At 61.5% G+C, this 42,749-nt stretch carries 36 protein-coding genes and 1 pseudogene (1 of these 37 cut by a window edge); 16 read left to right on the top strand and 21 right to left on the bottom strand.

Annotation, left to right across the window (positions count from 1 at the left end):
• Together ACLIRY_RS14355 and ACLIRY_RS14350 are read left to right on the top strand one after the other, a co-directional pair.
• Window positions 1–218: pseudogene (locus tag ACLIRY_RS14355) on the top strand (1-deoxy-D-xylulose-5-phosphate synthase); the annotation flags it as partial.
• 3 nt (window positions 219–221) lie between these two features.
• Window positions 222–983 carry a TlyA family RNA methyltransferase gene (locus ACLIRY_RS14350; RefSeq protein ID WP_413206091.1) on the top strand — a complete coding sequence of 254 codons (762 nt, stop codon included), beginning with the start codon at window positions 222–224 and terminating at the stop codon, window positions 981–983.
• Window positions 984–1,135: 152 nt separating this feature from the next.
• Here the strand turns inward: ACLIRY_RS14350 and ACLIRY_RS14345 are convergent, their stop codons facing one another.
• The 7 genes from ACLIRY_RS14345 to ACLIRY_RS14315 all read right to left on the bottom strand — a co-directional run bounded on the left by ACLIRY_RS14345 (window position 1,136) and on the right by ACLIRY_RS14315 (window position 8,189).
• Window positions 1,136–2,431, bottom strand: a complete 1,296-nt coding sequence (locus ACLIRY_RS14345; protein WP_413206090.1) for a TolC family protein — start codon at window positions 2,429–2,431, stop codon at window positions 1,136–1,138.
• Window positions 2,432–2,711: 280 nt separating this feature from the next.
• Window positions 2,712–3,092, bottom strand: a complete 381-nt coding sequence (locus tag ACLIRY_RS14340) for a hypothetical protein (protein ID WP_413206089.1) — start codon at window positions 3,090–3,092, stop codon at window positions 2,712–2,714.
• A complete protein-coding gene (locus tag ACLIRY_RS14335) occupies window positions 3,089–3,694 on the bottom strand; it encodes a hypothetical protein (protein WP_413206088.1) in 606 nt (201 codons plus the stop codon). The genes ACLIRY_RS14340 and ACLIRY_RS14335 overlap by 4 nt, the downstream gene beginning before the upstream one ends.
• A 56-nt stretch (window positions 3,695–3,750) precedes the next feature.
• The gene (locus tag ACLIRY_RS14330) at window positions 3,751–4,308 is read right to left on the bottom strand and encodes a DUF1499 domain-containing protein (protein ID WP_413206087.1); all 558 of its coding nucleotides are present in this window, start codon (window positions 4,306–4,308) and stop codon (window positions 3,751–3,753) included.
• A gap of 397 nt (window positions 4,309–4,705) precedes the next feature.
• Complete coding sequence (locus tag ACLIRY_RS14325) at window positions 4,706–6,025, bottom strand: acetyl-CoA hydrolase/transferase family protein (protein ID WP_413206086.1); 1,320 nt, start codon at window positions 6,023–6,025, stop codon at window positions 4,706–4,708.
• 214 nt (window positions 6,026–6,239) lie between these two features.
• The gene (locus ACLIRY_RS14320; RefSeq protein WP_413206085.1) at window positions 6,240–6,773 is read right to left on the bottom strand and encodes a DUF882 domain-containing protein; all 534 of its coding nucleotides are present in this window, start codon (window positions 6,771–6,773) and stop codon (window positions 6,240–6,242) included.
• Between the two features lie 546 nt (window positions 6,774–7,319).
• Window positions 7,320–8,189, bottom strand: coding sequence for a penicillin-insensitive murein endopeptidase (locus ACLIRY_RS14315; protein WP_413206084.1), 870 nt, complete (start codon window positions 8,187–8,189; stop codon window positions 7,320–7,322).
• Window positions 8,190–8,895: 706 nt separating this feature from the next.
• Between ACLIRY_RS14315 and ACLIRY_RS14310 the strand changes: the two genes are divergently transcribed.
• A complete protein-coding gene (locus ACLIRY_RS14310) occupies window positions 8,896–11,382 on the top strand; it encodes an ATP-binding protein (RefSeq protein WP_413206083.1) in 2,487 nt (828 codons plus the stop codon).
• Window positions 11,379–11,723 carry a cupin domain-containing protein gene (locus tag ACLIRY_RS14305; RefSeq protein ID WP_413206082.1) on the top strand — a complete coding sequence of 115 codons (345 nt, stop codon included), beginning with the start codon at window positions 11,379–11,381 and terminating at the stop codon, window positions 11,721–11,723. Before ACLIRY_RS14310 ends, ACLIRY_RS14305 begins: the two co-directional genes overlap by 4 nt.
• A gap of 27 nt (window positions 11,724–11,750) precedes the next feature.
• On the opposite strand, the gene rpe is transcribed toward ACLIRY_RS14305, so the two are convergent.
• The 3 genes from rpe to ACLIRY_RS14290 form a co-directional block, all read right to left on the bottom strand.
• Window positions 11,751–12,407 carry a ribulose-phosphate 3-epimerase gene (gene rpe / locus ACLIRY_RS14300; protein WP_413206081.1) on the bottom strand — a complete coding sequence of 219 codons (657 nt, stop codon included), beginning with the start codon at window positions 12,405–12,407 and terminating at the stop codon, window positions 11,751–11,753.
• A gap of 527 nt (window positions 12,408–12,934) precedes the next feature.
• Complete coding sequence (locus ACLIRY_RS14295) at window positions 12,935–13,570, bottom strand: LysE family translocator (RefSeq protein WP_413206080.1); 636 nt, start codon at window positions 13,568–13,570, stop codon at window positions 12,935–12,937.
• Between the two features lie 253 nt (window positions 13,571–13,823).
• The gene (locus ACLIRY_RS14290; protein WP_413206079.1) at window positions 13,824–15,188 is read right to left on the bottom strand and encodes an AMP-binding protein; all 1,365 of its coding nucleotides are present in this window, start codon (window positions 15,186–15,188) and stop codon (window positions 13,824–13,826) included.
• Between the two features lie 295 nt (window positions 15,189–15,483).
• Here ACLIRY_RS14290 and ACLIRY_RS14285 point away from each other — a divergent pair, with 295 nt between their 5' ends.
• From ACLIRY_RS14285 to folP, 7 genes are all read left to right on the top strand, one after another.
• Window positions 15,484–16,119: a MarC family protein gene (locus ACLIRY_RS14285; RefSeq protein WP_413206078.1), complete on the top strand. Its 636-nt coding sequence runs from the start codon at window positions 15,484–15,486 to the stop codon at window positions 16,117–16,119.
• Window positions 16,120–16,323: 204 nt separating this feature from the next.
• The gene (gene tolB / locus ACLIRY_RS14280; protein ID WP_413206077.1) at window positions 16,324–17,697 is read left to right on the top strand and encodes a Tol-Pal system beta propeller repeat protein TolB; all 1,374 of its coding nucleotides are present in this window, start codon (window positions 16,324–16,326) and stop codon (window positions 17,695–17,697) included.
• Between the two features lie 160 nt (window positions 17,698–17,857).
• Window positions 17,858–18,340, top strand: a complete 483-nt coding sequence (gene pal, locus ACLIRY_RS14275; RefSeq protein WP_413206076.1) for a peptidoglycan-associated lipoprotein Pal — start codon at window positions 17,858–17,860, stop codon at window positions 18,338–18,340.
• A gap of 370 nt (window positions 18,341–18,710) precedes the next feature.
• Window positions 18,711–19,532, top strand: coding sequence for a tol-pal system protein YbgF (gene ybgF, locus ACLIRY_RS14270; RefSeq protein ID WP_413206075.1), 822 nt, complete (start codon window positions 18,711–18,713; stop codon window positions 19,530–19,532).
• 2 nt (window positions 19,533–19,534) lie between these two features.
• Window positions 19,535–20,974, top strand: a complete 1,440-nt coding sequence (tilS, locus tag ACLIRY_RS14265) for a tRNA lysidine(34) synthetase TilS (RefSeq protein ID WP_413206074.1) — start codon at window positions 19,535–19,537, stop codon at window positions 20,972–20,974.
• Between the two features lie 138 nt (window positions 20,975–21,112).
• Entirely contained in the window at window positions 21,113–23,044 is a 1,932-nt protein-coding gene (gene ftsH / locus ACLIRY_RS14260) for an ATP-dependent zinc metalloprotease FtsH (protein ID WP_413206073.1), read from the top strand.
• 4 nt (window positions 23,045–23,048) lie between these two features.
• Window positions 23,049–24,221 carry a dihydropteroate synthase gene (gene folP, locus ACLIRY_RS14255; protein ID WP_413206072.1) on the top strand — a complete coding sequence of 391 codons (1,173 nt, stop codon included), beginning with the start codon at window positions 23,049–23,051 and terminating at the stop codon, window positions 24,219–24,221.
• A gap of 390 nt (window positions 24,222–24,611) precedes the next feature.
• Here folP and sppA read toward each other — a convergent pair whose 3' ends face one another.
• Both sppA and ACLIRY_RS14245 read right to left on the bottom strand, forming a co-directional pair.
• Window positions 24,612–26,396, bottom strand: coding sequence for a signal peptide peptidase SppA (sppA, locus tag ACLIRY_RS14250; protein ID WP_413206071.1), 1,785 nt, complete (start codon window positions 26,394–26,396; stop codon window positions 24,612–24,614).
• Window positions 26,397–26,568: 172 nt separating this feature from the next.
• Window positions 26,569–27,141, bottom strand: coding sequence for a peroxidase-related enzyme (locus tag ACLIRY_RS14245; protein WP_413206070.1), 573 nt, complete (start codon window positions 27,139–27,141; stop codon window positions 26,569–26,571).
• 409 nt (window positions 27,142–27,550) lie between these two features.
• Here ACLIRY_RS14245 and ACLIRY_RS14240 point away from each other — a divergent pair, with 409 nt between their 5' ends.
• Window positions 27,551–27,874: a hypothetical protein gene (locus tag ACLIRY_RS14240; protein ID WP_413206069.1), complete on the top strand. Its 324-nt coding sequence runs from the start codon at window positions 27,551–27,553 to the stop codon at window positions 27,872–27,874.
• 195 nt (window positions 27,875–28,069) lie between these two features.
• On the opposite strand, the gene aroC is transcribed toward ACLIRY_RS14240, so the two are convergent.
• Together aroC and fabI are read right to left on the bottom strand one after the other, a co-directional pair.
• On the bottom strand, window positions 28,070–29,173 hold the full coding sequence (gene aroC, locus ACLIRY_RS14235) for a chorismate synthase (protein WP_413206068.1): 1,104 nt from the start codon (window positions 29,171–29,173) through the stop codon (window positions 28,070–28,072).
• A 6-nt stretch (window positions 29,174–29,179) separates the two neighbouring features.
• On the bottom strand, window positions 29,180–30,019 hold the full coding sequence (gene fabI / locus ACLIRY_RS14230; RefSeq protein WP_413206067.1) for an enoyl-ACP reductase FabI: 840 nt from the start codon (window positions 30,017–30,019) through the stop codon (window positions 29,180–29,182).
• Window positions 30,020–30,158: 139 nt separating this feature from the next.
• Here fabI and ACLIRY_RS14225 point away from each other — a divergent pair, with 139 nt between their 5' ends.
• Together ACLIRY_RS14225 and ACLIRY_RS14220 are read left to right on the top strand one after the other, a co-directional pair.
• Window positions 30,159–31,499 (top strand): YihY family inner membrane protein, encoded by a 1,341-nt coding sequence (locus ACLIRY_RS14225; RefSeq protein WP_413206066.1) that lies wholly within the window; start codon window positions 30,159–30,161, stop codon window positions 31,497–31,499.
• The gene (locus ACLIRY_RS14220; RefSeq protein WP_413206065.1) at window positions 31,496–32,350 is read left to right on the top strand and encodes an FkbM family methyltransferase; all 855 of its coding nucleotides are present in this window, start codon (window positions 31,496–31,498) and stop codon (window positions 32,348–32,350) included. The genes ACLIRY_RS14225 and ACLIRY_RS14220 overlap by 4 nt, the downstream gene beginning before the upstream one ends.
• Window positions 32,351–32,386: 36 nt before the next feature.
• On the opposite strand, the gene ACLIRY_RS14215 is transcribed toward ACLIRY_RS14220, so the two are convergent.
• Window positions 32,387–33,352, bottom strand: a complete 966-nt coding sequence (locus tag ACLIRY_RS14215; RefSeq protein WP_413206064.1) for a DnaJ C-terminal domain-containing protein — start codon at window positions 33,350–33,352, stop codon at window positions 32,387–32,389.
• Between the two features lie 213 nt (window positions 33,353–33,565).
• On the opposite strand from ACLIRY_RS14215, the gene pdxH reads away from it, so the two are divergent.
• Window positions 33,566–34,171: a pyridoxamine 5'-phosphate oxidase gene (pdxH, locus tag ACLIRY_RS14210; protein ID WP_413206063.1), complete on the top strand. Its 606-nt coding sequence runs from the start codon at window positions 33,566–33,568 to the stop codon at window positions 34,169–34,171.
• Window positions 34,172–34,197: 26 nt separating this feature from the next.
• Window positions 34,198–35,202 (top strand): cation diffusion facilitator family transporter, encoded by a 1,005-nt coding sequence (locus ACLIRY_RS14205; protein WP_413206062.1) that lies wholly within the window; start codon window positions 34,198–34,200, stop codon window positions 35,200–35,202.
• 263 nt (window positions 35,203–35,465) lie between these two features.
• Here the strand turns inward: ACLIRY_RS14205 and ACLIRY_RS14200 are convergent, their stop codons facing one another.
• The 6 genes from ACLIRY_RS14200 to ACLIRY_RS14175 form a co-directional block, all read right to left on the bottom strand.
• A complete protein-coding gene (locus ACLIRY_RS14200; RefSeq protein ID WP_413206061.1) occupies window positions 35,466–37,217 on the bottom strand; it encodes an acyl-CoA dehydrogenase in 1,752 nt (583 codons plus the stop codon).
• Window positions 37,214–38,002 carry an ABC transporter ATP-binding protein gene (locus tag ACLIRY_RS14195; RefSeq protein WP_413206060.1) on the bottom strand — a complete coding sequence of 263 codons (789 nt, stop codon included), beginning with the start codon at window positions 38,000–38,002 and terminating at the stop codon, window positions 37,214–37,216. The genes ACLIRY_RS14200 and ACLIRY_RS14195 overlap by 4 nt, the downstream gene beginning before the upstream one ends.
• Entirely contained in the window at window positions 37,999–39,822 is a 1,824-nt protein-coding gene (locus ACLIRY_RS14190) for an ABC transporter permease subunit (protein ID WP_413206059.1), read from the bottom strand. The genes ACLIRY_RS14195 and ACLIRY_RS14190 overlap by 4 nt, the downstream gene beginning before the upstream one ends.
• Before the next feature lie 3 nt (window positions 39,823–39,825).
• Window positions 39,826–40,866 carry a branched-chain amino acid ABC transporter permease gene (locus ACLIRY_RS14185; protein ID WP_413206058.1) on the bottom strand — a complete coding sequence of 347 codons (1,041 nt, stop codon included), beginning with the start codon at window positions 40,864–40,866 and terminating at the stop codon, window positions 39,826–39,828.
• 91 nt (window positions 40,867–40,957) lie between these two features.
• Window positions 40,958–42,151 (bottom strand): ABC transporter substrate-binding protein, encoded by a 1,194-nt coding sequence (locus ACLIRY_RS14180; protein WP_413206057.1) that lies wholly within the window; start codon window positions 42,149–42,151, stop codon window positions 40,958–40,960.
• A gap of 125 nt (window positions 42,152–42,276) precedes the next feature.
• Window positions 42,277–42,749, bottom strand: partial view of an SDR family NAD(P)-dependent oxidoreductase gene (locus ACLIRY_RS14175; RefSeq protein WP_413206056.1) — the 3' portion only. Its footprint extends 286 nt past the window's final position; the window shows 473 of its 759 coding nt (coding positions 287–759); its start codon lies off the right edge, out of view; the stop codon is at window positions 42,277–42,279.

Here is a 42,749-nt window from a genome sequence, read left to right as displayed (position 1 = left end):
ACGGGGGGTTTGGCGCCCATGTGACCACCTTCCTGGCCAACGCGGGTCTGCTGGACGATGGCTTGAAGGTGCGGGCGGTACATGTGCCCGACCAGTTCTACGAACACAACAAACCCGATGTGCAATGTGCCGAGGCAGGGATCGACGCCCGGGGCATCGCCGAGCGCGTGCTTGGGGCGCTGCATATGGACAGCTTGGAGACGGAAGCCAGGGCCTAGGAGATGGCCTCCGCTTCCAAGAAAATGCGTCTGGATCAACTTCTGGTCGACCGGGGGTTGGTGGAAAGCCGAGCCAAGGCCCAGGCGGTTATTCTGGCCGGTTTGGTCTTTTCCGAGGAACGGCGTCTGGACAAGGCGGGGCAACAGGTCTCTCCGGATCTGACCATCGACTTGCGGGGGCAACCCTATCCCTGGGTGTCCAGGGGAGGGCTTAAGCTGGAAAAGGGTCTGGAGGCCTTCGGCCTTGATGTGGCCGGACAGGTTGGTCTGGACGTGGGCGCCTCAACGGGCGGTTTTACCGATGTGCTTTTAACCCGGGGTGCGACCAAGGTTTACGCCGTGGATGTGGGGTATGGGCAACTGGCCCATAAACTGCGGATAGACGAAAGGGTTTTGGTCTTGGAGCGGACCAACGCCCGCCACCTGACCGCCGAGGTCATTCCCGAGCCGGTAGATATCATCGTTTGCGATGCCAGCTTTATTGGCCTGCGAACAGTCTTGCCTGCGGCCCTCGGGTTGGCGGCTCCGGGTGCCCATGTGGTGGCTTTGATTAAGCCCCAGTTCGAAGTGGGCAAGGACCGGGTGGGTAAGGGTGGTGTGGTCCGCGACCCGGCCCTGCACGAAGAGGTCTGTGAGACCATTCGGGATTGGCTCGGAGCCTTGCCGGGTTGGAGGGTTCTGGGACTCACCGAAAGCCCGATCAAGGGACCCGAGGGCAACGTGGAATTTCTGATCGGTGCCCAATTCACCCAATTCAATGGATGAAGCTGGGTAGAGAACGGCACAGGCCCCAAAGAAAGGACCACGGCCGATGCCCGACGCAAACCGCTTCTCCCTTTTTCGGCTCAAAACGCGAAAAGGGACCCCAAGGGGTCCCCTTTTTCATCCGGCAATTCAGGGAAATTGGACTATGGGCCCTATTTCACCTGATCCATTTCCAGGGTGCCGATGTTGGCCATCAGGTTATAGGAGGCGATGATCACGTCGGCCTGGGCTGAATAGGCGTCTGCCTGGGCGTTGTAGAGGGCCGTTTCACCGGCTAGCAGGTCGATCAGGGATCGCTGACCCAATTGGCGTTCCCGTCTGGCCAGATTCAGGAACTCACTGGCGATATTTGCCTGATTGGCCAGGATCCGCGAGTTGGCTCTGAACGTTTGCAGGTTCTGCCATGCGTTGCGAATTTTCTCCTCCACCTGATTGCGGCTGTCGGCGAAGGTTCGGTCGGCGGAAACCGCGTCGGATTGGGCGGCACGTAGGGTATTGATGGCGGTCAGGCCCAGGTTGATATCCCAACTTGCCTTGACCTTGATGGTGTTCTCAATCTTATGGCCCCTAACGGAGTCTACGTTATTTTTATGGATATTCTCTCCAACCAGTTGAATGGTTGGGAATAGGGAATTGCCTCGGGTTGCTCGCACCACCTGACGTTGGACAGCGGCGGCTAATTTTGCGGCTCTGAGGGACGGGTTATCGTCCTGCGCCATGGCCAGGGCATCATCCAGAGTGGCGGGAAGAGAGGAGGGGTCAGGACCTGCAACGGGAACCAAGTCGGTCAGAGCGCCCGGAAGAATACCGTAAACGGCCTTGAACCGATTCTTGGAAATCTCCAATGCTCCTTCTGCCTGGATTCGACGGGCTTCCGCGCCGGCGAGTTGGGTCTTGGCCTGCAGCACGTCGGTCGATAAACCTGACCCCCGATCTACCCGGGTCTGCTCCAAACCCGTTTGGCGCCGGACGTTGGCTTCGGATTGGCGGGCTATTTCCAGGATTCGGGCGCTGCGCAGCAGGTTTATATAAGCTTGGGTGGCTTCCAGAATCAGCCCTTGGCGTTCCGCGTCGTACATCGCTTTGCTTTGACCCATGGCCAGGCGTGCGGCTTCAATCTGGCCGTTGGACGCCCCAAAATCCCAGAGCAATTGGGTGAGGGCGATGTCAAATTCCCAGGTATCAAGCTGAGTATTCTTGGCATTGGGTCGGACTTTCTCCTCGAATCCATAGTTGCCGTCGAGGGAAAGGGTCGGGAACCAAGCGCCGAGGGCTTCCCTGGCCCGGTTCTCTGAAGCCACCACCTTTGCCCTTGTCGCAGCCAGTCGGTCATGGTTCTGAAGCACGGGGGGGAGAAGATTTTGGATGGATTCCGCCATGGCCGACAGGGGAGCCAATGCGAAACCAAGGGCCAAGCCTGATATGAAAAGACGCTTGATACCGATCACACCTAAAACTCCCTTAGAGACCGAGCCCATATCTGTCTACGCGTAAAGACGAACGCAGAAGGTGATCTTGTGACCCAGTTATAGGCCAAAAGATCACCATATCCTTCGCGGAGACCAATACACCATCCGTTTCCTATATGCCAGTTTCCTCGGAATTCGTCGAGGAGGCTTTGTAAAATGTGACGTAAATACTCTTGTTCTGATGTCTAAAATGATAATGTTTTTATGGTTTTGGAATGGGTATCGCCCTCTATGTATAAAAGGGAGGGGCAATCAAGTATTACAAAACGGAGGGAACAATCAGGGGTTTTCCGTCCGGAGGGTTGACGATGGTTTTGCCGCCGGGAAGGGATTTGGTGAACCAGCCGCGGTGTGTCGCTTCGGCCACCAGGGCGTCGGGATGAGGTGCTTTGAAGCCCAAGGGGTGCTCTGCCCGGCCGAGACCGGAAGCCCAGTGCGCCAAGTTCTCGACAAGGGCCTGATCGCTGAGCGCTGCCACGCCACGCTGGTCCCACAGGGTGGCCAAGGCACGGCGTTGGTCGGCGTTGAGGGCGCTGATCAGGCCCAAGCGCTCCAGGTCCCCCCGGAGCTCTTCCCAGGTTCCGGCTGCTTCCATGAGACGCAGCGCGGTGTTCCATTCTTCTCCCGGTCGAATTGTCATGCGGTTTCCATGTGATCCATATGCCGCCCTTGCATTATCAACTTCCGGGTTAAACGGTCCAAGGGCGCGGCATGAACCATGGCATCCCGGGTTTCCAGAAGGCGGTCAACGGGGAGGATTGCCCTGGGAGCCTCCAGGGCGCTGCCATTAAGATGGAGGACGGGGAGGCCGGTTGCGCCGGGATCCAAGGCATAGGTAGAGCGAATATGCGTGCGGACAGCCTCACGGTCGGTAAGATGTCGGTCAGTCAGGAAGTAATGACCTTCACAGGCTATAATGCCATACTCGTTCAGGTGGCGTCTAGCGCAACGCTTCGCTTGTGAAATGCTGGAAAAGACATAAGGACGTCCGTCCCGGCCTAAAAGGGCGGCGCCGGTGGCGGTGAAGCTATCGGTGATCTGGGCACCCATGCGCTCCGCCAGGGTTTCAGATGGGAGCAACGTCTTGGTGTCACCCAGTATTTTTGCCACGAGGCAGGGGAGGACGAAAAGGCCGAGGGAGCATAGGCCAGTGACTGGTCCGATGGGCACGCCAACCAGAGCGCTTCCTGCGGCGAAAAGCGCAGCCAGGCCGGCACCGAAAAGAAGACGGATGGTGAGCATTGGGAAAACCTCAAGCGCGAAGCGTTAGTGTTCACATGAGATTGACCCAAAAGGGGTTAAGAAACCCCCAAAGGCCTGCCATCCGAGGGGGAGACCTCGAACAGACACAGCCATGTCCGTATGCGCCGAGCATTGACACCCAAGTCCCAATAGCCGACACGGGATTGGCTGAAGAGAATAAGGGATGTGGTGGTGCTATCCAGCGGGATCACCTGGAGGGAAATGGTGTCAGGAAAACCCAGCCAGCGGGAGATGGCTACGCCGTCGATTCGCCCTGTCTTCGGGTCTTGGTGGGTTATGGTGACGTTGGGCAGCTGCCCGATCACGGCGCTGGCCCGCTGGAACAGCGCCTTCGCTGACAGGGGATAACGGGGGGCGGTCAGGATGACGCCGGATCGGGCGGCCTCTGGATCGGGAGACGGGGCGTCAGGGGGAAGGGCGAGCGCCCAATTGGGCGTCTTGGGAAAGGGCGGGGCGGCCAAGTTTGCGACCGGGGCCAGGGGCGCGGGCATGAGAGCCGCCGTGGGCAGGGGGTTCCCCGTCACCACCGCCCAACCGAAGGCTCCCCCCAGAAGGAGGGCGCCCAGGCCAAGCAGGGTGATGGAGACGGACATGGTATTCGGATCTCTCCGCCGGTGCTGGAGTGGAATGAGGAAAACTGTGCAGCGGTTTTCCTCATGCCGCTCTTATCCATATACTTTAGCAGGGTGCGGAAAAAGTCCGAAAACTCTTTCGTCGTCAGTCCCACGTGTGCGGGACTCCAGGGTGGGGACAACGGACCCATGCGGTTGACGCGATCTGAGCCCCCTTCACTGACGGCTCCGAAATCAACCCTGGATCCCCGCTTTCACGGGGATGACGAAGTAAAGCAACGGACTATTTTAACTTCGGAGCGGCACAGGGAAGCGTGCATACTTTAGCGCTTGCCTGGGAATGACGACAAAAGAGTTTTTCCGCACCTTGTTTAGATCAGGTCAGACTGGGTTTAGATCAGGTCAGACCGGGTTTAGATCAGATCAGACCTGAGGTCTTGGCTTCTTCCAAAAGCTGATCCCGGAATTTGGGGTGGGCGATGCCAATCAGGGCGCGGGCGCGCTCGGGCAGGGTGAGGCCCTTGAGGCAGACACATCCGAATTCCGTGACCACATGGTGGCTGTCCATGCGGGGGTCGGTAACCGGACCGCCCAGCTTGCAGACAACACGGGACAGGGTCTCCTGCTTGGCGGTGGAGTGGAGCGCGACGAAGGACTTGCCTCCCTTGGACGCATAGGCGCCCCGGATGAAGTCGAGCTGGCCACCGGGGCCGGAGAACTCGCGTCCTCCCAGGCTTTCCGAGTTGATTTGGCCGGTCAGGTCGACTTCGATGGCCGAGTTGACGCTGATCATGGTGTCGTTCTTGCGGATGACGCTGGGGTTGTTCACCCAGCCCACGGGATAACCGACGACACTGGGATTGTTATCCATGAACTCGTACATGTCCGTGTCGCCCAGGGCCAGGGTGAAGACATGTTTGTAGGGCAGGACCGATTTGCGGCGGCCATTCATCACGCCCTTCTTGATCAACTGGACCATCGGTGGGCTGAACAGCTCGGAATGTAAACCCAGATCATTGTGGTCAGCGAGGTATTCCATGACCGCGTTGGGGACGCCGCCGATGCCCATTTGCAAGGTGGCGCCATCGGGGATCTGATCGGCGATGGTGCGACCAATGATCGTGTCTTCATCCGAGGCCCCCTTCTGGGCCACTTCCATCAAGGGCACATGGTTTTCCACCACGGCGTCCACGTCGGAAATGTGCAGAAGGCTTTCGCCGAAGACCCGGGGCATGTTGGCGTTGACTTCGACAATAATCCGCCGGGCATGGCGGACAACGGTTGCACCATAGTCAGAGTTGGTGCCCAGACTGAAGAACCCGGCTTTATCCATGGGCGATACGGTCACCAGGAACACGTCGGGGCTGATGTGTTCGGTCAACAGGCGCGGGGCCTGAAAGAACAGGGCTGGCACATAGTGGACCCATTGTTTGCCCTGTTCGTACCCCTTTTGGGCTAGGGCGCGGTCGTGGGCGCTCATGAACAAGGGGCAGGGGCGCACGGTTTCCATGAGATCGGGGACCAACAAGGTTTTGGTCGCCGCCTCGTTGGCATGCATGTAATAGACCTTGATGTTCTCCAGGGAGCCCGAGCGAGCCCGATCTGCGACCGCCTGCATCAGCGCAGGCGGTTGGGAAACGCCCATTGACAGAATGACATTGCAGCCGCTTTTGATCGGGGCCACCGCCTGGGAAGGGTCAACCAGCTTGCTCTGGTAGGCTTCGTCGTAATAGGCCACGGAAGGTCTCCTGGATCCTCAAAGGAACATAATCCGGGAAACATACCCTGGGTTGGCGCCCCCGTGAACTGCGGATTCCGCTATGCAATAATATCTTAAACGGAAAAGGGCCTTTCTGGAGCAAGGTTTCTGTCAGGGAGGGACCAGGGAGGAAGGGGAGCACCACCCCTGGGGTGGGAAAGTGGCCCCTGCCAAACCCTGGCCGTTGGTCTTCCTACCAGGAGCGGACTTTGCCCACATCGACGTGCACGAAGCCACTTTTGGGATAATATCCCACGCCACCTGACTGGAGGTTCAGGGCCGCCCGGTGTATGTCCTTCAGGGGGCGGCCCTTCAGGTTCACGTCGATGGCCATGCCCTTCATGTGGTAGCTTTTCTTGGCAACGCCACCGCCGCCGGTCTTGCGGAGCATCTCATTGGTTTTGGGCGAACGATAGCCGCTGATTACCTGGAAGGGTTCGGAGGTCCGCAGGGTCTGGCCCAACTGGTGGAGTAAGTTCAAAAGATCGCGGTCGATGGTCGCCACGTCACCCGTGCGGTGGTCCCGCAGCAAATGGTTGATCTCCCGCAGAGCCCGGGGGTCATAGTGGCCATCGGCCCAATAGGTCCGTTTGACAGATTCGCCAGTATGGAGGTTAAAAAACGAAAGGGTCCTTTCAAAGGACCCTCGTTTGCTGGCGAAGACAGTTGGCGCGTTCAGGAGAACAGCCCCACCCGCAGCGATTCCCAGAAATCCACGTCGCGTCACGGACGGGGTGAATTTTCCCTTTGTATACACGGAGTTTGACTCCTCTTTCTCTTTTCACAAAACAGAGCGCGGTAGCATGTTTTTTTAGTTGAATCGGTTTTACACAAGGGTTCGGGTTGCATGCAATGGGAAATGGGCGGAAAAGGGTGAAAATTCTTGGTGGATATTCGCGCAATAGGACGTTCAATGGGGAAAGCTCGGCGATCTCTGTCGCTTCGTTCGATTTCCCTTGGAGGTTTTGCCCGTCTTCTCGCGGTTGCGGATCGACGGAAAGATGCGGATCCCTGGATCAAGGCGCCTTATACCAAGCGGCGCGGGTTTAAACCCACGCCGCTTTTCTTGCGTTCAAACGCCAGGCGGGCACTTACGCGCCATAAGGCGCGGCGGCCACTTGGCCGCTTCCAAGGTGCGGTGAGGCAAACTCACCGCACCTTGGTATGACAGGGGACACGACCGTGTCTCGCCTGTTTGGGCGATTGTCCAAAGCCCCATTTTATTGCCGCGGGTCTGCCACATCGCTCCTTGGTAGACGATCGAGTCGGGCGCTCAGTCTGTCGCCAATTGGGCGCAGATTGGTGGGGGCGGGGGCGGCCAATGAGGCGGAGGAGACCCCGCTGGCGATTTGGGCGTACGGGCTTCCTCGGTGAACCACCAGTCGAGGGTCGCGTCGCAGCCCGTGCCTTGGGGAATGGGGGGTTGGGGCAAGCAATCCGGAGAGGTGTCGGGACAGGACAGCCGCAGGTGCGCGTGCCGGTCGTGGCCCCACCAGGGGCGAAGCTTGCCCAGCCAGACAGCGGCGTCCGGGTCCTCGCCCCGCTCCTGGCAGAGGGCGCGTTTGATGGCCGGATTGACGAATATCCGGTCGACTCTCGGGTCATGTGCGGCGATATCTAACAGGATGCGTGTTTTGACGTCGAAAACGGCGGGGTCAACGCTCTGCCCATCGGTCGTCACCGCAGACAAAGCCGTGGGTGAGGCGAGCCAAGCCGGGTCGTGGGGGGCTGGCCTGTCGCCCTTGAACCAGATGTCGGCATCCAAGCCGGTCATGTGACTGCGGTGTCCGTCGGGCATGGGGCCCCCCCTGGGCAACCCCATGTCGGCCACCAGCAGGGGGGCTTGGCCCCTGGCCTTGAGGTTCCGGGCCAGATCCCGCAAGGTTGCGATCAGGAGTGGATGGCCCCAAAATCGGTTGCGCTGAGGACGAAGGATTTCAAAGGGACCCGTCCCCGCAATCAAAGCCTCGCCGCCAACGAGGCACCCCAGGTTGGTTGCGCCAAGGGACCGGGCTGGACCGGCTGTTGGGGTTGGGGAATCCGACCAGCGGAGGGGAGACTCTGTCCGCCCAATCTTGGTGCCAAGACAGATACCAAGAGTGAGGCATATGGTCAGTGCCCGAGGAAGCGAAAGAAAAATCATGGCAGAAAACCTGATAAAACTCCTGGAAGCACGTCATAGTTTCATGGCTTAGTGAGCTAGGGAATAGGAATTCAATGGGGGTGCGGCGCCTTGAAGGGGATTGGGTCAGAAAGTGGCGGGGTTTCTTGCTTCTTGCCCCGGTTTGTCGCAATGCGCGATGTCCAGGAGCGTCGGGCTGTGCGTGGTAGAACCAATTCCGGTCCCGATTTTGCGTCTCAGAATCAAATAAGTCGCTATTTGGCCGACATGGCCGTGACGACCGTCGAAGGGGCTTGGCTATCCCTTATAAAGGGGCGCTGCATAAAGGGGCGCTGCGACATGGTCTTCAATGGCGGTTTGGGGGGCACGGCGCAAAATCAATACTGCGCCCGGTCCTTCCCTTCTGCCCGGTTCTTCCACTTTGGTTGTCGGTGAAGAGCAGGTGGGGGGCCAGGGTAAGTCTGTATCGGAAGGGGGAGGGAATGCAGTTGGAAGAGGGCGGGCGAACGGACCGGGCTGTGCTATTCTGTTGGGAAGACGAAGGGGCCGCCTCCCTGGGGTTGGATTCAGGTTGGGTCGATCAGGTTATCACTCCGGTGGGGGACGATGGGAAGATTTTCGATAGGTATTTTGGGGAGACGTCTTCTTCGAAGGTGGCGAGGGGAATGCCTTTTTGGACGGAGGGGGGATGCATGCACCCCGGCTACAGTAGACTATGGAGCGGTCGGTGATAGCTGCTGAGGCAAAGAGCGCCACGCGCCGCTTTCGGTTTGGCGTCAAGGCGCGGCTTATCACCGCTTTCGGTGCTATGCTTTTGATGATGATTGCGGTTTGTTCCCTGGCTGTGCTGTCCTTCCTGGATATTGGCGCCGGCCTGTCGCGCATTACGGACAAAAGCTTAAAGGCCATGGCAACAGCGTCTCACTTGAGCCAGCAATCGGAAAGCGTTGTTGGTCAGGCACCGGCCTTGGCTGCAGTCTCCGGACCGACAGAGCGGGAAACGATTGGGTCCCAGATCCAAGATCAGATGGATTGGCTCAACGCCTTGATCGATGAGGTGTCCGAGGACAACAACAACGGAGCAAATCTGACGAGTATTCGCGCCCAGTCCCAGGAACTCAGCGAGTTGTCCGTGACTTTAGGGCAGTATGTGGACAAGCGGTTGAACCTGGAGGACAGGAGCCGACATCTGCTGGAGCGGTTGATGGCCCTGGATATTCAGGTGGCAACCATCACCATGGACCTCGGCACAACTCCTGAAATGACTCTTGCTCTGGCGGAATGGCGCCAGTCTGCTGGAGAGGCGGTGGTTGTGTTGCTGGGCTCGCTCAGCACGGTTGGTGGCCATATGCCCATCCACCTTAAAAAGAAATTCAAGACCTATATCGCGACCATGGAAACCTTCCCCAAGGAGGGGCCTTGGGCGCCCATAGCCGCGTTGACAGCGGATATCAAACAGATCGGCCTGGGGGAGCAGGGCGTTTTCGAGAGTTTGAAGGCCCTGAAGGGTGTTCTTTTGGCGATCAGAGGGACCCTGGCTCGGGATCGGCAAGTCAGCTCCATGCTGGTGGCCGCTTCGTCTTTGCTCATGGATGCCGTTTCTGAGACCGCAGAGGCGGAGGCCCGGCAGGCGCGTTCGGATCTGCAAGAGCGGACGGTCATGTTGGTCGTCCTGTCCCTGGTTTGCCTGCTGTTGTTCGGCATCCTTGTCGTGCATGTGCAACGGGTGGTGCTTGATCCCCTGGCTCGTTTACGGGACGCCATGCTCCGTCCCCCGGGGCAGGCCCCCCCGCATGTGGAAAGCGTGGATGCCGACGACGAATTGGGCGATATGGCCAGGGCCCTGGAGCAATATGCGTCAGCCATCAATCAACGGGAGCGGGCTCTACGAATAAGCGACCGGCGCTTCCGAGACATGGCGGAAAACGTTCCTGGCATGCTGTTCCAATGGCGGGTCCTGGTTCCGGCGGAAGGAGAGGTCCAGAAAGACGGCGCGCAAGAGGACGGGGGCCAAAAGGACGGGGGCGGAGCCTTCGTTTATGTGGGGCCTCGCTGCCAGGACTTGTTCGGTGTGTCACCCGAGGCGGTTCTGGAAGATTGGCGCGCCTTGGGTATTGGCCCGGCAGATCAAAACGTTTGGCTGGACCGCTCCCGTCTGGCAGCCCGGGATATGGGCGGGTGGGTTCAGGAAGGTCGCCGCCCGGCGAGCAATGGGGAGGTCCGCTGGTGGCAGTTGATGGCCGCTGCGGCTCCAGGCACAGAGCCGGGCGAGGTCATTTTGAACGGTATGCTGACCGATATTACCCTGCAAAAGACGGCGGAACGGGAAATCCATGCGGCCCGCACCCGGGCGGAGCGGGCCTTGGCCGAATTGCGGGCTACCCAAGACACCCTGGTGCAGACGGAGAAGCTGGCGTCCCTGGGCCAGATGGTGGCCGGTATCGCCCACGAGATCAACACGCCTCTGGGTACGGGAATCACCGGAGCCAGCTTCCTTGATCAAGAATGTCGGGAGGTTACCCGGAAGTTCCGCGGCAATGCCTTGCGCCGCTCGGAGATGGAGACGTTTCTGGCTCAGGCGGAGGAAACTGCCGGTCTGATTTTCACCAACCTGCGGCGGGCTGCGGAACTGGTCCAGGGGTTCAAACAGGTGGCCGTTGACCAAGTGACCGATGATCGCAGGGTCTTCGATCTGGCGCAGTACGTGGAAGAAATTCTGATCAGCCTGAACCCGCGCCTTCGCAAAACCAATCTCACCGTCCGTCGGGACATTGCCCCGGGCTTGGTTCTGGACACCTATCCCGGTGCCTTGTTCCGTATTGTCACGAATCTTGTCATGAACTCCCTTCTCCATGGCTTTGACGAGGGGGCGGAGGGGGAGATCGCTGTCGTTGCCCGACGCCTGGAAGAGGAGTGGATCGAAGTGACCTATACGGACACGGGTCACGGTATTCCCAAGGAGGTTCAACCGCGGGTGTTCGATCCCTTCTTTACGACCCGTCGGGGATCCGGTGGTACAGGGTTGGGTATGAATATAGCATATAATCTGGTTACCCAATCGCTGGGAGGGCGGATCTCGCTGGAGAGCGGCGAGGAGTTGGGGGTGCGTTTTGTGATCACCTTGCCGGTTCGAGCGCCAAAAACTGCGGGGTCCAGTGTGCCTGTAACACCCCTAGGTCAGAATACGGAGTTCTTGTCTGGGGAGATGTCATGAGCGGAGCGATTGTTGGTTGCTTGATGGATCCCGTTGCCCCTCCAGGTTTGGAGGAAGAGATGACGGATCTGTGGGCCTCCCAGGGGGGGCGGGTCGAGCGGATCGTCTCTCATGGGCATGTGACAGCGGATGACTGCTGGTATGATCAGGACTGGGACGAATGGGTGATGGTGGTCCAAGGGCGGGCACGCCTTCGGCTGGCCGGGGAGACAGGTGAGCGTAAGCTCGGTCCGGGGGATTGGATCGCCTTGCCCGCCGGATGCCGTCACAGAGTGAGCTGGACGGATCCCGACGAGCCGACGATTTGGTTGGCGGTCCACTTCCCCGGTGGCGAGCCCTGAACGCAGGGAAGGAAAGGGGAAGCTGGGCTAAAGGCTGGCGCAGCTTTCCCGAATGGCGGCGATGCGGTCGCCATAGTCCCCTCCGAACACAGCGCTTCCGGCCACCAGGGCGGTCGCGCCTGCGGCCACCACGTCCGGGGCCGTTTCTGGGTTGATGCCGCCGTCGACCTCAATGGTGATGTCCCGGTCGCCGATCATGGCTTTGATGCGCTTGATCTTTTCCACCATGGCCGGGATGAAGGCCTGTCCACCGAAGCCGGGGTTGACGGACATCACCAGGATCAGGTCCAGGCGGTCCATCACGTACTCCAGGACCGATTCCGGCGTCCCGGGGTTCAGGGAGACACCCGCCTTTTTGCCCAAAGCGCGGATCACCTGGAGTGATCGGTCCAGATGGGCGCCCGCCTCGGCGTGGACGGTGATGATATCGGCGCCGGCTTCGGCGAAGGCGGGGATGTAGGGATCCACCGGGGCGATCATCAGATGAACGTCCATCACCTTCTTGGTATGGGGGCGCAGGGCCTTCACCACGCCGGGGCCAATGGTCAGGTTTGGCACAAAATGGCCGTCCATCACATCGACATGAATCCAGTCGGCACCCGCAGTGTCGATGGCGCGGACCTCCTCGCCCAGGCGGGCGAAGTCGGCGGACAGGATAGAGGGGGCGATCAGGACATCGGCCATGGTCGGTGTCTTCCTTTGAAAGCGGTCGCAACCCCGGGGCGTCAAGCCGAGATGGCGGACTTGGGAGTCACACGGTCCATGGTCCATGCCCGACCCTAAGGGGGACGGGACAGCGCCCAAGGGGACCCGGGGCCGGTGGCGGAGGTTTCCATTTAGGCGATCGGTGCGATGAATGCAACGGCCCCCGTTTCGACTTGGACCGGGACTTTGGTGGCGGATGCGCGAAGGCCCAACAGGGCTCCTTAGAGCATCAAGTGGAAAAGTGTGTGCCGGTTTTCACGGTACATGACAGGGGGAGTCTTGCCGTCACGGGGTTTTGCCCCGTCCCCCATTGGGGCCGGAAGGCCCCTGATCCGGGCTCATATTTTTAAAAGAAAAATGGGGGTTTGGGGGCATTGGCCCCCAAATGGGTTTGGGCAATCGCCCAAAAAATATACGACACTGTCGTGTACCGAGACCGGTTTTCCGCTCGATGCTCCAACTCCGTTATTTTAGATTAAATTGGGCCAATTTGATCTCGGCGCACTCTAGGCCGGGCGGCGCATGAGCAGCAGACCGAGGCCGGAAGTGACGAGCAGGCTGCCGGTGATTCGTGCCTGAAGGCGCCGCCGAGCGGGATCTGTGAACCAGCGCCGCATCCGCCCGGCCAACAGGGCATAGGACCCGTCGAAGACCAGGGCCAAAGCCACCAGGGTACTTCCCATGATCGCCAACTGGGGACCGGCGGGGGCGGTCGGATCGAGGAATTGGGGAAAGAAAGCCGCGTAAAACAGGATCGTCTTGGGGTTGGTCACGGCCATCATCAGGCCCTGCAGGAAGACCGCTCGACCCGAGGGACTGGGTTTTTCCAGGTGATTAACGCCGTCTTTTCCGACTGTACGGACAGAGCGGAAGGCTTTGATCCCCAACCAGATGAGATAGGCCGCGCCCAGCCAGCGGATGGCGGTGAACAAATCGGCCATCAGGGCCAACAGGGTGGTCAAGCCCAGTCCGCCGGCCGTGACCAGAAGGGCGTTTCCCAGGGTGGATCCGGCGACGGTGTGCAACCCGCGACGGGTGCCATGGGCCAAGCTATTGGCGATCACGAGACCGACGATCGGGCCGGGCATGAGGATCAGGATTGCCGTGGCCAGGATAAACGGCAGGTAAAGGGATAGGGACATGGCAGGGGATTCCCAGGTTTCAAAGAGGGGGGGGAACCCATGAAGTCAGTTTTCTCCGTTCCCGTCTAGAGCATGTTGCGTGAAACATGATTCACGCAACATGCTCTAAACCTCTGACATTGAAGCAAATCGTCACGCTTACGGCGTGCGTTCCGCCCGTCGTAATCTGTCCCAGATTGCTCGGGATTTGCTCTAGATCTGACATTGAAGCAAATCGTCGTCGCAATCTGTCCCAGATTGCTCGGGATTTGCTCTAGAAGGGGGAGGCTGGAAGGGGGGGCAGAAGGGCTTGAGCCAGGTCCCTGAGGGCTGCTCGATCGAGTTTGCCGCTTAAGGTGCGGGGCAGGGTGGGGACGGTCAGGATGCGACGGGGGCGCCGCTCCGCCGTGAGGGTGGACAGGGCATCTGCATCCGGAACCCGGCCCTCGATCAAGGCCACGAGGGTTGCGCCTCTCAGAGGATCGGGCAAGCCGGTTACCCCGGCATCCGTGACACCAGGCAGGGCCTTCAAGCGAGATTCCACGTCTTCGGGAAAGACGTTGATCCCCCGCACCACCACCATGCCGCCTTCGCGCCCGGCCAAATGGAGAACTCCCTCGTCATCCAGCCACCCCCGATCCCCCACGGTGGTCCAGGCGCCGTCCCGCTGGAAACCTCCCCCTTCCAGACCGGGGACGTAGCGATCGAAGATCATTGGGCTGGCCACTTTCAGGCGGCCTGTTTCTCCGGGTGGGAGGGGCAGGCCACCCTTACCGACGACGGAGAGGGTGACGCCAGGGAAGGGATGGCCGACCGCGCCTTTCTCCGTCTGGGCAGGGGTTACTGCGCGCCAAGCGATGAAGCTTTGCTCTGACGTTCCATAAAAGTCGATCAGGCGGGCGTTGGGAAACCCTTGGGACAGCAGGTTCACCAATCCCGGATCCAGGGCCTGCCCGGCGGACAGGACAAGGCGCACCCCCCGGTGGGGGCCGGTCCGGGCCTTTACAGCGAGAAGGGGGGGGACACCGATGACCACATCGGCTTGGCTCGGATCGCCGTTCAGCAGCGCGGTCCCCCCGAGCCAAAGCGCTTGTACCGCACCATAAAGAGCCAGGGAATGGGACAGGGGGCCAAGGGTGAGTATCCGGTCCCCGGGGCGCAGGGCGAAGCAGTCCCGGGCGGCCTCCATGGTTGCGATCCAGGACGGGTGGCTTCGGGCGTATCCTTTGGGCAGGCCAGAGGTGCCCGAGGTGAAACCGATATAGAAGGGCTGCCGGGGAGCGGTTTCAAGTTGGAATTCGGACGTCCCAGACTCCTTAACAAAAGGAGCCGATGGGAGGGTGAGAGGATTGGACAAGGCCCGTTCTACGAGACCTCGAGGGCCGATGGGCCAGCGTGCATCGCCGATTGCTGCGGTTCGCCCCAGGGCGCCCGCAGCGATGAAGGCGGCAAGCAATTCCTCTGACGGTTCGCTTGCCAGCAGCAGGGGGCGGTTTCCTGACTGATCCGATTGCTGAAGCCAAACCTGAAGGGTTGCGATCCGTTTCCTTAGGGCTCCATGGGACAGGTTTGCCCCGGGGGTGATCAGGGCGGGAAGAGTGGTGTCGGCATGGGGCAGGGAAGAGAATAGATTGGACATGGCCGATCTGAAGGCGGAACAGATGGGTGGAAGGAGAGCGCAGCTTAGGGTGCTTGCTCCGGTCACTCAAGGCCGATGACCGGGTCCCAGTGGTGGGGGCCATGTCGGGGGGCAGGTCGGGGGGCAGGTCGGGGGGCAGGTCGGGGCCCATGTCGGGGCCCATGTCGGGGCCCATGTCGGGGCCCATGTCGGGGGTTGTAGGGAGGGGAAGTCGGCCCCATTTGCCGAAAGCCCATCCGGTTTCCCGTCCCGATGTCATCTTTTCCCCTTTCCCTGACAGGATCGCTTCTGGCCCATGCTTGACAGTTTTCCTTCCCATGTAGCGACCCTTCTGGTTTTGGTCGACCCCCTTGGGATTCTTGCCATTTTCCTGGGGCTGACGGTCGGCCGGACGGATGCGGTCCGACGGCGAATCGCGATCAAGGGATGTGTCCTTGCCACCTTTATTTTGATCGCTGCGGCAGTTGGGGGTGGTGTGTTCCTGGATTTGGTGGGGATCGAGATCCCAGCCTTCCGTATCGCAGGGGGGTTGATGCTCTTGCTGGTGGCTCAGGAAATGATCTTCGCCAAGCGGACCATCCGCCGGGGAGAGAACGCCCAGGCGATGGACAAGGAATGGAGCGGCGAAGACGAGGATTCTGACCCTTCGGTCTTTCCCCTTGCCATTCCCTTGATCGCCGGTCCGGGAACCATCACTGCGGTTCTTTTGTTCTCCCGGGAAAGCAGTGGGACTTTGGGTTTGGCTTGGGTGATCGCCGCGATTTTGGCGGTCGTGGTGCCGACGCTGCTTCTGTTGCTTTGCGCAGGCTGGGTTCATCGGGCGATGGGCAAGACCCTGACTTTGACGCTGGATCGCTTGTTGGGGATTATCCTCGGTGCGTTGGCAGTGCAATTCATCATGAATGGGCTGCGGGAGGCCTTTCTCCTATGACGGTTCTTTGTAAACAGAGCGGTAGGTCAGGTCGCGACTCACAGTCCGGGAGCCATGAGGTTGCCACAATTTTGCGGCATCGAGGCATGGCGATAATCAGGGAATCGGATTTTCGATTCCGCTGACTGACGTGGGGTGCCTGGAATTTCCTGCGCAGACTTTGTAGTCTTGTTGTGGATCTCCAACCAAAGGGAACAAGTAACGATGATGGTTTGGGCGAAAGGGGGATGGCGGGGCCTGAAACGGGCCGGTCTCACAGCCATGGTAGTCGGAGGGGTGGCGCTCACCGGCGCTGCATTGGCACCACAGGCTCGGGCCGAACTGGTGATCGATGTCACCCAAACGGCGCGCGAACCCATGCCAATTGCGATTCCCGCCTTCGCCGGATCCGATTCCGCGTCCCAACAATTGGGCTCGAATATGGCCCAGGTGATTGGCAACGATCTGGCGGGGTCCGGTCTCTTTCGGGTTCTCGATCCGGCGGCATATTTGCAGAACCTCACCGATATCAACGTTCAACCTCAGTTTGCGGACTGGCGAGCGATCAACGCTCAGGCCTTGGTCCAGGGCGAGGTCGAGGCGGTCGCCGATGGGCGGGTCAAGGTGGTTTTTCGACTGTGGGATGTCTTTGGCGGCAGTCATGTTGTGGGCCAAAGCTTCACAGGAAATTTGAATAGTCAGGAAAATCCGGAGGCTTGGCGGCGCTTCGCCCATATCATCGCCGACAAAATCTATGAGGCGATTACGGGAGAGGGGGGCTATTTCGATACCCGCATTGTCTATGTGGCCGAAACGGGTCCCAAAACCGCCCGCATCAAGCGTTTGGCTATCATGGATCAGGATGGAGCCAAGCATAAGTATCTGACCAGCGGAGAGGATCTGGTGCTGACCCCCCGCTTCAGTCCAACAGCCCAGGAAATCACCTATCTCAGCTGGTACAATGGCGTGCCCCGGGTCTATTTGCTGAATATCGATACCGGTCGGCGGGAACTGTTGGGAGATTTTCCGGGGATGACCTTTGCCCCCCGCTTCTCGCCCGATGGCAATCGCGTTATCATGTCCATGGCTAAGGATGGCAATACTGAACTGTATGAAATGGACCTGCGCACCCGTCGGTCCTCCCGGCTGACAAACCATCCGGCCATTGATACCTCCCCCTCCTACTCCCCCGATGGACGGATGATCACCTTCAACTCCGACAGGGGTGGGGCTCAACAGATCTATGTCATGAATGCAGATGGGTCTGGGGTAAATCGAATCAGTTTTGGTGACGGAAGGTATGCAACTCCCGTATGGTCACCCCGCGGAGACCTTATTGCTTTCACAAAAATGAAGGGGGGAAGATTTTATATTGGTGTCATGCGACCCGATGGGGGTGGGGAAAAAATCCTGTCCGAAGGCTATTTGGTGGAAGGTCCGACCTGGGCGCCCAATGGCCGTGTTCTTATGTTTTTCCGCGAAGAACGGGGGGGCGGGACCACTCTGTACAGCATTGATCTGAGCGGTGCGAACGAACGTCGGGTGATCACCCCGACCCAGGCCTCCGACCCCGCTTGGTCTCCCCTTCTGCCCTTGTAAGATCAAGGAGGGGACTTGTTTTTAGGCGCAATTTCGCGCACAAGACTAGGATCGGATTGCCCAGCCGCGGGCCCGATACATCCATCGCGGCGTGTGACCATCCCGGTCGGACGTCACTTGATCCAATCCACCGGATGCCCTCAACTTGGGAGTTTAATTTATGACGAAGGTTGGTTTCCTCGGTGCCGTGGCGGGCGCCATGCTGCTCGCGGCCTGTTCTTCCACACCGGAGCAAGGCTCCAACAGCATGGGCAATGGTGCTTCGACCCAACCGGCTGGTCCCGCCGCCGGTTCTGTGGCCGAGTTCCAGCAGGTTGTCGGTGATCGTGTGTACTTTGATACCGATCAGTACAGCTTGTCCCCCGAAGCTCGCGCCACCCTGCAGCGTCAGGCATCCTGGCTGAACCAGTATAGCAACTTCGGCCTGACCATCGAAGGCAATGCTGACGAGCGCGGCACCCGTGAATACAACTTGGCTCTGGGCGAGCGTCGCGCCAATTCCGTGCGCGAGTTCCTGATCAGCCAGGGCGTTGCTTCGAACCGTCTGCGCGCCGTCAGCTACGGCAAGGAGCGTCCGGTCTGCACCGAGAGCACACCATCTTGCTGGGCTCGGAACCGTCGTGGCGTGTCCGTGCCCCAATAACGCGCGGCTTTGACGGTAAAACATGACCGACTCTTCCCCGTTAAAGAGTCGGTCATTCAGATGGACCGCCGCCTATCGGACCCCTATCCGGTTTGGCGGCGTCCAGGTAGGATAGGGGGCGCCATTCCGTGTTCCACCCAAGGGGAGGGATAGGGGAGGCGCCCTTTTTGATTCGTGGCGCCGATTTGTTTTCTTCATTTGGCTCCCATCCCGCCTTCTCCTCCGGTTTGGCCCTAATTGTGCCTGCTTCCCGGTCCATTTATAGTGTTGGGACGTTCCCGTTGCTTTTGGTGCGGTCTTCAAGATCAGCGCTCTGGGCACACCATTCAAAACCGTCGCTATTGACGCGTCCGATAAGAAAGGAAGAGGCATGTTGTCCTTCGTCCACCGCGTGACCCCCGCCGGACCAGTTCTGGCCCTGGCCCTTGTCATGACGCTGTCGGCGGGACCGGCCTCGGCCCAACAGGGCAATAGTGACCTGCTGGGTCGCATGCAGGTGCGAATTTCCGAACTGGAGCGTTTGGTGCAGGACCTGACCGGTAAGGTCGAGCAGGCCACCTACGACAACCGCCAGCTCAAGGCCCAGTTGGACAATGCTCTGGGTGATGTTCAGTACCGCTTGAATGCCCTGGAAGGGAACCCAACTCCGGCGGCAGGGGGTGCCCCATCAGCGGGTATCGCTCAGCCCGGCGTCGGCGGCACGCCGCCGTCCGGTGAGCAGGGCGTGTTGGGGTATATTCCCGGCGGGCAGGCACCAGCCTCCCCCAAGACGCCTGGTGCGGCGTCCATGGGGTCAATCCTGCCTGATGCTCCGGAGCCCGAGCAGTACAATTATGCCTTTTCCATGCTCCACAAGGCGGACTATGCCGGGGCGGAACAGGCGTTCAAGGCCTTCCTCGCCCAGCATCCGAATGGAAAATTGTCTGGGAACGCCCAATATTGGCTGGGGGAAACCTATTATGTCCGGGGTGACTACGAGCAGGCTGCCGTGGCCTTCATGACCGGCTATAAAACCTATCCCCAAAGCACCAAGGGGCCGGACAACCTGCTGAAGCTGGGGATGGCGATGGCCAATTTGGGCAAGGCGAAGGAGGCTTGCGCCGCTTTCGGTCGCTTGGACAGCCAATATCCCCGGGCCGCAGAGGCGATCAAGCGTCGGGCCAGCGCCGAGATGAGCCGTCTGGGCTGCTAAGAATGGCGGCTGACGGGCCTGCGCTCCAAGGGGGATCCTCTCCTCTTACCGGAGCCGAGTTCTCAGCCCTGATGGCCCCCCTCGGCCCCTTCGAGTCGCAGCCCTTGCTTGCCGTGGCCTGTTCCGGCGGTGTGGACAGCATGGTTTTGCTTGCGCTGGCCTCGGAATGGGCGGTGACTCGGGGCGGATCCGTCCTGGCCCTCTGTTTTGACCATGGTCTACGGCCTGAATCCGCGTCGGAAGCCCAATTGGTCGCTGAGGCGGCCAAGGCCCTGGGCCAGCCTGCCGTTCTCTTGAGCTGGGGGGCGGAAAAACCGCAGGCAGGCCTGCACGAGCGGGCACGCGACGCCCGCTATGGGGGGTTGCTGACCGCCTGCGGGGAGGCCGGGGCGCTCCATTTGCTCTTGGCTCACCATGGGGATGATCAGGCCGAGACGGTCTGGCAGAGGATCGTCCGGGGCAGTGGTCCCGATGGACTCGCAGCCATGGCGCCGGTGGCCATGCGGCGCCAAGCCCGTTTGCTAAGACCCTTTCTGTCCCTGTCCAAGTCCCGTTTGGTGGCGACGGCCCGGGCGCGCGGGATGACCTGGGCGGAGGATCCCTCCAATGCCTCGGCCCAATACGATCGGGGGCGTCACCGGGAAGCCAGGGCAAGTCTTGGGGCGGTGGGGCTCTCTGAATTGGTTCCTTCGGCGGATGCCCTCTGGTCCTTGGCCGATCGGGCCGGGCGCGACCGGGGTTGGGTGGAAGGGCGATTGACGCAGCGTTTGGCCGAAGTGGTGACGACTCTGGGAGAGGGCTGGGTGCGCCTCGACCGGGGGGCACTGGCGGCGGGAGATCCCTGGGAAACGGCTCGGGCCCTTGCCCGGTTGGCCGGATCCCTGTCCGGTGCGTGCCGCGGGGCCGATCCTCGAGCCCTGGCAGACTTGTTGGATGCTTTGCCGGTACCGGGTAAAAGTCGGTCTCTGGCGGGGCTCCTTTGGCGGGCGGAGGGGGCGGGGCGACTTTTGGTCTGTCGAGAGTGCCGGGGCTTGGACCGCCGTCTGGTGGGGTTGCCTGAGGGGCGTGAGGTGCTTTGGGATGGTCGCTATCGGCTCTGCGCTTCGGTTGGGGGACTCGCCGTCTCTGCCCTAGGGGAGGCAGGCTGGGCCCTGCTGGCGAAGGAGGTGGATATCGGGGCGGTGCCGAGGCTGGCCGCGATGGCCCTGCCCGCGATCCGGGATCGAACCGCAGGCCAAGCGAAGGAAGGCATATTGGCGGTTCCGTCCCTGGGATTTTGGCGCTATTCTCCGGCCAGGAAAGAAACGGTCTCTAGGGGAGGCGATAGGGGACATGGTGCTGAGGGTGACCAAGTGCGCAGGCCGCCATTGGTCGCAGTCACACATTGCCCCCAACTGACAATTGGGTCCAATCGGATTCATGTCGGCAGTCGCGGCTTGTGAGTCCCTGATTTCGGCCCTACATACATTGGAACGGATATACGGTCTCCTTCGGGGATCGCTCCGGATCCGGATACTGGCGCGATTGCCCTCCCGTGACGTTATTGGTCGAGGGGGCCGCGTGGCTCGAAAGGGTAAGTGGTGAATTTCAGCAGAAGCCTGGTCCTATGGATCATTATCGCCGTCCTCCTGGTGGTGATGTTCAACCTGTTCCAAACCTCCGCCCCCCGGGATGCGCGGGATTCCATTGCCTATTCGGAATTCCTGAACTACGTGGATCAGAAAGAGGTCCAGAAGGTTGTGATCCAGGGGGAGACCATCACCGGTGAATTGACCTCCGGTCGGACGTTCTCCACCTACGCCCCGCGTGACCCCCAATTGGTTGATAAGCTCACGGCTTCGGGTGCGCGCATCTCTGCTATGCCGCCTGATGATAATGTTCCGACCTTCTGGAGCCTGTTGATTTCCTGGTTCCCCTTCCTGCTGTTGATCGGTGTGTGGATTTTCTTCATGCGCCAGATGCAGTCCGGTGGCGGAAAGGCCATGGGATTTGGTAAGTCCAAGGCTAAACTGCTGACCGAAAAGAGCGGTCGCGTCACCTTTGAGGACGTTGCGGGCATCGACGAGGCCAAGCAGGAATTGGAGGAGGTCGTGGAATTCCTGCGCGACCCCCAGAAGTTCCAGCGTCTGGGTGGCAAGATCCCCAAGGGCGTCTTGTTGGTCGGTCCGCCCGGTACCGGTAAGACCCTGTTGGCCCGGGCCATCGCCGGCGAGGCCAATGTGCCCTTCTTCACCATCTCCGGGTCGGACTTCGTGGAAATGTTCGTTGGCGTGGGCGCCAGCCGTGTCCGCGACATGTTCGAACAGGGCAAGAAGAACGCGCCCTGTCTGATTTTTATCGACGAAATTGACGCCGTTGGCCGCCACCGTGGTGCCGGTCTGGGTGGCGGCAATGACGAGCGTGAACAGACTCTGAACCAGTTGCTGGTGGAAATGGACGGCTTCGAGGCGAACGAGGGCGTGATCCTGATCGCCGCCACCAACCGTCCCGATGTGCTGGATCCGGCCCTGCTGCGCCCGGGTCGCTTCGACCGCCAGGTGACCGTGCCCAATCCGGACATTATGGGACGGGAAAAGATCCTCAAGGTGCACATGCGCAAGACCCCCCTCGGTCCCGACGTGGAACCCAAGGTGATTGCCCGTGGAACCCCAGGCTTTTCCGGCGCTGATCTGTCCAATCTGGTCAATGAGGCTGCCTTGCTGGCCGCCCGCAAGGGCAAGCGTGTGGTAACCATGTCCGAGTTTGAGGAAGCCAAGGACAAGGTGCTCATGGGCTCCGAGCGCCGCTCCATGGTGATGACCGAGGACGAGAAGGAAAAAACCGCCTATCACGAAGCCGGTCATGCCCTGGTGGCTATCCACCAGGAGGGTCACGACCCGCTGCATAAGGTCACGATTATTCCCCGCGGCCGCGCCCTGGGCGTGACCATGTCCTTGCCCGAACGGGATCGCTACGGCTATTCCATGAAGGAGCTGAAGGCGCGTATCGCCATGGCCTTCGGTGGACGCGTGGCCGAGGAATTGATCTATGGTCTGGAGGAAGTGACCACCGGTGCCTCCAACGATATCATGCAGGCCACCGATCTGGCGCGGCGCATGGTTACGGAGTTCGGCTATTCCGATAAGCTCGGCCCCCTGCGCTACACCGACAACCAGGAAGAAGTCTTCCTCGGTCATTCGGTGACCCAGCACAAGAACCTGTCAGACGCGACCGCGCAACTCATCGATGACGAGGTCCGCCGGTTCGTGGAAGAGGGCGAGGGGCGGGCTCGGGAAATCCTGACTCGTTATACGGATCAACTCGAAATTGTTGCCCGGGGTCTGCTGGAATATGAAACCCTGTCCGGCGATGAAGTGAACAAGCTGATCCGGGGCGAGGATCTGAACCGGGCTGAGCAGCCTGCGCCTCCCCGCCACCGGGGTCCCCGCTCTTCCGTGCCGACCAGCGGTCCGGCCGCCGGGGGAAAGGGCAGCGAGTTTGGCGGCGATCCGGAACCTCAGCCGGGCGCATGATCCTGTGACATCGACAGCACGACGCATTGGAAGCCCCGCCCCGCCGCGGGGCTTCTTCCTTGGGGGGAGGCGGACGCCGGAGGGATGCCTGTATCTGGCCCCCGCCGGTTTGGTCCGTGGCCCCGTGGCCGGGCGATTGCTGGAAGAGGGACGAGCTTGGCCCCTGGCCGGGCGGACCGATATGGCCTTTACTCTGCTCTCTCTGTTCCTGCGGGACGGTTCTGACCGGATCCTGCATGGGGTTCAGGATCCGGAGACCCTCCGCCTGTGGAGTCAGGGGGAGGGGGAGGCCGTCGATGCCCATGTGGGCAGGCTCTTCCAAACGCTGACCCGGCCCCGGGCGCCCTTCGCCGGATTGGAGCGGCCAGACAGCAAACCTCTCGTCATGGGGATCCTCAACGTGACTCCCGACAGTTTCTCCGATGGGGGAGTCCATTGGGGGCCTCAGTCGGGACATCATGTGGCTCTGACCTCCGGTTTGGCGATGCTGGAGGCGGGGGCGACGATCCTGGACGTGGGGGGGGAGAGTACCCGCCCCGGTGCCGATCCGGTGCCGCCCGATGAGGAAATCGCCCGGGTGGTTCCGGTTATCCGGGAGTTGGCCAATCGGGGTGCGGTGGTTTCCATTGATACCTACCATGCCGCGACCATGGGAGCGGCTCTGGATGCGGGCGCGTTGATCGTCAACGATATCACCGGCTTGACCGGTGACCCGGAGGCCCTCCCCTTGGTGGCACGGCGGAGGGCGCCGGTGGTGGTCATGCATATTCAGGGGGAGCCCCGGACTATGCAGAGTGATCCCACCTATGCCGATGCGCCCCTGGACGTCATGGATTGGCTGTCTGAACGGCTACGGACCTGCCGGGAGGCGGGGCTGTCCAATGATCTGCTTTGCGTTGATCCGGGCATTGGCTTTGGCAAGACCGTCGCGCACAACCTGCAAATCCTGGAAGCCACGGCGCAGTTTCTCGGTCTGGGTGCGGAGGTTTTGGTTGGGGCCAGCCGCAAAAGCTTGATTGGCAAGCTTTGCGGTGTGGGTGTCCCCCGGGAGCGTCTGCCCGGCTCTCTTGCCATTGCAACGGCGGCTGCGGCGCGAGGGGCGGCGATTCTGCGCGTCCATGATGTTCCCGAGACCGTCCAGGCGCTCACGGTAGCCGAAGCCTTGGAGCGGGCCTGACAGCTGGGCGATCGCCCAAGCCCATTTGGGGGCGATGCCCCCACCCCCCCCTTTTTTCTTCTAAAAATAACAGCCCGGGTCCTGGGGCCTTTCGGCCAGTAAATGCTGGGGGTCTGGGGCCTTTCGGCCCCAGTGGGGGACGGGGCAAAGCCCCGTGACTGAAAAGCACGGACTGTCGTGTACCGTGGCGAATGTCCCCAAATCTCCATTTTTCTTATGAATGGCCGATGGGGCAGAGCCTCGCGGTTGCTTTATACCAAGGTGCGGTGAGTTTGCCTCACCGCACCTTGGAAGCGGCCAAGTGGCCGCCGCGCCTTATGGCGCGTAAAAGCCCGCCTAGCGTTTGAACGCAAGAAAAGCGGCCTGGGTTTAAACCCGCGCCGCTTGGTATTATTGGGCGTAGACAGAGATTGGGCTGGAAATGGGTCCGGCTTTGACTGCCCGCATGGCGTCGAGTTCAGGCTGTAGCAAGCCGTTTACGGTCGTGGCCAGCCCCAAAAGGGAAGACACGCCTTCCAGGCTTCGGGCGGCGCCCACGAGGCCGCTCACCCAATCGGGTGTGGTGTCCTTTGGGAAGACGACAACGTTCAAGGGGGTTTCCGGATTCAGGCCCGCCTGTTCCCGGGCGCGGGCAAAGGCCAGGGAGAGACCTCCAAGTTCGTCGACCAAGCCGTTTTTCAGGGCATCGGATCCCAACCAGACGCGGCCCTGGGCGGCCTGTTCCATGGCCTCGGCGGACATCTTCCGGGCGTCCGCAGCCTTGCCGGTGAAATCGGCATAGATGGTATCCATGATGGCATTCATGCGGTCCTTTCCCCGTTTGTCGAAGGGGGAGATGGGAGAGAACATATCGGCATTGGCGCCCCGGGACACCTGATCCCAGCGCACATTGAGATCCGAGCTGGCTTTGGAAATGGAAACCTTTCCGGCGAGCACGCCGATGGAGCCGGTCAATGTTCCCGGTTGGGCAATAATCCTATCGGCTCCCATAGCAATAAAATATCCGCCGGAGGCAGCGGCATTTCCCATGGAGGCGATGATTGGCATACCCTTGTCCCGGGCCTTGCGCATGGCACGCCAAACCAGATCCGATCCCACATAGGAGCCGCCAGGGCTGTCAATGCGCAGGACGATGGCGGCCAAATCCGGGTCGTCGACGGCTTCATCAATTGCCTCGGCCAAGGCGCGGCTATCGATTTCTTCCTGATCGAAGGGGCCGCTTTTCCCATCCCCCAGCATAACCGGTCCCTGCGCCACGATCAGGGCGACCGGTCGGGCGCCTGGGACAGGGTCCTTTTCGCCCAATCGTTTGGCATAGCTGGCAAGGGATTGGCGATGCGTCTCTCCCGCATCGTCAGTGATGGCCTGGATAGCCTCGTCGGGATAGCCCAGATGATCGATCAGCTTGGCGTCCAGGGCTTCTTGGGCAAGCAAAGGGGAACGGTTGATCAGTCCCCGGACCGTATCGACACTCAAGTTTCGGTCATTGGCTATGGCGGTGACCACTTGATCGGTCCAGCCGTTGACCACCGATCCCATGGAAACGCGCTGGTAGCTGGACATGCCATAGTCGGTCAGGCTTGCCATGGCATCTTTGTAGTTCTCGCGGGTGAAGACCTCTGGCTGGAGTCCCAGGTCGTCGAGCAGACCCCGTAGAAAGGGCACTTCAAAGGCAAATCCTGTGGAGGCCACCATGCCCGAGGGTTGGAGCCAGAGGCTTTTGAAGGCCGATGCCACATAATAGGGGATCGTCCCTTCACCAAATTCCCCGATACTTTCCGAATAGGCCAAGGTGGGTTTGCCCGAGGCCTTGAAGCCCAGGATGGCGTCTCGCAACTCTTGGGCCTGGGCCATGCCCAGGCCGGGAGCACTGCCCACATGGGCCACGAGGCCTCTAATTTCCGGATCCACAGCCGCTGCCGCCAGCGCTTCGGTCACCGCCCGCAGGGATGGGGTCTCGTCATCTTCAAGAAGGGAGGCCAAGGCGTCCGCAGAGGTCGCCCGTTCGGGGAAGGGGCCATCAATGTTCAAGGTGAGAACAGCGCGGGTGCCTTCAGTCGTGTCCTGCTCATCCCAGAGGGAACCGGCGAGAACCAGCAGAGAGACGATGAGCAGACTTGAAAGGATGCCGACAAAGGCGAAAACAAAAAGGAAGGCCTTGCCTATAAACCGCATGAGGAACTCCGCTTTCTCCGAACTGGGACGGCGTGGGGAGGAGGCTGCATATCTGAAACGGGAAACCGCTCAGCCGAGGCGGCACAGTGTAGCGGTTTCCCTCGTGCTGGCAAGGCACCCCTGTGGGGGCTAGGTCGGAAAAGACGAGTCTGTATCCGGCGAGAGGCAAAGGTTAGCGATTCATCGCGTGGTATTCGGGGTTGGGCATCATCTCCGTCGCGTGGGCGACCCGGTTTGTATAGTTGAAGAACGCCGCGACGTCGGCCAGATCGAAAATATCCGCATCCGTGAGCCCCTGGGTGCGCAGGGCGTTTCTCTCTGCCTCGCCCACAGACATGGGGGCCGTGGTCAACGTCCAGGCGAAATCGACGATGGCCCGTTCCCGGGGAGGAAGCTCGGCAACCTTATGGTTCATCACCAGCATTTCGGCCAGTTGGGGGTCGCCCGATAAGGCACGAACCGCTTGCCCGTGGGCGACGAGGCAGTAGTAACAACGGTTGGCTGATGACACGACAACGGCGACCATTTCTCGTTCGAGCTTGGATAGACCTGAGGGTGCCAGCATCAGGGTGTTGTAGGTCTGGACGAAGTTGCGGAGTTTGGCCGGGTGTTTGGCATAAGCGCGCAGGACATTGGGCACCATGCCGAGTTTTTCCTCGCACTTGGCCAAATAGGCGTCCATGTCTTCCCCAAGGTTTTCGGCGTCGGGAATGTCGAGGCAAATAAGGTGGTCGGGCTGGGGCATGGTTGTGATCTCCCTGTTCATTTTTTGAGGTCAGGACCTGTTGATCGGTCCGGCCATTGGCTCACAAAGCATAGCGGACGGAGGCGGACGGAGACTATCTCTAAGTTTCCCTTAACGGAAACGGCGTCCTGGGAAGGCAGAGTCAAGGCCCCTTTTTCCCCCTGTCTCTGCTGAAAGCCTTTGAGAACGGGCTCAGTCTGCCGTCGGATTCTTTGGGATCGATTCCACAGGGGAGAGGCGTTGTCTGATTGAGAGGAAGTGTCAATCTGCATTGCAAAGTGATGAAACCCATCTCTTTCAAGACAGGTGAATTTTATTAAGTTATTGAAAATAAATATATTATCTTGTTGGCACGGAGTTTGATTAGGTAAGGGGGAAATGAAAAAGACCCTATCCAAAGGATGACATCATGGCATGGGATGACAAGAACGTGGATCAAGACCTGTATTTCGTGGACATGGAAACGGGAGCTGAAAGCCATACGGCGGAAATCATCACGTTCCCCCGGGGTGCAGACCCTCTGGTTCTGGTCTTTACCGATGAGGAGCTGTTGCGCGAGGTCGACGAGACCATGTCCCGTGCGGTGAAAATGAGCCGTGATTTTTCGGCGCTGTATCCGAAAATTCACTCTGCCATAGAGTGCGGAGACCTGAAAGCGCAAGAGGATCTGAGAGAGGAATTGCGGGCTCTACGCAAACAGCACGGCTTTAGCCCCTTGGGCATATACCCCTAATCAATAAAGAAGAATCAAAGGATGAGACGCCCCTGAGGGGCGAAACCTGTGATCGGACGATCAAACGTGGGGCTTCGGCCCCACTTTTTTTGGGGGGCACTTTCCCATTTGCGTTGCCCTTTCTTTCGATAAGTTTTAGAGCCTTTTCGAGGCCAAGTTTGGTCGCGAAGCGACCCAACTTGATCTCGGAATACTCTAGCCGATGGATCCCTGGAAACCGCATTGGCCGCGGAAGCGCAACAGGTGGTCGGCCAATGTGACAGCCAACATGGCCTCGGCAACGGGGATGGCGCGGATGCCAACGCAGGGGTCGTGGCGGCCCTTGGTGACCACTTCCACGGGGTTGCCCTCCAAGTCTACGCTGTTGCGTGGGATGAGGAGGGAACTGGTGGGTTTGACCGCCATGCGGGCCACCAGGGTTTGGCCAGAGGAGATGCCCCCCAGCACGCCGCCGGCGTTGTTGGAGGAAAACACGACACCACCCTTGCCATCGGGGGCCATTTCGTCGGCGTTTTGTTCGCCCCGCAGGCGTGCGGCTTCGAAGCCCGCGCCAATTTCCACACCCTTTACGGCATTGATGCTCATCAGGGCCTTGGCGATGTCGGCGTCCAAGCGGTCATAAACGGGTTCGCCGAGTCCCGCAGGGATCCCCTCTGCTTCGACCTGGACGATGGCGCCGACACTGGATCCAGCCTTGCGGACACCGTCCAACAGGGTTTCCCAGGTTTCAACGATGCCCGGATCTGGGCTGAAGAAGGGATTTTGGCCTGTCTGGTCCCAATCCCACCGGGTGGGGTCGATGGCGACACCCCCCATTTCCACCAGGGCGGCCCGAACAAGGGCAGACTCGCCCAAGATATGGGTCAAAACTTTCTTGGCCACGGCGCCTGCGGCCACGCGCATGGCCGTTTCCCGGGCGCTGGAGCGGCCTCCTCCCCGGGGATCGCGCAGACCGTATTTGGCCATATAGGTGAAATCGGCATGGCCCGGGCGGAAGCGGCGGGCGATCTCCGAATAGTCCTTGGAGCGCTGGTCCGTATTACGGATCAACACACCAATCGGAGTGCCGGTGGTCCGGCCTTCGTACACACCCGACAGAATCTCCGCCTCGTCCGCTTCCCGCCGCTGGGTGGTGTGGCGGGATTGGCCGGGTTTGCGCCGGTCCAGGTCCCGTTGCAGGTCTTCGGCCGCCAGAGGGATCCCCGGAGGAACCCCTTCGATCACGCAACCGATAGCGGGGCCATGGCTTTCGCCAAAGGTTGAGAAACGGAACAGGGTTCCAAAGGTATCACCGGCCACAGTGCGTCAGTCCTTCCGAACCTGATTGAGCAGGGTGACCACATCCGGAACACTGTTGATGTTGAGCATGCCCACGGTGTGATAGCCGCTGTCCACGTGGTGCACCTCGCCCGTGACGCCCTTGGACAGGTCCGACAACAGGTATAGGGCCGAGCTTCCGACGTCGTGGATGGAGACATTGCGCTGCATGGGGCTGACGAACTGGTTCCATTTCAGGATGAAGCGGAAATCACCGATGCCCGATGCGGCCAGGGTCTTGATGGGACCCGCAGAAATGGCGTTGACGCGGATGCCCCGGTCTCCCAGGTCCGATGCCAGATAGCGGACGCTGGCTTCCAATGCCGCCTTGGCCACGCCCATGACGTTGTAATGGGGCATGACCCGTTCGGCGCCCAGGTAGGTGAGAGTGATCATTGACCCGCCATCGTTCATCATGGCCGCTGAGCGCCGGGCGATGTCGGTAAAGGAGAATACGGAAATGTCCATGGACATCAGGAAATTATCCCGAGTGGTGTCCATGTACTTGCCTTTCAGTTGGTCCTTGTCGGAGAAGGCCACCGCATGGACAACAAAATCGATGGTGCCCCATTTCTCCTTGATGGTTTCGAACAGGGCATCAACGGTGTCCGTGTCCGTCACGTCGCAAGGCAACAGCAGATGGTTGGGGTTCAGGCCTTCGACCAGCGGGCGGACCCGCTTCAACAGGGGCTCGCCCTGATAGGTGAAGGCGATTTCCGCCCCGGCGTCACTGGCGGCCTTGGCGATGCCCCAGGCGATGGAGCGATCATTGGCCAGTCCGAGGACCAGGCCTTTCTTGCCAGCGAGCAGCGCGGTGGAATTCGTCATGGGTATCCCCTTTATAGTTTGCTAAACCGTTTGTTCTTGATCGATTGCCGCCGCGCGGCTTTCTCTGTGGGTCACGCCCGGCCCAAAGGGACGCCGGGCGCGGCATCCTACACTAACCGAATTCGGGGGCAAAGCTCGTATGGAAGGTCATGAAACCGTAAAGGATGTGACCCATCATGTCTCTAGAGGCTGGCGTCGGCGGGCTTGGCTTTGGTCGGGAAATCTTTTTGCGTTCGCGCGGGTGGCAGGGAAAGGCATCGCTCAGGAGAATATTCCCCGCATGGCTGCCTCCCTTTCCTATACCTCTTTGCTTGCTTTGGTTCCCCTAATTTCCATCGCCCTGGCGATCCTGGCGGCCTTTCCGGCCTTTGATGGGGTCCGGTCGCGGATGATCGGATGGGCTATGGAGACGTTTCTGCCCTATCAGATCAGCGAAGTTCAGGAGCGGATCGAAGCCTTCGTCGGGGCTGCGGCGGGTTTGACGGCCATTGGCGTGGTCGGGCTGGCTGTGACGGCAATCATGCTGTTGGTCACCATTGAATCGGCACTGAATACGATCTTTCAAGTGGAAAAGCCACGCCATCCCGTCGCCCGGATCCTGGTCTATTGGGCGGTTCTGACCATCGGGCCGTTGCTGATGGGGGTCAGTTTCTCCCTATCCAGCTACCTGGCTGCGGCTCACTCTTTGGTGAATCATGATGTAATTTCTCCTATAACGGGATTTTTGCCTGCCCTAGGCCCCCATATCCTGACCTTGTTAGCCATGAGTTTGCTCTATCTGCTGGTTCCAAACCGTCCGGTGCAGCTCCGCCACGCCGCCGTTGGTGGGGTGGTGGCCACGGTGTTATCTGCAGGGTTACGACAGGGTTTTCTCTTCTATGTGACCAGTGGACAGTCCTATGAAACCCTTTATGGGGCCCTGGCTGTCCTGCCGATTTTCCTGATTTGGATGTACCTGTCCTGGATGGTCGTTCTGCTGGGCGCCGTGACGGCGGCCAATCTACCCAATTGGCATACGGCGCGCCGTCTGGAGCGGGAGGGCACCGACCCCGCCGGATTGCGCCTGGGATTGGCACTGGCCACCCTGGTCACCCTGGCCCGTGCCCACGGTGTCGGTGGTCCCGTCGATCGGCGGAGCCTTTCGGCGAAGATTGGTGCGTCGGAAAACCGGTTGGGGGGAGTCTTGCGGACCTTGCATCAGGCGGAGTTGGTCGCCATTGATGAAAGGGGTGGATTGCTTCCCGCACGGGACCCTCGCGCCATGCGTCTTTCTGTGGTGATCCAGGCGCTGGGCCATGGAGTGCCGCGCATTCCGACCAACGGGGGATGGCACGGAGACGACTGGGGACCCATGGCGCGGGATGCCCTGAATCGGGCGGCAGAGGCGGAGGACGCCAGTCTGGCTATTACGGTTTACGATCTGGCCGAGGTCGAGGGGCCGGCTGGGGGGCAGGACAAGGAAAAAGGGGCCGATGCATGAAAGCCGAGGTTACCATTCCCTTGCCCGACGGAGTCGAGGGCTTTCCGCCCCGTCTGCTGCTGGACGATGGACCCATCACCCAACGGAGCATGCTTGCCACCCTGATGGAGGGGAAGCGCTACGAGCCGGTCACCATGGACTTGCTGGTGAAGCTGTTGCGACCCGGTGACTGGGTGATGGATATCGGCGCCCATGTGGGGCTGGTGACCGTCCTGGCGGCGAGTCGGGTCGGTCCCAAGGGCGGTGTGGTCGCCGTTGAGCCCGATGAGGCCAATCTTGCAGCGCTTCGCGTCAATTTGGCTCTCAACGGCTTCGAGGAGCGGGTGCGCCTGGTCGCGGGTGTCGCTGCGGATGCCGAGGGAGAGCGGGAGATCCACCTGAACCGGGACAATGATGGGGGGCATGCCCTTTGGGAACCGGGATTGCATCCCTTCAACGAGCGCACTGCCCAGGCGCCTCTGGCCAAGCGGGTGACAGCGGTGACCCTGGATGGGCTCAACGATCGCTTCGGTCCCCTGCCCGTGAAGCTGGTGAAGATCGACACGGAAGGGGCCGAACAACTGGTCCTGTCCGGCGGTCAGAAGGTGTTGGGGAGACGGTGCCCTCCCTATGTACTCGCTGAGCTCAATCCTTTTGGTCTGGAGGCCATGGGCGCCTCCCAATTGAGCCTTCGGACCATGATGGAGGCGCTGGGCTACGCCACCTTCCTGCCCCGGGGGAGCGCCCTTCCGGCCTTCATCCCTCCGGGGACGCTGATCGATTGGACCGACTACGTGGGCAATGTGCTCTTCGCCAAACCCGGCGAGCTTTGCCGGATTTGGCCGGTGGTGGAGGCCGCCGCCGGGGTGTGACCCTATGCCTCTGCGGCCCCCTCTGCGGCTTTGGGGCTATTCTGCTGGCGGCAGCATTCCGGCTTTTTCCCGAGGGTCAACCTCCGGGTCCTTGAGCTTTTTGACCAGCGAGACGAGTTTGGCATCTTGGGGGTCATCCAGGGTGATGGAGAGTTTCACCAACAGGTCGCCGCAGGTGTCGTTTTCTCCCGGAATGCCCTTGCCTCGCAGTCGAAGGGTGGCGCCCGTGTTCGATCCCTCGGGCACGGTCACAGTCACCTTGCCGTCCAGGGTCGGGACGGTAACTTTGGCGCCCAGGACCACTTCCTTCAGGGACACGGGGAGGGTCAGGGTCACGTTGAGGCCGTCGCGTTTGAAGAATGCATGGTCCTTCACGCCAATTTCCACCAGGGCGTCACCTTTGGGGCCGCCATTGGGGCTATCGCTGCCCTGGTGCTTCAGGCGGAGAGTCTTGCCGTCCTCCCAACCGGGGGGAATACGCACGTCCAAGGTTTTGCGGTTGGTGAGGGTGATGCGTTTGGTGCAGCCCAGTGCGGCCTCCTCGAAGGCGACCTTCAAACGGTATTGGGCGTCCTGACCTCGCTGGGGGCGGGCACCCTGGGCGCCTGGCCCGCCCGGACCCCGGCTGGCTTGGCGGAACATGTCGGAAATGATGTCGTCGTCGGCGAACATGGAATCGAAGTTAAAGCCTCCGAAGCCCGCGCCGGCGCCGCCACCCCCGGCCGCCCCACGGCGACTCCGAAAGCCGCCCGCGCCCGGACCCGGGCGGAATCCGCGTTCGTTGCCCTGGGCGTCAATCTCACCCCGGTCGAACCGCGCCCGTTTTTTGGGGTCGGCCAGAATGTCATAGGCGCCGGAGATTTCCTTGAACTTGTCTTCGGCTTTGGGGTCATTCCGGTTTACGTCCGGATGCATGGTCCGCGCCAACTTGCGGTAGGCGCTTTTGATTTCCTCCGGGCTCGCGCTGCGCTGCACACCCAGAACCGTGTAGGGGTCTCTCATTTTTCCATTCCCAATAGAACCGCCCGTCCCGCCGTGGCGCGGCTTATGACGAATAGGTACTGTCCTGCGTCCCGTTGTCGACAGGGAACCAACACCGATGCCCCGTCGACGGACTTGTGATCCGGCGACGCTTATCCGATGGTATCCCACCGGCGAGGGTGGCCATGATGGCCCACCCACCCCTATAATCTAAGGTCAGGATAACAATTTGTCATGAGTTCGCTTGAAAATCGCGACCCCTATGCCCTCTTCGCGGAGTGGATGGTGGATGCCGAGGCCAATGAACCCAACGATCCCAACGCCATGGCCCTGGCCACCTGCACCCCCGATGGTCGTCCCAGTGTTCGCATGGTGCTGTTGAAAGGCGTTGTCGATGAGAGGGGAGAGGGCGGCGGTTTTGTCTTCTACACCAATTTCGAAAGCCGGAAGGGTTTGGAAGTCCTCGCCAACCCCCATGTGTCCCTGTGTTTCCACTGGAAGTCCCTGCGTCGTCAGGTGCGGGTTGAGGGCCATGCCATTCAGGTGAGTGACGCGGAGGCGGATGCCTATTATAACTCCCGTGCCCGTGACAGCCGTATCGGCGCCTGGGCTTCCCTGCAGTCCCGGCCCCTGGAAGGGCGGTTCGAACTGGAAGCCCGGGTGGCAAAATACGCCGCCAAATATGCCGTTGGTACGGTGCCCCGCCCCCCCCACTGGTCCGGCTTCCGGATCGTTCCCGAGGTGATCGAGTTTTGGCACGACCGGCCTTTCCGCTTGCATGACCGGGTGGTTTATCGTCAAACGGCGGAAGGGTGGGATCAGACCCGGCTGTATCCCTGAGCGGGTGAAGAGGAATGGACAGACCCATGCATGGCGAGAGCGACTCCGAAGCCTTGGCGGCTGCCCTGCAAGACGGGGGAGAAAAAGGCCAGCTTATGCGCCGGGCGACCTATGCTTCGGTTACTGTGGCGAGTCTTTTGGTGATCGCCAAGGTCGGGGCCTGGGCCGTGACCGACTCGGTAGCCCTGTTGTCGACCCTGATCGATAGCCTGCTGGATGCGGGGGCCTCCCTTGTCACCCTGCTTGCCGTGCGTCAAGCCCTGACGCCGGCGGACGAGGAACACCGCTTCGGCCATGGCAAGGCCGAGCCCCTGGCGGGCTTGGGCCAATCGGCCTTTATCGCCGGGTCCGGTATCTTCCTGGTGATCGCGGCGGTCGGTCGTTTGGCCAGCCCCCAACCGGTCACCCAAGGGGGCGTGGGCATCGCGGTGATGGTCTTTTCCATTATCATGACCATCGGGCTCGTGCTGTTCCAGCGCCATGTGGTCCGCAAGACCCAGTCCGTGGCGATCGGTGCGGACAGTCTGCATTACTCGGGCGATTTGTTGATCAATCTCTCGGTGATCCTGTCGATCGGTCTCGACATGGTCCTGCATATCCCCATCGTCGATCCCCTCTTTGCGATCGGTATCGCGGGGTATCTGATGGTCAATGCCTGGACCATCGGGACGGAGAGTGCCGACCTGCTGATGGACAAGGAACTGCCCGAGGAAGACCGCGTCCGGATCCTGGCCATCGCCATGGAGAACCCGGGGGTCCACGACGTGCATGATTTGCGCACCCGGTCATCCGGTCCCCATAGCTTCATGCAGCTCCACCTGGAGGTGGATGGGGAGATGTCCCTTTCTGCGGCGCATACCATCGCCCTGGACGTGGAAAAGCGCCTGCGGACGGCCTTCCCCAACACGGATGTGCTGATCCACCAGGATCCTGCTGGGATCAAGGAAGACCACCATCCGGAGTTCGCCTACCAGGACACGGCGGGGCTGCTGGCGGGGGAGAGCGAGAAGGACCTAAAGGGGGCGCGTTGATTCCGTCTCCTTGCGGAAAAAAAGGGCGCGTCGGGGAGTCACCGCCGACGCGCCAAGGATCCTCGCCCCTAGGGAGGTTCCGGAGACGACCGGTGCCCACCAGCACCGCTCTCCCCTGTGTTCACCTGGTGTGATCACAGGGAGCGCTCCGGGACCCTGATATCACGTCCCACAAACGGACCGGTTGAAAGGGTCCGGGACGTGTCGATGGACGCTTGGGAGACGGGCGAAGTCTCTTAGGCCATCAACCTCTGTTTCCCTGCCTACAGGGTTTCGAACAGCTCGGGCGGAGTCGCGGCGACGGCGGCTCCCTGGGCGCGTAACCCGGCGAGTAGGGCCGCCGTTTCCGGCAGCATATCCTCGGCCAGGAAGCGGGTGACGGCGCGCCAACCCGGGTCGGTGGTGCCTGCGGCTCCCTTGGCCAGGAGCACCCCCCCCATGGTCAGGCCGAACAGCCGGAGATAGGGGGTGGCGACCCCCAGGGCGTCGACGGGGGCATCCTGGCCGAGCGTCAACATCAGATCCGTTGCCGCGCGCAGGTCGTTCACCGCAGCCCGGGTCGCCGAAAGGACGGAGGAAGGCAGATCGCCGTCCAAGTTCTCAAGGTCCTTGGCAAATCCGTCGATGACCTTCGCGACGACGGCACCCCCGGCCTGGGGGATCTTGCGGGTGACCAGATCAATCGCCTGAATGCCGTTGGTGCCCTCGTAGATTGGCGGGATACGGGCATCGCGCAGGAACTGGGCCGCGCCGGTTTCCTCGACGAAGCCCATGCCGCCGTGGATCTGCACGCCGATGGAGGTGGCCTGGAGTCCGGCGTCGGTGGAGAAGGCCTTGGCGATGGGGGTGAGCAGACCAGCCCGGGCCATCAGGGCGGCCTTTTCCTCGCCCTCCGCCTGGGTGGCCTCGTCCAGGGTCGCGGCACAGGACAGGCAGATGGCGCGGGAGGCCAGGACCAGGGCCTTCATGGTCAGCAGGTTCCGGCGGACGTCCGGATGGTGGATGATGGTCGTCCCCTGTTTTCCCGTTGCCGGATCCCGACCCTGCACCCTTTCCAAGGCATAGTCCCGGGCTTTCTGGAAGCTGGCCTCGCCCAGGGCAACCCCCTGGATGGCGGTCCACAGGCGGGCGGCGTTCATCATGGTGAACATGCAAGCCAAGCCGCGGTTTTCCTCGCCCACCAGCCAGCCCACCGCGCCGCCCTCCCGGCCATGGAGCATGGTGCAGGTGGGGCTGGCGTGGATGCCCATCTTGTGCTCGACGCCGACGCAATGGACATCGTTGCGCGCGCCGAGGGATCCGTCGTCGTTGACCAGGACCTTGGGCACGAGGAACAGGGAGATCCCCTTGGTCCCCGGTGGGGCGTCGGGCAGGCGGGCCAGGACCAGATGGATGATGTTCTCGGTCAGGTCGTGTTCGGCGAAGGTGATGAAGATTTTCTCGCCAAACAGGCGGTAGGTGCCGTCGTCCTGGGGAACGGCCCGGGTGCGGAGTGCGCCCACATCCGATCCGGCCTGGGCCTCGGTCAGATGCATGGTGGCCATCCACGCGCCGGACACCAGTTTGGGCAGGTATTTGTCCTTCAGGGCATCATTGGCATGGTCGAGCAGCAGGTCGATGGCCCCGAGCGTCAGGGTCGGGCCGGTGCCCCAGGCCATGTTGGCCCCATCCCAGATCTCGAAGGTCGCCAGGGCGATGGCCGTGGAAAAGCCCATGCCGCCGAACGCTTCGGGGGCGGCCACGCCGTTCCAGCCCAGTTCCGCCCATTGGGCATAGGCCTCCTTGAAGCCTTTGGGCAGGGTGACGACGCCATCCTTCAGGGTCACGCCCTCCAGGTCGCCGCTGCGGTTGAGGGGCTCCAGGACGGAGGCGGCGAACTTTCCGGCTTCGTCCAGGATGCCCTCAACGGCGTCCCACTCCAGGCCGCCGAAGGCGGTCCCGTCAAGCAGGGTAGAATACCCCAGGGCCTTGTCCAGGGTGGTCAGGATATCAGACAGGGGAGCCTTGTAGGTCATGGGCTGGTTGCTCCCATAGAAGAGGAATGGGGGGAGGAGGATGAGGGAGGGGAGGAGGATGCTTCTCCGCCGCTGAGTCCCAGGTAGCTTTCGATGACGCGGGGGTCTTGGGCCAGATCGGAGGCGGGGCCTTGCAGGGTCACTTGGCCGGTCTCCATGACATAGGCGTAATCGGCGGTGCGCAGGGCGCCCCGGGCGTTCTGTTCAACCAGGAGAATGGAGACCCCGGTGTCCCGCAGGCGACCGATCAGCCCGAAGATCTCCTGGACGATGCGCGGGGCAAGGCCCAGGCTGGGCTCGTCGAGCATGAGCAGCTTGGGCTTGGCCATCAACGCCCGCCCCATGGCCAGCATTTGCCGCTCGCCGCCCGACAGGGTGCCCGCGGCCTGCCCGCGCCGCTCCAGCAGGCGGGGGAACAGGTCGTAGACCATGTCCAGGGAGGATTTGGCCTCCCTCCGGGGACGGCGATAGCCACCGAGTTCCAGGTTTTCGGCCACGCTCATGGTGACGAAAAGCTCCCGCTTCTCCGGTACCAGACAGAGGCCCCGGGCGACCCGCTGTTCCACGGGGACCCCCTCCAGGGGCGCGCCTTCGAAGGTGGCGGAGCCTCCGGCCAGGGGCAGGATGCCCATCAGGGAGCCGAGCAGGGAGGACTTGCCCGCCCCATTGGCGCCGATGACAGTGATGATCCGGCCCGTGGGGATCTCCAGCGAGACATCCAAGACGGCCTCGATCTTGCCGTAGGAGACGGCGATGGTTTGGGCCGACAGCAAGGGGGTGCTCATTCGATGCCTCCCAGATAGGCTTCCAGGACCCGGGGGTCGTCGCGGATGATCTCGGGGGTGCCTTCGGCGATCTTGGCGCCGAAGTCCATGACCACCAGACGGTCCACTTGATTCATGACGAAGTCCATGTCGTGTTCCACCAACAGGATGCTCATACCCTCGGCCCGGAGGCCGGTCAGAAGGGCGGCAAGCTTCTGCTTCTCGCCATGGCGCAGACCCGCAGCCGGTTCGTCGAGCAGCAGCAGGGCCGGATCCAGGCAGAGGGCGCGGGCGATCTCCACCACCCGGCTTTGACCCAGGGCGAGCGTGCCCGCCTGGTGCTGGGCCAGATCGGCGAGGCCGCAGCGTTCCAGTTGTTTCATGGCCTCGGCACGGATGGAGTGTTCCTCGGCCCGGTCCCGGCGTAGGATGGCCCGGGCCAGCCCGGCCTTGCCGCGCAGATGGGCGCCGAGCATGACGTTCTCCAGCACGGTCATGCCGGGCAACAGCTTCACATGCTGGAAGCTGCGGGCCATGCCCATGGCTGCGATCTCCGACGCATTGGCTCCGGTGATATCCCGGCCTTGGAAGCGGACGGCCCCGGCGGTCGGTGGCAGGACGCCGGTGATCAGGTTGAAGGTGGTGCTTTTGCCCGCCCCGTTGGGGCCGATCAGGGCGACGATCTCGCCCTTGGTCAGGGTGAAGGCGACATCCCGAACGGCCATCAACCCGCCGAAGGTCTTTTGGACATGATCAACCTCCAACAGGGGGGCATCCGGGTTCGGTGTGTGGCGCTTGGTCAGGGCGGGCAGGGGCGCGGCGGAGCACAGGGAGTCCTCAGAGGGAGAGGAAGAAAGCCGGGCGGAGGGAGTCCCTCCGACGAAGGCCAATTTGTCCCAGGGCAGCCGGGTTGCCAGCCCCCAAAGCCCCTGGCGGGCGAATTGCAGCAGCAGGATCAGCAGGACCCCGAAGACGATGGTTTCGTAGTTACCCGTATGGCCGAACAGGGCGGGCAGGATGGTTTGCAGTTGGTCCTTGAGCAGGATGACCGCGCCCGCGCCCAGGACAGCGCCCCAGACATGGCCGACGCCGCCGATGACGGCCATCAACAGGTAATCGATGCCCGCGCCCAGGCCAAAGGGGGTGGGGTTCACCGCCCGTTGCACATGGGCGAAGGCCCAGCCCGCCACGGCGGCCAGGAAGGCGGCATAGACGAAGGTCACCAGTTTGGCCCGCCGGGTGTTCACTCCGAAGGATTCCGCTGCAGTGATGCCCCCCTTCAAGGCCCTCAGGGACCGCCCGACGCGGGAGTCCAGCAGGTTCAGGGTGGCCACGGCGGCCAGGATGGTCAGGCCCCATATGACATAATAGACGGTCCGATCGTCATAGAAGTCCCAACTGCCGATGGAGAGCGGTGGCACCGTGGGAATGCCGTCGTGGCGGCCCAGGAATTCCAGATTGCCGAACAGGTAATAGAGGCTGATTCCCCAGGCGAGCGTTCCCAAGGGCAGGAAATGGCCTGACAGGCGCACGGTCAGCAGGCCGAGGACTACAGCCGCCGCGCAGGTCAAAAGGATGGCGATGGGCAGGGTCAGCCAGGGGGAGAGGCCCATGGAGGTGGTCAATAGTCCGGTGGTATAGGCCCCGAAGCCGCAGAAAGCGGCCTGACCGAAGGAGGTCATGCCCCCGACGCCGGTCAGCAGGACCAGACCGATAACCACCAACGAGGCCAAGCCAATGGCGTTCAGAAGGGTGATCCAGTAGTCCGGCAAGAAGGGCAGAAGGGGCGGCAGGGCGGCCAGAAGGACGAGGCCCGCCGGGATCCATTTCCGATTGATCACGGCCTATTCCTCCTCTTCGTCGACATGGCCGGAGCGCAGGCTTTGCCACAGCAGGACCGGGATGATGATGGTGAAGACGATGACTTCTTTGAAGCTGCTGGCCTCGAAGGAGGCGAAGGCCTCCACCAACCCCACAAGGATCGCCGCCGCTGCGGAAATGGGATAACTGACCAGCCCGCCAATGATGGCCGCGACGAACCCCTTCAGACCGATCAGGAAGCCGCTGTCGTAGAAGATCGTCGTGATGGGCGCGATCAATACGCCCGAGATGGCGCCCAGGGTGGCGGCGAGGACGAAGGCGATCAGGCCGGATTGGGCCGTGGGGATCCCCACCAGAGTGGCCCCCAGCCTGTTGATGGAGGTGGCCCGCAGGGCCTTGCCCGCCAGGGTATGGCCGAAGGCGTACCACAGGGCGACGATCAGAACGGCGGTGACCCCCAGGACCCAAAGGCTCTGCCCGCCCAAATCCATGACGCCCAGGGACAGATTGACATCGGTAAAGGGGGTGGCGCGGTACCCTTCCGCCCCGAAAAAGACCAATCCCAGACCCAGCATCACCAGATGCACACCGACCGCAGCGATCAACAGAGTCAGAACGGTGGCTTGGGCCAGGGGTCGGAAAGCCAGCCGGTAGATATAGGCACCCATGGGGGCGACCAGGGCCACGGCGAGCGGCACATTGACCCAGGGACCCATGTTCGCAGGCGCGACCACTCCGGAAACACCCAAAAGCGCCAGGGGGAGGCCCAGGTCGGAAACGGCGCGGGTGATCAGGACCCGGGGCTGGCGACTGTCTGGAGTCCGCACCAGATCGACGCAGAAGGCGGCAATTCCCAGAACGAGGGTCAAATAGGCGGTGCCAGGAACCACACCGGTTTCCAGGCCCACCAGGGTCAACGCGCCATAGGCGACGAATTCTCCCTGGGGGATGAAGATCACTCGGGTAACGGTGAAGACAAGGACCAGTGAGAGGCCCAAAAGCGCATATATGGCGCCATTGGTGATGCCGTCCTGGGCCAGGAACAAGGCGATGGTGGAATCCACGGGCGGTCTCCGGTTCGGGCACGGGCGGACCGGACCCGGCGGCCTTCACGGATGGAAGTTTGCCGGGTCAGGCTTCATCGGTGGACGGGGACTATTGGATCAGCTTCCAGGCGCCGTCCTTGACCGTGATCAGCACGCGGCCCCGCTCGTCCAGGCCGAAGTGGTCGGTGGGTGTGAACCGATACACGCCCTGGGAAGCGACGATGGGATCCCCGTGCTCCAGCGCGTCCTTGAAGGCCGCCTTGAACTCCGGTGTGCCGGGCTTGGCGGTTTCCATGGCCTTGGGGACGGTCTGTTCCAGGACCGTGATGGCGTCATACATATGCGCTGCGAACTGGTTGCGGTTACCCTCCCCGTATTTCGCTTCGTACCGGGTGATGAAGTCCATGCCAGGGGCCTTCACCTCGGCGGTGTCGGGGAGCTGTTCGGCCACGTTCACGGGGCCGGAGGACAAAATAGCCCCTTCGACATCCTTACCGCCGATGCGGATGAAGTCGGCGCTGACGGACCCATGGGTCTGGTAGATGGGGCCGGTATACCCCCGTTTGCGCAGTTCGATCTGCGGCAGGGCCGAGGCGGTGCCCGAAGCGCCGACGAGAACCGCGTCAGGCCGGGAGGCCACCAGTTTCAGAACCTGACCGGTGACGGAGGTGTCGGCGCGGCCATAGCGTTCCTGGGCGACCATCTCGATCCCGGCCGACGGGCCATATTTGTCGAATTCCTTGACCCAGAAGTCCCCCCAGGCGTCGGAGAAGCCGATGTACCCCAGGCGCTTGACGCCTTTTGCGGCCATGTTGTCGATCAGGGCCTTGGCCATCAGCCCCACCGGCTGGGGCATGCGGAAGGTCCAGGCGTCGGTGCCTTCGGGCAGGATGATGGGGGACATGGCGATCTGGGGCACGCCGTTCTCGTTGGCCACACCGGCAATGGCGATGGCGGCACCGGTCATGCCCGAACCGATGAGCACATCTACCTTGTCCTGGGTGATCATGCGCCGGGCCAGATTGGTGGCTGTCGCCGGATCGGAGGTGTCGTCACCGAAGAACAGGTTGACCTTCTCGCCGTTGATTTCCTTGGGCATGAACATCAGGGCGTTCTGCATGGGGATGCCCAGCGCCGCCGTGCTGCCAGTGGCGCTGACGATGACGCCCACGTTGAGATCGGCCCAGGCCGCACCGGACAAGGCTGTGGTCGCCAGGGCCGTCAACAGCAGGGTGCGGATCCCTTTGGCAATACGTCCTTTGGAGCCGGTAGGGCCTTTGGCGGCGAAACGGAACTTGGACATGCGAAACTCTCCCATCGAATGGCCCGGATTTGTTTTTTGTCGGGCCGGTTGGTCACCTCTTTTGTCCCCGATTGAACCGACCCGGGTGACCTTTGGGCCGGTGGCGGTGGTGGGGGGAATTCTTTTTAACGCGGTGGCAAGCGCAGGACGCCGTCCAGGCGGATGACTTCGCCGGACAGGTAGGAATTGACCACACAGGCGCGGACCAATTCGGCATATTCCTCTGGTGTACCGAGGCGGCCCAGGGGGATGTCCTTGATGATTTGGCCGCGGACCTCGTCGGGCAATTCCTCCAGAAGCGGGGTTGCGAACAGGCCCGGCGCGATGGTCGCGACCCGCACTCCCCGGGGGGCAAATTCCCGGGCGGCGGGTAGGGTCAGTGAGACGATGCCTCCCTTGGAGGCGGCATAGGCCGCTTGCCCCAATTGGCCGTCATAGGCGGCGACGGAGGCGGTCATGATGATCACGCCGCGTTCGCCGTTCTCCAACGGGGGGGTGGCGGTCATGGCCGCCGCCGAGAGCCGCAGGACGTTGAAGGAGCCGATCAGGTTCACCTTGATGACCTTTTCGAAGTCCGCCAGATCCATGGGTCCCTGCT

The organism is Rhodospirillum sp. A1_3_36, assembly GCF_047263945.1.
Classification (GTDB): Bacteria; Pseudomonadota; Alphaproteobacteria; order Rhodospirillales; family Rhodospirillaceae; genus Rhodospirillum.
The sequence above is the reverse complement of the archived record's forward strand: the minus strand, read 5'-3'. Positions and strand labels throughout refer to the sequence as shown.

Excerpts from the sequence above, each read along its gene's own strand:
- ACLIRY_RS14350 (WP_413206091.1), top strand. The coding sequence starts at position 222 with ATGGCCTCCGCTTCCAAGAAAATGCGTCTGGATCAACTTCTGGTCGAC.
- ACLIRY_RS14340 (WP_413206089.1), bottom strand. The coding sequence starts at position 3,092 with ATGACAATTCGACCGGGAGAAGAATGGAACACCGCGCTGCGTCTCATG.
- ACLIRY_RS14335 (WP_413206088.1), bottom strand. The coding sequence starts at position 3,694 with ATGCTCACCATCCGTCTTCTTTTCGGTGCCGGCCTGGCTGCGCTTTTC.
- ACLIRY_RS14330 (WP_413206087.1), bottom strand. The coding sequence starts at position 4,308 with ATGTCCGTCTCCATCACCCTGCTTGGCCTGGGCGCCCTCCTTCTGGGG.
- ACLIRY_RS14315 (WP_413206084.1), bottom strand. The coding sequence starts at position 8,189 with ATGATTTTTCTTTCGCTTCCTCGGGCACTGACCATATGCCTCACTCTT.
- ACLIRY_RS14305 (WP_413206082.1), top strand. The coding sequence starts at position 11,379 with ATGAGCGGAGCGATTGTTGGTTGCTTGATGGATCCCGTTGCCCCTCCA.
- rpe (WP_413206081.1), bottom strand. The coding sequence starts at position 12,407 with ATGGCCGATGTCCTGATCGCCCCCTCTATCCTGTCCGCCGACTTCGCC.
- ACLIRY_RS14295 (WP_413206080.1), bottom strand. The coding sequence starts at position 13,570 with ATGTCCCTATCCCTTTACCTGCCGTTTATCCTGGCCACGGCAATCCTG.
- ACLIRY_RS14290 (WP_413206079.1), bottom strand. The coding sequence starts at position 15,188 with ATGTCCAATCTATTCTCTTCCCTGCCCCATGCCGACACCACTCTTCCC.
- ACLIRY_RS14285 (WP_413206078.1), top strand. The coding sequence starts at position 15,484 with ATGCTTGACAGTTTTCCTTCCCATGTAGCGACCCTTCTGGTTTTGGTC.
- tolB (WP_413206077.1), top strand. The coding sequence starts at position 16,324 with ATGATGGTTTGGGCGAAAGGGGGATGGCGGGGCCTGAAACGGGCCGGT.
- pal (WP_413206076.1), top strand. The coding sequence starts at position 17,858 with ATGACGAAGGTTGGTTTCCTCGGTGCCGTGGCGGGCGCCATGCTGCTC.
- ybgF (WP_413206075.1), top strand. The coding sequence starts at position 18,711 with ATGTTGTCCTTCGTCCACCGCGTGACCCCCGCCGGACCAGTTCTGGCC.
- tilS (WP_413206074.1), top strand. The coding sequence starts at position 19,535 with ATGGCGGCTGACGGGCCTGCGCTCCAAGGGGGATCCTCTCCTCTTACC.
- sppA (WP_413206071.1), bottom strand. The coding sequence starts at position 26,396 with ATGCGGTTTATAGGCAAGGCCTTCCTTTTTGTTTTCGCCTTTGTCGGC.
- ACLIRY_RS14245 (WP_413206070.1), bottom strand. The coding sequence starts at position 27,141 with ATGCCCCAGCCCGACCACCTTATTTGCCTCGACATTCCCGACGCCGAA.
- ACLIRY_RS14240 (WP_413206069.1), top strand. The coding sequence starts at position 27,551 with ATGGCATGGGATGACAAGAACGTGGATCAAGACCTGTATTTCGTGGAC.
- fabI (WP_413206067.1), bottom strand. The coding sequence starts at position 30,019 with ATGACGAATTCCACCGCGCTGCTCGCTGGCAAGAAAGGCCTGGTCCTC.
- ACLIRY_RS14225 (WP_413206066.1), top strand. The coding sequence starts at position 30,159 with ATGGAAGGTCATGAAACCGTAAAGGATGTGACCCATCATGTCTCTAGA.
- ACLIRY_RS14220 (WP_413206065.1), top strand. The coding sequence starts at position 31,496 with ATGAAAGCCGAGGTTACCATTCCCTTGCCCGACGGAGTCGAGGGCTTT.
- ACLIRY_RS14215 (WP_413206064.1), bottom strand. The coding sequence starts at position 33,352 with ATGAGAGACCCCTACACGGTTCTGGGTGTGCAGCGCAGCGCGAGCCCG.
- pdxH (WP_413206063.1), top strand. The coding sequence starts at position 33,566 with ATGAGTTCGCTTGAAAATCGCGACCCCTATGCCCTCTTCGCGGAGTGG.
- ACLIRY_RS14205 (WP_413206062.1), top strand. The coding sequence starts at position 34,198 with ATGCATGGCGAGAGCGACTCCGAAGCCTTGGCGGCTGCCCTGCAAGAC.
- ACLIRY_RS14200 (WP_413206061.1), bottom strand. The coding sequence starts at position 37,217 with ATGACCTACAAGGCTCCCCTGTCTGATATCCTGACCACCCTGGACAAG.
- ACLIRY_RS14195 (WP_413206060.1), bottom strand. The coding sequence starts at position 38,002 with ATGAGCACCCCCTTGCTGTCGGCCCAAACCATCGCCGTCTCCTACGGC.
- ACLIRY_RS14180 (WP_413206057.1), bottom strand. The coding sequence starts at position 42,151 with ATGTCCAAGTTCCGTTTCGCCGCCAAAGGCCCTACCGGCTCCAAAGGA.